This window comes from Polaromonas sp. P1_E12 (genome assembly GCF_056405975.1).
Map to the genome: position 1 here is coordinate 187,823 of NZ_JBFUBB010000007.1, position 54,267 is coordinate 242,089.

Consider the following 54,267-nt stretch of genomic DNA (forward strand, 5'->3'; position numbering starts at 1 on the left):
CGCCCCCCACCGCTCGACCCGTCCAGACCGACGCAGGTCGGTCTGGAGCCGCGGGTCTCGCCCCCCTTGAGGGGCTGAGAGCCGCGGCTCCAAGCCTGCCTGCGCAGGCTTGGACGGCTTCGAAGGGCCTCCGCCTCTGGCGGAGGTGCCGGGCGCCGAAGGCGCTTCGGGGGTGTTTCATCCTAGTTTTCCTGCGCCCACTTGCGGTAGAGCACGTCAAATACCACCGCCACAATCAGCACCTGCCCGATGATGATCATGCGTTTTCCGATGGAGACGTCCAGCAGCAGCATGCCGCTGTCCAGCGACTGCATGATGAGGGCGCCTAACACCGAGCCGATGATGGTGCCACTGCCTCCGGCCAGTGCAGTACCGCCGATCACCGCGGCGGCAATCACGAACAACTCCATGCCGGTGCCCAGCGAGTTGGTGCCTGCGTTCAGGCGGGCCACCGACACGATCGCCGCGATGGTGATGAGCACGGCGAGCAGGGCAAACAACATGAGCGTCACCCGCTTGACCGGTATGCCGACCAGTACAGCAGCGTCGGGGTTGCCGCCCATGGCGTAAACATAGCGGCCAAAACGGGTGCGCTGGGAGATGAAGGACATCACCACCGCCACGGCCGCCCAGATGAGCACCGGGATCGGGATGCCCTGGGGAGCGTCCTTGTTGGTGACCAGATAGCTGTTCATGGTGGCAGCGAACGCGGCCAGCAGGGCCACCGGTGCCGCCACCAGCAGTACATCCACCCACACGGGCTGGTTGGGCATCTCATGGCGCGTAGAGGCACGGCGGCGCAACAGCATGCGAATCACCAGAACCAGGCTCACACAGACGGTCAGGACCCAGGTGGCGGTCACGCCGATGCCACCGTCATAGCCGCCACCGAGTTGCAGAAAAGTCTCGTCGCTGACGGGCTGGGTCTTGCCGTCGGCCACCAGAAAAGCCGCGCCGCGCAAGGACATCAGCCCTCCCAGCGTGACCACAAAAGACGGGACGCCGAGCATGGCGGTCAGCCATCCCTGGTATACCGACACCACCAGCGCCGCAGCCAGCCCGGCGAGTGAGGCCGCCGGCCAGGACCATCCCAGGGTGTATTGAAGATAGGCGATGAGCACGCCGACAAAACCGATCACCGAACCGACCGACAGGTCAATATGCCGGGCCACAATGATCAGCACCATGACAGTGGACACGATGCCCACCACCGCTGTTTGCTGGGCAATGTTGTAGAGGTTCTCAGGCGACAGGAAAATGCCGCCCGACAGGACCTGGAATACGCCCGCCAGGACGGCGAGCACGCCCCCCATGAACACCAGCCGCCAGTCGACAGCAGCGTTGCGCAGGAATCGAACGGGAAATTGCATGGTTTTGAGGATGCAGCACTCCCCAAGGCAACCTACAGGCCGGTTGCCTTGCCTGCTTGCGCAGAACGGGGAGCAGGTGGTTGAACGCCTGTATTAAAGCCTGTATTACTTGCAGGCCGCGACGTTGCCCGTGACACCCTTGCAGAGTTCGTCTTTCTTGATCCAGCCGGCTTTCACCACCACATCGAGGTTGTCGCGGGTAATAGGCACGGGCTTGAGGAACTGGGCCTGCAGGGCGATCTTTTTCTCGCCACCATTCCAGGAGGTCGCGCCGTCGACTTTTTTGCCGGCACCCAGATTGACAGCTGCGCTGGCCGCCTGTTTACCGAGGTCGCGCGCATCTTTCCACACCGACACGGTCTGGGTGCCCATGGCCACGCGGTTCAGGGCGGCAAAGTCACCGTCCTGGCCGGACACCGGTACGCCCTTGAGGCCTTTGGAACTCAGCGCCGCCACGACACCGCCAGCGGTGCCGTCATTGGAGGCCACCACAGCATCGACCTTGCCGCCGTTCTTGGTCAGGATCTGTTCCATGTTTTTCTGCGCGACTTCAGGCTTCCAGCCCTCGGTGTATTCCTCGCCCACGATCTTGATGTCGCCTTTCTTGACGGCGGCGTCAATGATTTCCTGCTGGCCTTCGCGCAGGAAATTGGCATTCGGATCGGTGGGGGAGCCCTTGATCATCACGTAGTTGCCCTTGGGCTTGGCCTGGAACACCGCACGGGCCTGCATGCGGCCGACTTCCTTGTTGTCGAAGGTGATGTAGAACACGCCGGGTGCCTCGATCAGGCGGTCGTAGGCAATAACCGGCACTTTTTGTTTGGTGGCCTTGTTCACGGCGGGCAGGATGGCGTCCTTGTCCATGGCCAGCACGATCAGGACCTTGGCGCCCTTGGCCATCAGGCCGTCAATGTCCGCCAGTTGTTTTTCGGGGGAGCCCGCGGCGTCTGCGCTGATGTACTTGGCGCCCAGCTTTTCAAGCTGCGTCTTGATGGCTGCCTCATCGGTTTTCCAGCGTTCCTCCTGGAAGTTGGACCAGCTGACGCCGACAGTGACCTGCGCAAATGCGCCGGCAGCGGCCAGGCTGAGTGCCATTGCGGTGAGGGAATTTTTTAGTTTCATGAATGTCTCCGATAGTTCTGCCCAGTCGGGCGTGTAGTTTTGAAAACCCAGCTGAATCCCGGTAATCGTTCCGCTGCAAACGCAGCACTTCAGAATTAGTTTGAACGACGCACTAATTATGTGGACCTGAAAAATTCCCCGCCTAGGGACAAACCCCGGGTATGCGGGGGTCGCTTTAAATTTTTGATGGTTTCTGTAATACCAAAGGGTGATCAGCAGGCGCTGCAAGCAGAAAACCCGTCAGCGGCAACGGCTGGCTGGATCGGTTTTCCCCTGGAAAGGCTGCGCTTCAGTGGGCGGCAGACGGCTCTGTCACCCCAAGCTTGATGGCCCAGCTTGACAGTGCGGGCAGGATGGAGGGGTAGAGCTCCACGCCCGACTCCATTTGCCTGGCTGCCAGCGCAATGCCTTTTTCCCCCGGGGTGCGCACGGCAGATCCTGCTCGCGCGGGTCGTGATGCGCGGCAGGCATCGACGACATGGCCAGTCTGGCGTATGAAGGCATCCAGGCCGGCAAAAGTGCGCGGGTCAATCACCTGCAGGAACACCGTCGCGCCCCATCCCTCTTTCGGATCGGCGCGGCCATGGCCTGCGAGGCCTCCGGTTAATGCCTCTACCAGCAAGGTGAGGCCATAACCCTTGTGGCCCGAGTCCATGCCACCCAGCGGCAGGATGGTGCCCTTGGGTTCGTCGAACAGCACCGAAGGGTTGTCGCTGGCCACGCCGTGGCCGTCCATCACCCAGGCAGCAGGCAGCCGCTGGCCTTCCTTGTGCAGCCGGTTGGTCATGCCGTTGGTCGTGGCCGAGGTGGACACATCCATCAGCACCGGAACGCCGTTGGTGGGAACGCCGGCAGAAACCGGGTTGGGTGTGAACACCGGGTCCAGCCCGCCAAAGGGGGCAACGCTGGCCGTGTTCGGGTCCGAGCAGGTCAGCAACATCATCAGGCCCTGATCGGTGGCGCGCTTGAGATAGGCGGCCAGGCAGGCGATGTGGTGGCTGCGGCGAATCACCACGGTGCAGGTGCCCTGGGTGGCGGCACGCTCGGTGGCCAGCGCCATCGCTTGCAGAACCAGCCAGGGGCCGGGCAGGCGGCGGCCGTCCCAGGTCACGGCGGCCGGATGGTCGGCCAGCACGGCTGGGGTGCCGAGTTTTTCCATCGCGCCAGATTCCAGCTCAGCCAGGTAGCCCGGCAGCAGGGCGAGCCCGTGGGTGTTGTGGCCCATCAGGTCGCCCTGGACCAGGATGTCGGCCACGGCAGCGGCTTTGTCGTGCTCCAGCCCGGCGGTGGTCAGCAGGGTTTGGGCGTAGTTGATCAGATCGGTTTGGGCGTATCGCATGGATTTGTCTCGGGGTTGTCTCAATGTTGTCGCTGTAGATGCTCTGTTTTTGATAGCTGCTTGCGCTCGTCCTGTATGGGTTAGAGGGCGTTTTGATGCGTATCTTCCAGCGCAGCAGGTCACGTCAGGCCGGCCATCGTTATTTTGAACATTCTAGGGACGAGCGGGTAGGGGCGCACACCGCACAATCCATCGCGGCATTTAATCCGGTGCCATAAAAAAAGCGGAAAGCAGGCCATGAGCCCGCTTTCCGCCTGAGGCACCGAAGGCGGTGCAGGCGAACATGTTTATGGTTACGTCGCCAATCAGCCCAGCTTGATGCTGCTGGGGTCCGCGGTGAGGTAGCCGACAGCCGCGCCGAAGCGGTCCTTGTAGTTCGCGCGCACCAGCGGATCCAGCGTGGCTTGCACCTTGCCATGCAGCGAGTTCCAGTCTCCCGCATGCTGGAAGTTGCTCATGATGTAGGTCCAGCCGTTGAGGTCGTCCACCACATGCAGGCCGGTGGCTTCGGCGCCCGCGGGCATGGACATCAGGCGCGACAGCTGTCGGGTGTCGACGTTGTAGGCCCAGATGAAGTTGTTGATGTGCGAGCCGCTGTCCTCACCAATGAAGAGGGTGCGCATTTTTTCCGAGAACTTCAGGTTGTCGGGGTTGGCGATCTGGTTGGGGTCGGCCTTGTTGCCCAGCGCGTCGGCGGCAATGTCTTCGCCGACCAGCAGGGCCCTGGTGTGCACCGGCATCCATTCGCTGTCGATGGCGTTGCCACCCAGGTCTTTCTGGCCGCCGTCCAGCTTGTGCGCCATCACGCCGCCGGCGATCAGGGCCTTGTCGAGCGCGATGCCGCTGGCCGCGTTCCAGCCCTTGCCGGTCTTGACCATGGAGTCCTGGATATTCTGCAGCGCCGAGTAGGCGACCTTGTCCTTGATGTTGACGGTGGTGCCTTCCATTTTGGAAAATCCCATGCTCCCGCCCATAAGGTAGGCATAGCGGTGGGTTTCCAGGAAGGCTGCGGCTTTTTCCATGCCGGGCTTGATCTTGATCCAGTTGGCGTTGCCGCCATAAAACACCTTGGTGAAGCTCGCATCACCGGGGTCTGTTTTCGATACCGCCATGATGTCGGCGGGCTTGAGCGTGTCGGCCATCTTTTCGATCTCGGCGCTGGTGGCGTGGCCCAGCTTGATCCAGGAGATCTTCGCGCCCTGGTCGGCAGGGTTGACCGAGAAGCCGGTGCCCAGCTTGCCCACATACAGCGTGCCGGAAGACAGGTCTTTTTCACGGTCCGCCACAAAGACGAAGAGGCCGCTGTTGGTGGCGTCGTCGCCCATCAGCACGGTGCGGTTGTCCGGCATGACCTGCACCAGCTCATGCGAGATGCGGCCCATGTTGTAGTGTTTCTTGACCGTGCCGGTGCCGTCGGGATGCACGGTGACTTCCGGCAGGTGGCCGTAGTGATAAGGGTTCGCTTTGGTTTCGTCGCCATAGACGTTCTTGCTGAACTTCTTGAATTGCGCGCTTTCCGCGGCGAAGGGGGCATCGGGCTCGTACTCTTCGCTGGACAAGTGGGTGTTCCAGGGCGAGAGGCTGGCGCCACAGGTGATCCACAGGCCATGCGCTTTGGACATGTCCACGTTGTGGTATTTCACGAGGCTGAGCTTGCCGGTGGCCTGGTCCTGGTCCAGCGTCAGCACGGCGATGGGTGAGGGCAGGTTGCCGTAAGCGTCGGCGCCAGCCAGGTCTCGCGTGGTGTATTCAAACTGAACTACGGCAAAAACTGCTTTGCCTTTGACTCCGGGTACGTTGGCATTGGGCAGGCCGAGCAGCGAGGTGCCGTCAGGTCCGTCCGAGAATATCTGGCGTTCCTTGCCGGGCACCGAGCGGTCAATGATGGGCCGGTTGCTGATGTCCACATAGCCGCCGGCGAGGATGGTGCCGCCCTTGCCGTCCGGCACCATGTCGCCGGTCACGAAGAAGGGCTGGTAGGCGAGCTTGTAGCTCTGCGTGCTGTTGTCTTTGAGGCGCACCTGGAGGCTGGAGCCCACGGTGGTGGTGGCCATGGCGGCCGCGTTGGCAAGCGTTGGGGCGGCCATGGAGGTGAAGCTGGAAGACAAGTAATTGCCCGCAGCGGCGGGGCCGCTGCCGGTGGCGCAGCCCGACAGCAGGGTGCTGGAGGCCAGGGCCCCCAGCGGCAGCATGGGCGCAGTCGCCAGGAATTTCAGGGCCGTGCGGCGGGAGGGAAGGGAAGGGGTGGCCAGGTCGGACATTGTTATGGTTTCCAGTGTTTCAGGTGGGTGATCGCGAAGCCGCAGCCCTGGCCGCGCACTCCGGCGGGGCAAGTCGGGCTGCGCTGCGGGAATCTTAGGAAGCTTGTGTGACAGTTTCTTGAAAAGGGCTGCCACAGACGGCCCCAGGCAGGGGTGGCTCCCGCTGATTAACCTCGCGCCGGGTACTTGAATATCCCCGGGGGAACCGCAAGCTGGTTTGCTGCGGGCCAAAATCGGTCTGCCAGAACAGCAACCCTCAAGGCCCCCCATGACCACCCAACTCAAAATCGATTTCGTGTCCGACGTTTCCTGCCCCTGGTGCGTGATTGGCCTGAAGTCGCTGGACCAGGCGCTGGAGCGCGTGCACGGCGACATCCAGGCCGAACTGCACTTTCAGCCCTTTGAGCTCAACCCGAAGATGTCGCCCGAAGGCCAGGAAATCACCGAGCACATCACCGAGAAATACGGCATCACGCCCGCGCAGGCCCAGGCCAACCGTGAGAACATCCGCGCGCGCGGCGCGCAGGTCGGCTTCAAGTTCAGCATGGCCGACGAGCCCGGCGGCGGGCGCAGCCGCATCTACAACACTTTTGATGCGCACCGCCTGCTGCACTGGGCCGAACTGGAAGGTGTGGACAAGCAAAAGGCGCTGAAGGAACTGCTCTTCAAGCGCTACTTCACCGACGGCCAGAGCCCGGCTTCACACGAGGTGCTGGCGAAAGCGGCTGCCGAAGTGGGGCTGGATGAAGCCCGGGCGCGGGAGGTGCTGGCGTCAGGCGAATACGCGGCAGAGGTGCGCGAACGCGAACAGTTCTACCTGACCCAGGGCATCCACTCGGTGCCGGCCGTCATCATTAACGACCGCCATCTGATCTCTGGTGGGCAACCCGCTGAAGTGTTTGAGCAGGCCTTGCGGCAGATTGCCGCCGCAGGCTAACGGCTCGCGCCCAGCACTTCAAAAGTGCCCGACTGCTGGACCCAGTCCTTGCCGTTGGATGCAAACCCTGTGGCTGTGCCGGTCTTGAGATTGAGCGCTACCGTGATCGTGTAGCCGCTTTCGGCTGAAAGATAAGACACCACATGCACGTCGTCCGAAATTTTCACGGCGGCGCTGGCGCTTTCGTGGTGGTCTTTTGAACCCGGACCGGTGCTGCGCCAGGTCACCCCTCCGTCGGCCGAAAAAATATGCTCAAAGCTAAGGCCCTTCGTCGGGCCGTCCTTGAAGCTCCAGCGCAGGGTCTTGCCGTGCAGGGATTCGTTGAGGGCGGCTGTCATGGGAGCTCCAAAAGTAAAAAGTAACGTCAGCGCGACTGAATGAAGGCGGATGCGCTTGCCGACAGTTTCAACTTAGCTCCCGCACAGGAACATGTTTGTGGGAGGCGTGTTAATCGGATGTAGGACAAGCGGACGCGCTGGCATTTGCTGTGGATTCAGCCGTGGATTCAGGGCCGGGTTTTCAATGGCAGTGCTGCTGCCATCGTCTGGGTACTCCAAAGCCCAAATTCTCTTTCTTGTCGTTGCTCCTGTTTTGATAGCTGCTTGCGCTGGCCCTGAAAGGCCTGGTGGCCGAAATCGCGTAAATTTTTGACGCGGCAGTTTGCCTGGGCGTGCGCGGCGTTCTCCTACAAAAGTGGCTGTGCTTGCCTGACCGTGCGGTACTCCCCTGGGTTGCACCATCGATTCAGATGTCTGGAAATCACCACGTTGCCCTATAGGCGGCGTCTGGGCAGCTTTTCACAAAGCGACAAGAGACAAAGGAGCACACCATGGCAAAGGAACAACACGACCAGAATCCTGATCCCCGCGCGGCCTGGGCCAGGGGGGAGAACCGGTACCCAGGTGCATTGAAGACCGCCGTCGCAACGGGCGATGACGCAGTGGCCGACGATGACGCCATCATCGAAAGCCTGAATGACCTGCTCGAGTCTTGCCGTGACGGTGAGTATGGTTTCCGCGAATGCGCCGGGCACACCAAGGCGCAGGACATCAAGACACTGCTGCTTCGCCATGCCGATGAATGCCGGGCTGCGGGCCTGGAGCTGCAAACCCTGATTCGCCAGCTCGGCGGGAAGCCCGACGAAGGCGGCTCGGTCAGCGGTGCATTGCATCGCGGATGGGTTTCCGTGCGGGCCACGCTGAGCGCGTTGAGCGACCAGGCGATGCTCAATGAATGCGAGCGCGGCGAAGACGCTGCAGTGGCACGCTACCGCAAAGCCCTGAAGCGTAATTTCCCCGCCGGTATCAGGGCCGTGGTGGAACGCCAGGCCCAGGGCGCACAGCGCAATCATGACCAGGTGAAAGCCCTGCGCGACGCGCTGAAGGCCTGATAAGGGTCGGCCTTCGCACACAAGGAATCGGTAAGATTTTTGTCGGCACTCGAGGCTCGGCAAACCAAGGGGCGGCATTTGTCGCCCCTTTTTTTATTCCTCCATGTCGGGAGTGCCCCCGTTAGTTCTTCAGGCTGCTTGCGCAATCCACCTGGGCGTCGAGCTGTACGCCGTTGCGTGAATAGTCAGCATCGGTGACCTTGCAGCCGGAGCGCAGTTCAATCGCCTGCAGCAATGCTGCGCGGCCCGAAGGGGTCGATATGACGCTGCCGCCTTTTGACCCTGGAGCAATGGCTGTCCAGGTGCCGGCTGTCAGCTGGCTGATGAGATAGGTCTGCCCGTCGACGCTAACGGGGTGCGGGGGCGGCTCTGCTGTTGTGCCGGCACATCCGGCCAGGCAGATGGCCGCAAACATGCCGGATGGCCATCCACGGTTTTTCATGAAAGGGGGCCGGACAGGCTGCTTTTGATTGCAACCATGAAAGGTATCGGCGTGGCGACAGTTTCGGCTTTGGGCTCGGGCGCCTTGGGTGGCGCTTTGGGAACCTTGTTGTCGGGGCAGCCGGACAGGAAAAACAAGGTCGCCAGTACAAAGGGCAGGTAGGGTTTCATGGGTGTCTCCAGGTGCGTTCTATGGCGCTGTCTGAATAATAGGACGCAGCCGGCAACAGGGCCAGCCCTTGGGCCGCAAGTCGCGGCGAATGCCTACACCCGGCGCGAAGGTGAGCCCGTCACACCCATGCGCTGCAAGGCCTCGCTCAGGCTGCGTGCCGGGGCCGGGGTCGCGCATTGCTGTTGAGCGGGCCCGTGGGCACTGGGGTGCCGAGCCGCGGGCGGACAGGAGTCAGGCGGTGTGGGCGACTGGTTTTCTGCGTCCGGCAGTGTCTTGCCTCGGAGCTCTGCGGCCATTCGCCGACCTTCAGTCTGCAGGTAAAGCGTCAAATCCATTTCATCGAGCTGCTTCATGGTGAGCATTTCTGGTTCATCCCTTGAATAAGGCCGGGCAAACAGAACTCCTTATCCAGGCGAATCTAGGCTCAAGCCCTTCACCCGCGTGTCAGGCCGTAGGCCTTGGGTCTGTAGGAGTGCAACGACAACCCAGGCAGGGCCGCCGTGAGGGCTATTTCGCGGCCGGTGGCGCCTTGAAGCCCACTTGTTTCATGGCGGCGGTGAGCCCGTTGCGTGACGCCTCGTAAGTCTCCCAGGGCTGGTTGCCGATGGCCAGGCGCCCGCCCAGGGTTTGCGCCGTCCAGTGTGCGCCGCCGGTCAGCGAGGCCAGTTCATCCCAATCGACAGGGACGGACACGCCGAGGCCCGGCCGGGCACGCATGGACCACGCCGCGACGGTGGTGGCGCCAAATCCATTGCGCAGGTAGTCCGGAAAAATCTTGCCGATGCGGTTTTTAGGGCCGCTCTTGGCGGCAAAGCGCTGGGGGATCACGGTGGCCAGGTGCATCACGATGGCATGCGAGAAATCCTTCACGGTGTCGAAATCGTATTGCCGCTTGAGCGGCACCACCACGTGCAGGCCTTTGCCGCCGCTGGTTTTCAGGAAATTCGCGAGCTTCAGTTCGTCAAGGAAAGCGCGCACCAGCTGCGCGGCCTCCTGAACCTGCGGCCAGGCAACGCCTTCACCCGGGTCCAGGTCGAACGTCATGCGGTCGGGCTTGTGGATGGCGCGCGTGGTGGCGTTCCAGGTATGGAACTCGATCACGTTGATCTGCGCGGCCGCCAGCAGGGCGGCTGTGGAGGGAATCTCCAGCAGGGGACCATGGCCGGGGTCCAGCGCGGGGTCCAGCAATTTGATGCCGGGAATTGACGTAGCTTCGGCATGCTTCTGGAAGAACAGCTCGCCACCTATGCCCGAAGGCGCGCGCACCAGCGCGGTGGGCCGGGCCTTGAGGTGCGGCAGCATCAGCGCCGCGACCTGTGCGTAGTGCTCGACCACGTTTTGCTTGGTGAAGCCGGTGCTGCTGTCGATCACCCGGTCAGCATGCGTGACACGCAGGGACTTCAGCGCTGCAGGGGCGGACTTCGCGGTCTTTTTTTCAGGGACGTTCAGGCCACCCTTCGCGGTAGGTTTTTCGGTGGAGGTTTTTTGGGCGGGGTTCACGGTAGTGCCTTTCTTGCCGCGCTCCAGGACGGCGGGTTTTTCACGGAGGATGTTTGTTGCGGGTTTGTCGGTGCGGAGGCCCTGGAATACGGAGTGGCGGATATGGCCGCCATGGGTCCATTCACCAAAGGCCACTTCGGCCAGCAAACGCGGCTTGACCCATTGGCCCTTGACCCCGGCGGGCACCCTGGTAAAAGGACTGCGGTCGGCGTGGATCTTTTGCAGCCTCGCCTTGAGGTCCTTGAGCGTTGCGTCGTTAAAGCCGGTACCGACGTTGCCGGCGTACAGGAGCGCGCCTTCGCCGTCGTGCACGCCCAGCATCAGTGCACCCAGGCCGGCGCGCGAACCCTTGGGTTCGGTGTAACCGCCGATGACGAATTCCTGGCGCAGCTGGGTCTTGAGCTTGATCCAGTCCGGCGAGCGGCGTGACACGTAAGCCGAGTCCACGCGTTTGCCGATCACGCCTTCCAGCCCGACACGCCGGGCCGACTCAAGCAGATCCTGCGGTGCTTCATCAAACGCATCGCTGAAACGGATGGTGTCCTGCGGATTGCGGGTGACCAGCGCGCAGAGGATTTCACGGCGCTGCGCCAGTGGCAGTTGCCGCAGGTCCAGCCCGTCAAAGTAGGGAAGGTCGAACACGTAAAAAATGATGCGGGCCGTGCTGGCATGGTCAAACGCGTTTTGCAGCGCGCCGAAGTCGGGCACGCCGTGTTCGTTCATCACGACGATTTCGCCGTCTACCCAGCCAGACGAAATTTCCAGCGCGCCCACGGCCTTCGCCAGCTTGGGCAGCTTGTTTGTCCAGTCGTTGCCTTTGCGCGTGATGAGGCGAACCGACGACCCGTCGATGCGGGCCAGCAGGCGGTAGCCGTCGTACTTGATCTCGTAGGCCCAGCCTTGCGGGTCGGCTGGAGGACGTGCGACCAGGGTGGCCAGTTGCGGAGCCAGTGTCTGTGGCAGCTTTGCCGCGACGGCGCCTTCGGGGGTGCCAGTAGCGGGTGTGTTTCTGCGTCCCTGTTTGGCAATCTTCCTGGCGGTCTTTCGGGTAGCGGCTGTCTTCCCGATACCAGCGCTGGCCGAAGCGCCCGCCTTGCCGGGGTTTTCCGCGGTGTCGCGTGGCAGTGGCTTGCCCGAGAGCACGCTGTTGGGCAGGGCCTCGCGCACGTCAAACTCCGTTTCCGGGCGGGCGTAGCCGTCGTGTTCCTTGATCAGCAGCCAGGGCTCCTGCTTCTCATTGCCGCGGCCGTGCATGCGCACCAGCGTCCAGCCGCCCTTGAGTTTTTCGCCGTGCAGCTCGAATTTGAGTTTCCCGTCTTTCAGCCCTTTGACCGGGTCTCCATGCGGCGTCCACAGGCCGCGGTCCCAGACAATCACGTCGCCCGCGCCGTATTGCTTTGGTGGAATGCTGCCTTCGAAACCTGCATAGGAAATGGGATGGTCTTCCACATGCATGCCCATGCGCTTGACGGACGGATCCAGGCTGGGCCCTTTGGGAATTGCCCAGCTCTTGAGCGTGCCCTGAAGCTCCAGGCGGAAGTCGTAATGCAGGTTGCGCGCGTCGTGTTTCTGGATCACGAAACTCAGCGCCTTGTGCGTGCGAGTGCCGCCTTGTGCAGGCTCAGGCGTGCGGGAGAAGTCGCGCTTGGCGCGGTAAGGCTTTAGCAGGTCGCGGGCGCCCATAAGGTCTATCGGCGAGCAGGTGGCGGGTTAGGCGGCGCGCCGTTTGGCGGGAGCATGCGCGCGCGCCCTGGCGGCGGGTTTTTTGCGCGCCGGGCTTTTGGCTGCAGCCTTGCTGGTTTTCGCTGTGGTTTTGTCGGCTGCCCTGGTTTTGGAGGCATTGCCGCCGCCTTTGCGCAGGCTGCGCTGCAGCAACTCCGTCAGGTCAATGATCTTGGCGCCGGAGCGGGCTTCGGGTTCGCCGGATTCTTCCGGCTGCACCACGCTTTCCAGTTTGCCTTCCTTCGCCTTGCGTTTGACCAGCGCCATGATGTCGTCCCTGAAGGAGTCGGAGAACTGCTCCGGGTCCCATTTGCCGGTCATGTCGTCCACCAGCTGTCTGGCCATCGCCAGTTCCTTGTCGGACAGGCCCGCGGCCTTGGCGCCGACAGGCGGCAGATCCAGCTCCTCGAGCGAGCGGATGTCGGCGCCCCAGCGCAGCAGGTTCAATATCAGCGCCGGGCCTGAAGGCACCAGCACGGCCAGGTGCTGCTTGGTCTGGATGATGACGCGGGCGATGCCCACGCGCTGCGTCTTCAGCAGGGTGTCGCGCAGCAGTGCGTAGACTTTTTGCCCTTTGTTGATGGGGGCGATGTAGTAGGGCCGCTCCAGGTAAACGAAAGGAATCTCCGTGTTGGGCACAAAGCTTTCGATTTCAATGGTCTGGGTGGTCTTGGGGTAGGCGGACTTGATCTCTTCTTCCGACAGTACGATGTACTGGCCGTCTTCGTATTCGACGCCCTTGACGATGTTTTCCCGGGTGATCTCTTTGCCCGTGCGCTTGTTGACGCGCTTGTAACCCACAGGGTCCATGCTGCGCTTGTCCAGCCAGTCGAAGTCAATGCCGCTTTCCGAGGTGGCCGAATGCAGCGCTACGGGGATGTGAACCAGGCCGAAACTGATGGCCCCTTTCCATAAAACGCGCGATGCCATGGTGTGAGTCTTTCTGCTGATGATTGCGGGCTGGCCTGGGGGAGTGGGGAGTGCAGGCCACAACTATCAGTCCAGTCTCCGGCCCGCGTGCACGCAGGCGTGTCGGTGTGCGATGGGGTACGGGCGTCGTCCGGAACCGACTGTTCGCATGGGGTTTGTCCTACGGGTTTGATCTGCGTGCAGCACGCACAATCGGCTGCAACTTTTCAAGGAGCTGACCCATGCTTTCACGCCGCGCCGCCACCCGAGTTTCCCTTGCCGCGATGGCCGTAGCCGCTGCCGCCATCACGGGCTGCGGCGTGATGAACAAGCAATCCAGCCTGGTCGCATTCACCACGCAGCTTCGCGGCGCCAATGAGGTGCCCGCCAATGCCAGCACCGGTAGCGGCTCGGTCGATGCCGTTTTCGATACCAGTACCAACCTGCTGCGCTGGAAGGTCAACTACACCCGTCTGACCGGCCCGGCGACTGCGGGACACTTCCATGGTCCGGCCGTCATCGGCGCCAACGCCGGTGTTGCTTTGGGATGGGCCAGCCCCGTCCGCAGCCCCATGGACGGCAGCGCCACGCTGACGGCCGCCCAGGCCGCCGACCTGATGGCGGGCCGCTGGTATGCCAACATCCACACAGCTGCTTATCCCGCAGGGGAAGTGCGCGGCCAGATGACGATGGTGCGTAACTAGGGCCTCCCGAAGAGGCCCCTCGGGCCCGTCTTGATAAATGGTTGCGGGCGCAACCGGATCGGTTTATAGTTGCGGACGCAACCATAAACTTACCCGGTCGCTACATGATCAAGCTCGACAGAACCCTGACCTACCGCCTGCACCTTCTGCACAAGCTGACGGACATTGAAAGCCAGCGTGCTTATGTGGCGGACGCGCGCCTGTCGATGAGTGATGCCCGTTGCCTCACGGCCGTGGGCACCTTCGCGCCGCTGTCGGTGAACGACCTCGCGCAAAAAGCCAATCTGAACAAAGGCCAGGCCAGCCGTGCGGCCCAGTCGCTGGTCGATCAGGGCCTGGTCGTCAAGGCCGCAAGTCCGACGGATGGGCGCGGCGTGGTGCTGACACTCACCCCCAAAGGCAAAAAGGCATGGCAGCGCACCATGGAAGTGGTGGGGCAGCGCAACCAGGACATTTTTGGCGTGCTGAGCGCGGCCGAGCGCACGCAGCTCAGTGATTTTTTCGACAGGCTGATCGAGAAGGCCAAGGCCGGCGGTGGTGAGCCCGGCGATGCTGAAGAATGATGGCGTCGATTCGTTGAACTGAACATTGCAGATTCCCGGGGGAAACATCCATGAGCACCAACACCTTGCATTACCAGTCCGGCTTCGGCAATGAATTTGCCAGCGAGGCCGTTGCCGGCGCGCTGCCGCAAGGGCGCAACAGCCCGCAGCGCGCGCCGCACGATTTGTACACCGAGCTGATTTCCGGCACCGCTTTCACCGCGCCGCGCGCCGAGAACCGCCGCACCTGGATGTACCGCCGCCAGCCTTCTGTGATGACAGGTGGCTACAAGCCGTATGAACAGCCGCAGTGGACGACCGGCGCGGCGGGTGGCTGCGCCGTGCCGCCCGATCCCTTGCGCTGGAATCCATTTGCCATTCCCCCCGAGCCGCTGGATTTTGTGGACGGCATTCGCACTGTGGCCGCCAACGGCGACGCCGAAGCGCAGACGGGCATGGCCGCGCAGGTGTATGTCGCCAATCGTTCCATGTTGCAACGCGCGCTGGTCAATGCCGACGGCGAGATGCTGCTGGTGCCGCAGCAGGGCCGGCTGGTGGTCACGACCGAGCTCGGCATCCTGGATGTCACTCCCGGGGAAATCGCCGTGGTGCCGCGTGGAATGGCCTTCAGCGTGGGCCTGCCCGACGGCGCATCGCGCGGCTACGTCTGCGAAAACTACGGCGCGCACTTTCGCCTGCCGGAACTCGGTCCGATCGGCTCCAACGGCCTGGCCAATGCGCGTGACTTCCTGGCGCCTACGGCGGCGTTCGACAGCGCGCCTGCGCCCAAGGGCGGCTTTGAGATCGTCAAGAAATTCGGCGGCCGCCTGTGGTCGGCCAGGCGAGCGGCCAGCCCCTTCAATGTGGTGGCCTGGCACGGCAACCTGGTGCCTTACAAGTACGACACGGCCCATTTCATGACCATCGGCTCCATCAGCTATGACCATCCGGACCCATCCATCTTCACCGTGCTGACCTCGCCCTCGGACACAGCGGGCACGGCCAACTGCGACTTCGTGATCTTTCCGCCACGCTGGCTGGTGGCCGAGAACACCTTCCGCCCGCCCTGGTACCACCGCAACCTCATGAGCGAATTCATGGGCCTGGTCTATGGCCAGTACGACGCCAAGCCCGAAGGCTTCAAGCCCGGCGGCGCGTCGCTGCACAACTGCATGGTGCCGCACGGCCCGGACACCGAAGCCTTCGAGAAAGCCAGCACGGCCGCACTGGCGCCGCACAAGCTGGACAACACGCTGGCCTTCATGTTTGAAAGCCGCTACCGCTTCATCCCGACGGCCTATGCGCTGGAGGGTGGGGCGCTGGATGCCGGCTACAGCAGTTGCTGGGCCGGGCTCAAAGACCAGTTCAAGGGCTGACGCGCATGAACCAGTCACTCAACGCCACCCACGACCTTGGGCTGCGCAGCTGGGTCGCATCTGCGAATGACGCGGGAACAGACTTTCCCATCCAGAATCTGCCGTTTGGCACCTACAGCCAGGGGCCGCAGGGCGCGCGCAAGATCGGCGTGGCCATTGGCGACCAGGTGCTGGATGTTCGGGCGGCCGGGCTGCTCGATACCGGTGATATGAACGGGTTGATGGCACAAAGCCTGGCGACAACGAGCGCGCTGAGAGCGGCGATCTCGCGAGGCCTCGCAGAGGGCAGCTCAAAGCAGGCTGAGTGGAAGAACTTTTTGTCCCCCCAGGATTCGGTGACCCTGCACCTGCCTTGCCGCATCGGCGACTACACCGACTTTTACACCGGCATCCACCACGCCACCACCGTCGGCAAGCTGTTTCGGCCCGATGCGCCGCTGCTGCCCAATTACAAGTGGGTTCCCATCGGCTACCACGGCCGCGCGTCGTCCATCGGCGTGAGCGGCCAGGCCTTTCCCCGCCCGATGGGCCAGACCAAAGGCCCGGACGACGCGGCGCCCGCCTTGCGGCCCACCCAGCGACTCGACTACGAACTGGAACTCGGCGTGCTGGTGGGGCAGGGGAACGCGCTGGGCGAGCCCATCGCCATGGCTCAGGCTGAAGCACATGCCTTTGGCATGGTGCTGCTTAACGACTGGTCGGCGCGTGACGTGCAGGCCTGGGAATACCAGCCGCTCGGCCCGTTCCTGTCCAAAAACTTCGCCAGCACCCTCTCGCCGTGGGTCGTCACGATGGAGGCACTGGCGCCGTTTCGCGCACCGTTCGTACGGCCCGAAGGCGACCCGCAGCCCTTGCCGTACCTGGACTCGGAAGGCAACCGCCGCCTGGGCGGTATGGATGTGGCGCTGGAAGTGTGGATAGAGACCGAGGCCATGCGGGAAGCCGGTCAGGGCCCCGAGCGCCTGTCGCAGTCGAACTTTCGCGACGCCTACTGGACGGTGGCGCAGCTGCTCACGCACCACACCGTCAACGGCTGCAACCTGCAGCCCGGCGATTTGCTGGGCTCGGGCACGTTGTCAGGCCCGGCGCCGGAACAGGGCGGCTCGCTGCTGGAGCTGAGCACGGGCGGCAAGAATGCGTTGACCCTGGCCAATGGCGAAAAGCGCACCTTCCTGCAGGACGGGGACGCCGTCATCCTGCGTGCAAGCTGCGCGCGTGAAGGCTTTCGGCGCATTGGTTTTGGCGAATGCCGGGGGCAGGTGCTGCCGGCCAGGCGGCCGTAGTGAAGCCTGGAGGAGAGTGTTTTGCTATTAATTTAATAGCATCTTGCGCCCGATATATAAGGACCGCAGACTCTTTTCATAGTTAAAAACACGGTTTTGGGCCCGTGAGGCGGGTTTCAATGCACAAAGGCGGCCTGGAGTCACTTTTAGCTCCCGTTTCAGCCCGGCTTCTGCCTCGCCCCTTGGCAAGACTTTCCAATGGGCTGCTGCTGATACTTCGACCGGCAACGAAGCATCACGCCAGCCATCTGGGCAAAAATGACGCCCATGCACCCCGACAACATCCTCGCAGCGCCCAGCCACCCCAACCCCTATCCTTATTACGCCGCGCTGGTGGCCGGCCCACCGCTGGTGTTTGACGCAGCACGCAAGCTCTGGGTCGCGACCAGTGCGGCAGCGGTCAATGCCGTGCTGGGCAACCCGGCATGCCGTGTGAGGCCGGCGGCTGAGCCCGTGCCGCAGGCCATCGTCGGGTCGGCGGCGGGTGAGGTGTTCGGCCACCTGGTTCGCATGAACGACGGCACCCGGCACGACGCACCCAAACTTGCCTTGCAGCGATTTCTGGCCACGCTGGATCTGGACCGTGTTGGCGAGCGCACTGGCTTGATTGGGGCGAAAGCCATGGGTGGCGAACCCCTGCGCGGAGCGGCGTTGTCGCAGTGGGTTTTTGATGTGCCGGTGATGGCAGTCGCTGATGCCCTGGGTTTTGCGCAGGCCGAACTGCCGCTTGTTGCAGGCTGGACGCGCGACTTTGTGGCGTGCCTGTCTCCGCTCAGCACGCCGGAGCAGTTAGCTGCGGCGGGTGATGCTGCAGCGGCCTTGCTGGCAAGGTTCTCGGTGCTTGTGCAGGCGGAGGCAAGCCCGGACAGCGCCGTCGCCCGTGTCCGGCTGGAAGCGCAGAAGGTGGGTTGGAATGACGCCGCAGCGTTGCTCGCCAACCTGGTCGGCCTGCTGTCGCAGACCTGCGAGGCGACTGCCGGACTTGTCGGGAACAGCCTGGTGGCCCTGGCCACGCAGCCGGGCCTGGCCGAAACCGTGGGGCAGGATCCGGGCAAGCTGCTTCAGATGGTGAACGAGGTCAGCCGCCACGACCCGTCCATCCACAACACGCGCCGTTTTGTGGCAGAGGCAACGGAGGTGGCGGGGGTTTCCCTGAAGGCGGGCGATGCCATCCTGGTGGTTCTGGCGGCCGCCGGCCGTGACCCTTTGTGCAACCCGGAGCCCGACCGGTTTTTGCTGGACCGCGCGGAGCGCGATGTGCCCGGCTTTGGCAGGGGCGCGCACCAGTGCCCCGGCCAGGCGCTGGCTTGCACCGTCGCCGCCGCGGCCGTCCAGGCCTTGCTGGATTCAGGCAAGCTGCGGTTGCCGAAACCGGAAGGCTGGCATTACCGTTGGCACTACAGGCCTTCCATGAATGCCCGCATCCCGGTTTTTTCTGATTGAGTACCACGACTGAAAGCGCCACATGATCGCCATCATTTTTGAAGTGCAGCCCGCCGAGGGCAACATGCAAACCTATCTGGATATTGCTGCTGCGCTCAAGCCGCAACTGGAGCAAATCGACGGTTTCATTTCCGTTGAGCGGTTTCAAAGCCTGAGCAACCCGGGCAAGCTGCTATCGCTCTCATTCTTCAGGGACGAAGCCGCCGTGATGGAATGGCGCCGTCTGGAATCCCACCGCAAGGCGCAAAGCCGCGGGCGCGGTGGCGTGTTTGAAAACTACCGCCTGCGTGTGGCCCATGTGCTGCGTGACTACGGGCTGAACGAACGGGACGAGGCGCCGGCGGACAGCCGCGAGCAGCACGGCTAGGCGCTGCGGGGCCTGGCGCGCTTCCAGCGGGGCGGCCACCACCACCAGCTCAGCAACACCAGCAGGCCGAATCCGGTATAAGCCACCATGAACACCCACGCCGGCGCGTTGAAGAAGATCAGCCGCGACAGCCAGTGCTCAATGAAGGAGCCGCCATAACTGGCTTGCCCGGCCAGCTGCCTCAGGGCCTGTTCCCAAATGGTGAGCGGGCAGATCTCGCCCAGCCAGCTTTGCGCCACCACAAAGCCGATCAGCGCCAGATGCGTGAGCCTGACCCACGGCGCGCGAACCCAGACCCAACCGCACCAGCCGCCGGCCATGAACAGTAGTTGGCCGAGCACGGCAAAGGCGACGATAGCGACGTGCAACACCAGGATCGAGTCTGCTAGCAGGGCAGCGGTGAAAGGGCTCATGGGTGTGTGAGGAGTCAGTAAAGCGTGTTTATTCGCGGCCGTTCGTGGCCACGCGGCCACTTTAAACGTGCCAATCGTGCATTGAGAGGTGTTTGTAGGGCTTAAATGCCGAATAAAGAGGCAAAACTCAGGGTAAACCTTACAATGGAGGGTTACCCCAAACCCTCCATGAACGCCCCCGTCGACGTCTCCTTCTTTGCGCGCGCCGCCAAGCCGCTCACCAGTTACCGCAAGTACTGGGCGGCCCGCTTTGGCACGGCCAAATTTTTGCCCACCAGCCGGGCCGAAATGGACGCGCTCGGCTGGGACAGCTGCGACATCATCATCGTCACGGGCGACGCCTATGTAGACCACCCGAGCTTCGGTATGGCCGTCATTGGCCGCATGCTGGAGGCGCAAGGCTTTCGCGTCGGCATCATCGCCCAGCCCGACTGGCAAAGCGCCGAACCCTTCCGCGTGCTGGGCAAGCCCAACCTGTTCTTCGGCGTGACCGCCGGCAACATGGACTCGATGATCAATCGTTACACGGCGGACCACAAGATCCGCAGTGATGACGCCTACACCCCCGGCGACATCGGCGGCAAACGCCCCGACCGCGCGGCGCTGGTGTATTCACAGCGCTGCCGCGAAGCCTACAAAGACGTGCCTATCATCCTGGGCGGCATTGAAGGTTCGCTGCGCCGCATCGCGCATTACGACTACTGGTCCGACAAAGTTCGCCGCAGCGTGGTGGTCGATGCGAAATGCGACCTGTTGCTGTACGGCAATGCCGAACGCGCGATAGTCGAGATCGCCCATCGCCTGGCGGCTAAAGAGCCGGTGGGCAGCATCACCGACGTTCGCGGCACCGCCTTTATCCGCCGCACTGGCGACGAAACCGCCAACGGCTGGTTTGAAATCGATTCCACCAGCGTGGATGCACCGGGCCGGGTCGAAGCGCATGTCAACCCATATCTGATGATTTCCGACCAGGCGCGGGAACAGGGCGCGACTTGCGCGCGGGAAGATGAAGCCGCTGAAGTGGCGGTTGAGGCGGAAGCAAAAGGCTCGCCTGTGCTCGCCAAGGCCGTCAAGCCCGCCGCCGCGGCCAACCCGGCCATCAAGCCGCTGACTTTCGTCGCCAACCCGAATCTGCCGTCCACAGTGCACACTGCGCAGGGCAAGATCAAGGTTCCCCCGCGCGACCGATCCGTGATCCGCCTGCCGTCTTACGAGCAGGTCAAGAGCGATGCGGTGCTGTATGCCCACGCCAACCGCGTGCTGCACCTTGAGACGAACCCCGGCAACGCACGCGCCCTGGTTCAGGCCCACGGCGAGGGTGCCACCGCGCGCGACGTGTGGATCACGCCACCGCCCATCCCGCTGACCACGGCCGAGATGGACTACGTCTTCGACCTGCCTTACGCGCGCTCACCGCACCCGCGCTATGCCGACGAAAACGGCAGCCATGACGGCGCCACCAAGATCCCGGCGTGGGAGATGATCCGCTTTAGCGTCAACATCATGCGCGGCTGCTTTGGCGGCTGCACTTTCTGCTCCATCACCGAGCATGAAGGCCGCATCATCCAGAGCCGCTCCGAAGACTCTGTCATCCGCGAGATCGAGGCGATCCGCGACACCGTCAAGGGTTTTACCGGCGCGATCTCCGACCTGGGTGGGCCAACCGCCAACATGTACCGTATCGGCTGCAAGTCGCCCGAGATCGAGGCCGCCTGCCGCAAGCCGAGCTGCGTGTACCCGGGCATCTGCTCCAACCTCAATACCGACCACAACCCGCTGATCAAGATGTACCGCCGCGCGCGGGCCTTGAAGGGCGTGAAGAAGATTCTCATCAGCTCCGGCCTGCGCTACGACCTGGCCGTGCAAAGCCCCGAGTACGTGAAAGAGCTTGTCAGCCATCACGTGGGTGGCTACCTCAAGATCGCGCCCGAGCACACCGAGCAGGGCCCGCTCACCAAGATGATGAAGCCCGGCATCGGCAGCTATGACAAGTTCAAGCAGATGTTCGACAAGTATTCGCTGGAAGCCGGCAAGAAGCAGTTCCTGATTCCGTACTTCATCGCCGCCCACCCGGGCACCAGCGACGAAGACATGATGAACCTGGCGATCTGGCTCAAGAAAAACGGCTTCAGGGCCGACCAGGTGCAGACGTTTTACCCGAGTCCGATGGCCACGGCCACGACGATGTACCACACCAACAAGAACCCGCTGCGCAAGATCACGCGCGACAGCGAGACGGTGGACATCGTGCGCGGCGAGCGCCGCCGCCGGCTGCACAAGGCCTTCTTGCGTTACCACGACCCCAACAACTGGCCGGTGCTGCGCGAGGCGCTCAAGGCCATGGGCCGCGCTGATTTGATCGGCAACGGCAAGCACCACCTGATCCCGACCTTCCAGCCGATGACCGACGGCAGCTACACCAGCGCGCGGCGCAAGAACTCGACCGGCACGGCCACCACAGTCAAGGCTTCGCCGGTGGTAAAGGGCCGATTGCTGACCCGTCACACCGGCCTGCCGCCGCTGGCGCAGGGCGCCGGTGGCAAGCCCGGTGGCCGCAAGGGCCGCTAGGCGCTGCCAGCGCAGGTATTTCGATGTAAAAAGGCTCCGATGGAGCCTTTTTTATGAATGAAATTGGCTTTGAGCCCAATGGGAACGTGCGCAAGCAGCTATTGAATTGATAGCAACTACGTGCACGTACCGGCAGCTTCGGTGTGCCCGGCTAAGCTTGACGGGTGCTCCATCTCAAAAATATCCCAACAATATTTCCCCCAACGTGAATCCTTTTGCCCGCATGACCCCTCCTTGCAGCGATGCCGCATTTTTGACGGCAGCCAAAGGAGATTTCATGTTCTATCGCAAAAATGTGGGGCCCAAAGAGCGTTGGGCGCGTGGTGTGTCCGGCGCCTTGATGGCCGTTTGCGGCCTGCTGGTGCTGGGTGTAACGCCGCCTGGTTTGCTCGCGGCCTGCGCCGGTGTGGTCACGGTGCTGACAGGGCTGTTGGGTTTTTGCCCGGCTTGCGCCATGGTGGGCCGCAAGCTGGAAAAGCCGGGCCCTTGGTGATGGCCATTGAAATAGCCCTTTTTGCCGCAGCGCAGGCCGGTGACCCGGCCGCGCTGGCTTCGCTGCTGCGGCAGCTGCAGCCCGATGCCCGCCGTTACGCCCGCTACCAGTGCCACCGCGGCTCCGCCATCGAAGACGTGGTGCAGGAGGCGCTCATCATCATCTACCGCCGCGTCGGCACCGTGCGTGACGCCGCAGCCCTGGGCGGCTGGATGTTCAAGATCATCGCGCGGCTGTGCATGATGCCGGCGCTTGCGCTGATGCGCGGCACCCAGGCGCTTACCGACTACGACAAGGACCAGTACTTCGCGCAGATGCCGCAGGACGAATTGCGTATCGACCTGGTCCGTGCACTGGAGTCCTTGCCGCTGATGTACCGTGAGGTGGTGCTGTTGCGCGACATGGAGCAGCTCACTATCACCGAAATCGCGCAGCGCCTTCAGCTTACCCGCGAAGCCACCAAAAGCCGCATTCACCGGGCACGCGCCATGGTGCGTGAATACTTGCGGCCTGATGGAGCTACGCGCGAGAAGACCGGCGCATGACGCGGTTTTACGTCATGGACTTCTTGCAGTCAGCAGGAGAGGGTAGTTACGGCCGCATGTGATGGGGTTCTCTGGCAAGATAAGTAGAGGCAAGCGGCCGGGCCTCAGATCTTCTACCGGCCCCGGGCGTCATTCACACCTTCTGGAGACACCATGGACATTGCCCGCAAAGCACTTGCTGCTTTCACCATGGCCGCTGTGCTGGCCTGTGCATGGCTGGCGCCGCTGGATGCGCCCGCCATGCGGCAGGTGGATGCCGGCCTGAAAAGGGCGCTGTTGAGTTTTGCCACGGCCAGGCTGCTCAACGGCGTGATTTCGGTGGCGCAGGGGACCGAAGCGTCTGTGCAGCCTTTTGGCGTGGGTGTCACGTTTGCGCCGGGGCAAATCCTGGATCCCGTCAACGACCTGGTGGAGCAGTTTTCGCATTTGATGCTGGCGGCCAGTGTTGCGTTCGGCGTTCAGAAAGCCTTGATCAGCATTGGCAGCTACTGGCCGGTATCGCTGGCGCTGAGTGCCACGGTGCTGGGCTGGTGGTGGTGTTACCTGCGCAGGCCGCAGGTGCCTTTGTGGCTGTCCAGGTTGCTGGTGATCCTGCTGATGCTGCGCTTTGCAGTTCCGGTGGTCACGCTGGGCACCGACATGCTGTGGCAAAAATTCCTGGCGGCCGACTACGCCGCCAGCCAGCAATTGATCGACAGCGCCACCGGCAAGGCCGGCCAGCTCAATTCGCCGGCCGCCGCAGCCCCCGACAACCGCGGCCTGGTGGACAGCCTGAAAGACTGGCTGGCAAAGAACGGTGACGTGACAAAACACTTCGAGAGCCTCAAGCGGGCGGCCGAGCAGGCCACCGAACACATCGTCCGGCTCATCGTGATCTTTGTGCTGCAGACGCTGGTGATCCCCTTGTTGCTTTTGTGGGCCCTGTACGGCTTCGTCAGGCAGGTGTTGCTGGGGCAGCGCTGGCAAAGGCTGCCGGCAGCCTCCATCCTGTATTGATGCGCGAAGGTGCCGGCGCATCTGGTTCGTGCATAAAATCGGCCGTTTGCCCAATAAAGACGAGCGCAAGCAGCTCCTGATTTGATAGCGAATGCAGTCTGATAGCCTGAAACTACAGCCAGACAGTCAGCGACTTTCTCAGCGGCGGCCAAAACAGCCAGGCCCAAACAAGCAGCGCGTGCAAGAAGACCATCAGCCAGTAGATATCCCGAAACGATTGCTTGCTCGACTTGTGCCGCAAGACCTGCTGTGCCAGCCATGCGCCGGGCCAGCCGCCCGCCAGCGCCAGGAGTTGCAACGTGTTTTCCGGTGTGCGCCACTGACCGGTCTGCGCCGCGCGTTTGTCCGCCCAGTACACCCAGAACGTCAGCAGGTTGAGCACAAACGACGCCGGCAATGTCCACCAGGGCAGCAGCGAGCGCCAGACAGCCCAAAGCATCAACCCGCCATAGGCCATGCTGATGAGCAGCATGAGCCCGAAACCGGGTCCTGCAGCCGAAGCGGCGGCTTGCTTTTGTGGGCGCCGCTGAGGGGTGTCCCTCTTTTCAGTGCGAGAGCGAGCCGGGCTGGAGGTGAGACCCCGTTCGGCACTCATTGCTTCGATCGCCATCGCACGTGGGCCTTTACCGCCGACGTGAATTTCTTCAAAGGTGACAACCGTCCCTTGGCGCGGCTGCATGCCGCCACGTACATCTCGCAGATGGAAAAAGACGTCTGCACCTGAGGTTTCGCCGCGGATGAATCCGAATCCGCGTGCCGCGTCCCAGCGTGCAATCGTTCCTTGCTTCCTCATGAATATATGGTTCGGTGCAAGTGAATTACCGTTCCAGCGTGTGTAGCGGAATATCTTTTTCCACGGCCAGCTTGTCCAGCTCCTTGCGCGTCTTGCCCAGAAGCCAGGCCTCAATGGCCGCGTGCGTGGCAGGCGCAAACATGGCCTTCATGCTGGAGGCCGTCACGCCGGCCGCTGCGCACAGGCTCGCGGCAAAGTGCGGCTCCAGCGCGGCGAGTGCTACGCGTCCGTCCTTGCAGCGGTACACGCGGTAGCCCGCATGCCCGCCGCCCACCGCAGCACCGGGCTGGGTCAGCCCCCAGGCGCGGGGCAGGGCCAGGTAAGCCGCCGCGCCGGAAAGGGCCACTTCAAGAAAGACACCTTTGCCTTTTGCCCGCTGGTGCATCACCGCCTGCAGTACGGCTGCGCTGGCCATCAGTGAGCCGCCCATGTCGGCGTACAGCGTGGCGGGCAGGTCCACACCGGTGATCAGGTCGTTCTGCGCGAGGTAGGTGAGATCATGGCCCGGCTCGTCAGCCCGTTCCCCCGGACTGCCGACGATGGCGACCTGGCTCAGGTGCGGATGCTGTTTGTGCAGCGCTTTCCATGTCAGTCCCAGCTTGGCCAGCGCCGCCGGCCTGAACGACGTGAGCAGCACGTCGGTTTTGGCCAGTTCGCGGTGCAGCAGTGTCTGGCCGCGTTCGGTTTTCAGGTCGGCTGTGGCGATGCGCACATCCGCATGCAGGGTTGCATAGGCGGTGGGGTTGTAGAGCTTCATCGGGTCACCCGATGCGCCGGCTGGCGCGCCTTCGTGCGGCGGTGGTTCCAGCTTCACGCAGCGGGCGCCCATTTCGCGGCAGCGCATCAGGGCGGCCGGGCCCGGCAGGTTGAGCGCCAGGCTCAGCACGCGCACGGCCTTGAGTGACTGCATCGGCTGGACCGCCTTGGCAGTGGAGGCTGTTTTGCGGATGGGGGCGGGTTTGGAGGGTGAGGGCGGCATGGAGGTCACTGTGAACGGGCAGGGGCCGCAAAGCGGCGGGCACCGGGCGGTTGTGGGGTCAATTTACCTCAAACCCCTGAGCGGCGGCTTCACAGGTGTCACTGCCGGATGGTTGGATGAGAAGAAAATTTCTGTTTAATGGCTATTAATTATTGTTTTACAGTAATTATTCTGAGACACTGAAGGCCTTTAAACAAGGCAAAGAGGTGCTCCCTTGAAAAATACGGCAACTCCCATGACCCCCGCCGGGCCGGATGTTCAGGGTATTAGCAGCGTGCTGGCCTGGGCTTGTGCCTTGCTGGCGGTGGCATTGCCGCTGGCGGTGGCTTACCACCTGCTCAGTACGCCCGTTGAAAGTCTGCTGTTGCGCGCCGGGGTTGTGTTGTCGGCATCGCAAGCCGCTGCGCTTGACGTCACGCTGGCCCAGAAAAGCTTTGCCGCCTTGCTGGGCGTGCTGCCGGTGTGCTGCGCGTCGTACGGGCTGGTGTGCGCCATGCGCTGCTTCTCCGGCTTTTCGCAGGCCGAATATTTCAGTGTGCGCACTGTCAAATATCTTCGCGGTTTTGCCGCCGGCATTTTTGCGTCGGTGGTGGCCAGCGTGGTGTCGTCAACGCTGATCACCCTGGTGCTGACATCCGGCGCGCCGGCCGGCCAGCGTGCGCTGTCCCTGGGCATGGGCAGCAATGAATTGCTCACGCTGCTGTTTGCCGGCATGGTCTGGCAAATCGCCGCCGTGATGGCGCGGGCAGTGGCACTGGCCGAAGAGAACGCACAGTTCGTCTGACTCTTTCGCCGCCTACCGCTCACCGCTCACCGCTCACCGCTCACCGCTCACCGCATGCCCATCGTTGTCAAACTCGATGTGATGCTGTCTGAACGCAAGGCCAGATCGAAAGACCTGGCCGCGTATGTCGGCATCACCGAAGCCAACCTGTCCTTGCTCAAACAGGGCAAGGTCAAGGGCGTGCGCTTTGACACGCTGATGCGCATTTGCGAATTTCTCGATTGCCAGCCGGGGGACCTGCTGGTTTCGCGGCCAGACGACACCACCTGATTCACTGTTCCGGAGCTTCCTCATGAAACGTCTAGCCATCGCCGCGGCCCTGGTCGCCCTGCTCAGCGCCTGCGCTGATATCAACTGGGAACAAACCGCCAAGGAGTCCGTTAAATCGGCTTGCCGGGGTGCGGGCAATTGCAGCATTCCCTGTGACCGCGCCAATCCGGCCACCTTCAATGACCCGCAATGCCTGACGGGCGGCAGGCGTCCGTCGCCATAATGGCTGTCATGAAATTCAAGCAAAAAATCTCTGCAGTCGGGCGGGCAGCATGAGCGCCAGCGCCGAATTCGTCCGCTATGTGCGTGAACTGCTGGCGCCATTGGGAGACATCCGTGATGGAACGTTCTTTGGCGGCCATGCGATGAAGCACGGTGGCAAACAGTTCGCCATGGTCATGGGCAACACCCTGTACTTCCGGGTGGACGACACCTCGCGGCTGGCGTATGAGAAGAAGGGCTCCAGGCCCTTCAGCTACTCAACAAAGAACGGTGTGGTGCAGGTGCGCAAGTACTATGCCGCGCCCGCGGAGCTGCTCGATGACCCGGCGCAGTTGCTGGTGTGGGCCCGGCAGGCGATCAGTGCAGCGGGTGCCTGATTTACGCCACTCCGAAAAAGTTCAGGCTTAAAGCGGCAAGCCCACGTAGTTTTCGGCCAGCGCCGTTGACGCTGCCTGCGAATGGATCAAGTAATCCAGCTCGGCCTCCTGGAGCTTTTGCCCGAAGCCACCTGCATCGGGAAACTTGTGCATGAGCGAGGTGAACCACCAGGAGAAACGCACAGCCTTCCAGACGCGGCGAAGGCAGGTGTCTGAATAGCTGTTGATGCCGGCTTCGCTGCCCGCATAAAACTCTGCCAGTGCGCGAGCCAGGTACCGGACGTCGCTGGCCGCCAGATTCAAACCCTTGGCGCCCGTGGGCGGCACGATGTGGGCCGCGTCGCCCGCCAGGAAGAGGCGGCCGAAGCGCATGGGCTCGGCAACAAAACTGCGCAGCGGCGCAATGCTTTTTTCAATCGAGGGGCCTGTGACCAGGCTTTCCGCCAGCTCGGGCGCCAGGCGGCGGCGCAGCTCGTCCCAGAAGGCGTCGTCGCTCCAGTTCTCCACCTTGTCGTCCAGCGGGCATTGCACGTAATAGCGGCTGCGGGTGTGGCTGCGCATGCTGCACAAGGCAAAACCACGCGCATGGTTGCTGTAGACGAGTTCGTGGGAAACCGGCGGTGTCTCCGACAGCACGCCCAGCCAGCCGAAAGGATAGACGCGCTCAAAGGTCTGCAGCGCATTGGCCGGCACGCTGGCGCGGCTCACGCCGTGAAAGCCGTCACAGCCGGCGATGAAGTCGCATTCCACTTCGTGCGCCACGCCGTGCTGCACATAACGCACTTTGGGGTGTGGCCCGTCAAAGTCATGAAGGCTCACGTTTTCGGCTTCATAGGCGGTTGCCAGGCCTGCTGCAGCGCGCGCGTCCATCAGGTCGCGTGTGACTTCCGTCTGGCCGTAGACCATCACCTGTTTGCCGCCGGTCAGTTGCTGCATATCAATGCGGTGATGGGCGCCGCCAAAGCCCAGGGCAAAGCCGCCGTGCACCAGGCCTTCCTTGTGCATGCGGCCGCCTACGCCGACCTCGTCCAGCAGGTCGGTCGTGCCTTGCTCCAGCACGCCTGCGCGTATGCGTCCCAGCACGTATTCCTTGCTGCGCTGCTCAATCACGATGGCATGGATGCCGGCCTTATAAAGCAGCTGGCCCAGCAAATGCCCGGCGGGGCCGCCGCCCACGATGGCTACCTGTACGCGCATGGTGTCTCCGTTTAATTTGTCGGGCAATGTGCCCCATGCGAGAAGGTTATGCGGCTGCGTGCGCCGTGCCCAGCGCGTGGCTGCGGCTTTGCACGATGTCCGGCTCACTTGTGCGATGATCGCGCAATGGTCACTTCAAAAACCGTTTCGAAAACCGGCACTTTCCCGATCGCCAAGCCCGACATGATTGAAGGCATGGCCAAAGGCATGGCCGTGCTCGAGAGTTTTGACACGCAGCGCCAGCGCCTGAACGCCACGCTGGCAGCGGAACGCGCGGGCATCACGCGGGCGGCCGCGCGCCGCCACCTGCTCACGCTCACGCACCTGGGTTACCTCGAAACCGACGGCAGCTATTTCTGGCTGGCTGCCAAGGTGCTGCGCTTTTCAGGCAGCTACCTGGCCACCGCGCGCCTGCCGCGCGCTGTTCAGCCCGCGCTGAACCGGCTGGCCGCGCAAACGCAGGAGTCGTTTTCCGTCGCGGTGCTGGACGGCGACGAGATTGTCATCATCGGCCGCAGCGGTTTTGAGTGGAAGTCACCGGCAGACAGCGGCAGGGCGGCGCCGGCGCGCGTACTGGCTTACGGCTTGCACCTCGGTGCGCGCCTGCCGGCGCATGCGACTTCCACCGGGCGCGTGCTGCTGGCTGCCAAAACAAAAAGCGATTTCAATGCCTGGCTGAAGGCCAGGACCGACACAGGCAACCTGGCCCGGCTGACTCTGCACACGACGACCGACCCGCGCAAACTTCGCGCGCTTGTTGACCAGGTGCGGCTAGACGATTACTGCGTGGCCAGCGAAGAGCATGAGCTGGGCGTGCATGCGCTGGCCGTGCCGCTGCGCGACATGCAGGGGCATACGGTGGCCGCGCTCAATGTGGTGTCGTCGCCGCAGCGGCTGCGTGCAGACCTGCTGCAAAAAGAACTGCTGCCGCTGTTGCTGGATGCAGCGCGCGAGTTGCGGTCACTGCTGTAGGGTGCCCGGTTTTAATAAGAAATCAGGCTCGAAGGCAATAGGGACGGGCGCAGCAAGCTATTAAAATGATAGCCATTGCCGGCATGGCGCAGGCGCGCCGGTAGCCTAAACGCCCAGATACTGGGCCAACAATTCCGGCCTGGCATGCAGCTCGGCCGAGCTGCCTTCAAACACCACTTGGCCCTTGACCAGGATCACATTGCGGTCGGTGATCTGGGTGACGTGCTTCCAGTTCTTGTCGACGATCACGCTGCTGATGCCGGTCTCTCGGATCAGGCCGCAGATGCGCCAGATGTCCCGCGCAATCAGCGGCGCCAGGCCTTCGGTGGCTTCGTCGAGGATCAGCACGTCAGGGTTGGTCATCAGCGCGCGGCCGATCGTCAGCATTTGCTGCTCGCCGCCCGAAAGCTGCTGCCCGCCGTGGTTCAGGCGTTCTTTCAGGCGCGGAAAGGTCTCCAGCACACGTTCGTAGGTCCAGTCGTTTCTGCGGCCCACGCCGTCTGCGGCGCTTCCTGGCCTGCCGGCGCGCGCAGCCATCTTGAGGTTCTCGGTCACGCTGAGGTTGCCGAAGATGCCGCGGCCTTCGGGCACATAGGCGATGCCGAGGCGGGCGATTTCGTAGGGTGGGGCGCCCGTCATGGGCCTGCCGTTGATTGCGACCGAGCCCGAGCGCGGTTTGACGAGGCCCATGATGCTTTTGAGCAGCGTGCTCTTGCCCATGCCGTTGCGGCCCATGAGGCCTATGGTCTCGCCGCGTGCGACGTGAAAGTCTATGCCGCGCAGTACGTGGCTGGCGCCGTAGTAGGTGTTGATGTCCTGGGCGGCGATCAGGATGTCAATTTGTTTTTCTGGCGTGTTCATGAATGCTCCTCGCCAAGGTACGCGGCTTGCACACCGGCATCCGCACGGATCTGCGCCGGCGTGCCGCTGGCGATCACCTGGCCGTTGACCATCACGGTGAGCTTGTCGGCCAGCGTGAACACCGCGTCCATGTCGTGCTCGACCAGCAGGATGCCGTGGTTTTTCTTGATCGCCAGCAGGAGGGCAACCATGCGCTCGGCTTCGGCCACACCCATGCCGGCCAGCGGCTCGTCGAGCAGCAGCACCTGCGGCTCGGTGGCCAGGGTCATGGCGATCTCGAGTTGACGCTGCTCACCGTGGCTGATAGTGCCGGCGATGCTGTGCTTGCGGTGTTGCAGGCCGGCCAGTTCCAGCGCTTCTTCGGCGCGGGTGTTGACTGCCGCGAAGTTCGTGGCGCGCTTGAGCCAGTGCGCGGCATGCGGCGCACGCGACTGTGACGCCAGCCGCACGTTTTCCCAGACGCTGAAAGGCAAAAAGATGTTGGTCTTCTGGTAGCTGCGGCCCAGGCCCTTGCCCGAGATTTTTTCGGGTGTCCAGCCAGTGATGTCGTGCCCACCCAAAGTGACCGTACCCGAGGTCGGCGGCAAGTCGCCCGAGAGCAGGTTGGTCAGCGTGGATTTGCCGGCACCGTTGGGGCCGATGACGGCGTGAATGTGGTTGCGCCAGAGATCAATAGAGACATCATTGACCGCCGCAAGACCACCAAAGCGTTTGGTGAGATTTTTTGCACTGAGGAGTAGCTCAGTCATGGCCAACCTCCGCCTTGTCTTTGCGCTGGGTGAATTTCTCCACCAGGCCCAGGATGCCGCGCGGCGCAAACGTGACCAGCAGCACGATAAAGAGGCCCATCCACAGCTGCCAGTGCTTGCCCAGGTTGACGCTGCCGATTTGCGGCAGGTCCTTGAAGACGTGCAGCAAATACTCAAAGGCGAAGGCGCCGACGATGGCGCCCGCGAAATTGCCCATGCCGCCCAAAATGACCATCATGATGGCATGCGCGCTCATGTGAAAGCCCATGAGCTCGGGGTTGATGTAGCCCGTTTGCGCACCCCACAGGTAACCAGCCAGGCCCGCCAGCGCGCCGGCCAGCGTGAAGGCCGAGAGCTTGTAGCCGAAGGTGCCGAAGCCCATGGCGCGCATGCGGTGCTCGTTGACGCGTATGCCGGCCAGCGTGCGGCCGAAGGGGCTCCAGAGCAGGCGGCGCAAGAAGGCGTAAACCAGCAGCACGGCCGCGAGCGTGAAGTAGTAGAGCGTGACTTTCTTGTCGAGGTCGAAGGGCACCCAGCCGAAGATGGCTGCGCTGGGCTTGAAGTTGATGTACAGCCCGTCGGAGCCGCCCAGCACCTTGTTGTCGAAGAAGAGGTAGAACACCATCTGCGCAAACGCCATGGTGACCATGATGAAGTAGATGCCGTGGGTGCGCACCACAAAGAAACCGATGATGAGTGCGGCCAGGCCCGAGGCCGCCACGGCCACAGGCAAAGTCCACCACAGGCTGACAGGTTCGCCGGCAGGTGTCAAAAAGGCCAGCGCATAACCTGCCAGGCCAAAGTAGGCTGCGTGGCCCAGCGAGACCAGACCGGTGACACCTTGCAGCAGGTCCAGGCTCATGGCAAAAATCGCCATGATCATCATGCGCGTGACCATCTGGGTGTAGAAGTCAGTGCCGACGAAAGGGAAGGCGATCAGCGCGATCAGGCCGAGACCCAATGCCACCTGAACGCCGCGCGGCAGGATTTCGAGATTTGCTTTTGCTGAGCTCATTGCTTGAATAGACCTTCGGGCTTCCAGAGCAGCACAGCCGCCATCAACATATACACCAGCATGCCCGCCATCGAAGGCAGCAACACCTTGCCAATGGTGTCGACCAGGCCGACCAGCAGGGCCGAGATCAGCGCACCGCGCACCGAGCCGATACCGCCAATGACCACCACCACAAAACACATGATGAGGACTTGCGAACCCATGTTGGGGTAGACGCTGGCCACGGGTGCGGCGATCATGCCGGCCACTGCGGCCAGGCCCACGCCCAGCGCGAACACCACGGCGTGAATCAGCTTGATGTTGATGCCCAGCGATTCGGCCATGTCGCGGTTAAAGGCGCCGGCGCGTATCTTCATGCCCAGGCGGGTTTTGGAGATCATGAAATAAAGGCCCAGTGCCAGCGCGATGCAAACACCCGACATAAAGAGGCGGTAGACGGGGTAGGAGAGGTTGTCGGTAAGCGGAATCGAGGCGCCCAGCAAGTCGGGAATCGTCACGCCATGGACATCGTCGCCCCAGAGGATGGAGCGCACTTCTTCAAAGATATAGATCAGGCCGAAGGTCAGCAACACCTGGTCCAGGTGGTCGCGCTGGTAGAAGTGCCTGAACAGCAGCCACTCCAGCGCCAGGCCGAAGGCGACCGACAGCACCGCGCCCAGCACGATGGCCAGCGTGAGGCTGCCCGTCAGCGTACTGAGCGACCAGGCCAGGTAGGCGCCCAGCATGTAGAAGCTGCCGTGGGCCAGGTTGACCACACCCATGATGCCGAAGATCAGCGTCAAGCCGGCGGCCAGCATGAACAGCAGCAGGCCGTACTGGACGCTGTTGAGCAGCTGGATAAGGAAGTTGGCTAGATCCATAGATCAGGTTTATGTGTGGCGACGCGTAAACAACAAGAGACTGCCCATCAGCGTGAATAAACCGCCGGAGACGCGGTTAAACCAGCGCACGGCCCGGCTGGATCTCAGCAGCGGTGCGATGCGCGCCACGCCCAAGGCGCAGCCGGTCAGCACGGTGAACTCAAACGCCATGAAGGTGAGGGCGAGGATGGCGAACTGCGGCACAAAGGGCGCGGCCGGATTCAAAAATTGCGGGAAGAACGCGGCAAAGAACAGGACCGCTTTGGGGTTGCTGGCGCCGACCAGGAAGCCGCGCAGGAAAAACGAACGGCGCTGGGCTGGTGCTTCACCTGCGGCAGGATCAAAGACAGCCGCTTCACTGCGGAAGGTCTTGATCCCCAACCAGATCAGATATGCAGCGCCAATCACCTTGGCTACGGTAAAGGCGGTTTCAGACGCCGCCAGCAACGCGCCTAGTCCCATGGCCGACAGCAGCATCACACACAGCACCGCGCTGACGCTTCCAGCCACCGAAGTCATGGCCTTGCGCGGACCATGGTTGAGCGCATTCGTCATGCACATCAGCATGGTCGGGCCGGGTGTGAGGATCAGCAGGGCGACTGCTGCGACGTAGAGGAGGTAGGTAGTGAGCGTCATGGTGAGGATGCTACAAGACAGAAAGCACACCTCATACCAGTTTTACCTAAGAATGAGGCGGGGCGGCCCATGTGACTTCATACCAGCATGAGCCGCGGGACTGGCTTTGCCAGACCGCAGGCGGGCGGCCCCCTCGGGGGGCAGGGAGCTACACGAAGTGAGCGACCGTGGGGGCCACGTCTTCAGGCCATCTTGCAACCGGCGCCTGAGTCGGCCAGCGCCTTGGCTGCCACACCGATCACCTTGTTTTCCTTGTTCTCGACCACGCGCAGGTACATGTCCTGCACCGGGTTGTGCGACGGGCTCATGGTCCATTTGCCGCGCGGGCTGTCGATGACGGCGCCTTCCAGGGCCTTGTAGAGCGCCGGCTTGCTGCTCAGGTCACCCTTCACCGCGTTGGCGCCCTGAATCAGCAGCAGGCCGGTGTCGTAGCCCTGCACGGCGTAGACGTCGGGCTGCAGCCTGAAGGTCTTGGCGTAGCTCAGGCGGAACTGGCCGTTGCGCTGCGTTGGCAGCGAGTCGCTGTAGTGCATGGTCGTGATGATGCCGTTGGCCGCGGGGCCGGCGGCCTCGAGCACGCCTTCGGTCAGGAAGCCGGAGCCGTACAGTGGAATCTTTTCCTTCAGGCCCGAGGCGGCGTAGTCCTTGATGAATTTGGCTGCGCCGCCGCCGGCGAAGAAGCAGGCCACGGCGTCAGGCTTGAGCGCGGCGATCTCGGTCAGCAAGGCCTGGAATTCGACTTGCGGGAAGGGCAGGCCGAGCTCCTTGACGATGGTGCCGCCCGCGGCGGTATAGCTCTCCTTGAAGCCTTCAAAGGCCTCGTCGCCTGCGGCGTATTTCCAGGTGATCCACACAGCTTTTTTGTGGCCGCGGTCGACCATGGCCTTGCCCAGCGCGCGCGTGGGTTGCGAGTTGGTGAAAGACGTGCGGAACACATTGGGCGCGCACAGGCTGCGCGTGGCGGCATGCACGCCGGCGTTGGGGATCAGGCTCAGCACGCCGGAGTCGCGGGCGACTTTCTGGATGCCCATCTGCACGCCCGAGTGCACCGTGCCGACGAGTACGTCGACCTTGTCGCGTTGCACCAGTTTGTTGGCGTTCTCAATGCCTTTGGATGGCTCGGACTCGTCGTCGACCTTGAAGTATTCGATTTCGCGGCCGCCGAGTTTGCCGCCTTGTTCGTTGATGGCCATGCGAAAGCCGTTTTCAATGGCGACGCCGAGCTGGGCGAAGGTGCCGGTATAGGGCAGCATGAAACCCACACGCACCTTGGCGGACTGCGCACGCACGATTTCGGGCAGCAAGAGGCCGGTGGAAGCGGCACCGATAACGGCAGCACTGCGGGTCAATACAAGTCGGCGTGAAGTCATGGAATAGCTCCTGGTTGAGACTGAAGACAGTGAGACGAATAGTAAGCGTGCGTTGTGTATGCAGCCCTAGTGTAAAACCCGAGATTGAAGATTAAATTGTTTATGCCTAAAGCAATACCCGTGCCCGATTCGCGCATTTTCTGACCCTCCGGCGCAGGGTATTTTCCGGATGCCTGCTTCCCGGGGTTTTCCATGTCAGTGCGGCTGGCGCAGCTTGAAGCGCTGGATCTTGCCGGTGGCCGTCTTGGGCAGCTCGTTCACAAATTCAATCCAGCGCGGGTATTTGTAAGGTGCAAGCTGCAGCTTCACATGGGCCTTCAGTTCGTCCACGGTGGCGGCCTGCCCGGCCTTGAGCACCACATAGGCCTTGGGCTTGACGAGTTCGTCGGCGTCGGCCACGCCTATCACCGCCACTTCCAGTACGGCGGGGTGCGTCATCAGGCAGGCTTCGACTTCAAACGGCGAGACGTAAATGCCGCCGACCTTGAGCATGTCGTCGCTGCGTCCGCCGTAGGTGTAGTAGCCATCAGCGTCGCGGGTGTACTTGTCTCCGCTCTTGGTCCATTCGCCGGCAAAGGTGGCTTTGGTTTTGGCGCGGTTGTTCCAGTACATGATGGCCGCGCTGGGCCCGCTGATCTGCAGCTCTCCGATTTCCCCGTCGGCGCATTCACGCCCGTCGTCGCCGACGATGCGCAGCCCGTAACCCGGCACGGCCTGGCCGGTTGTGCCGTAGCGCACCTGGCCGGGACGGTTGCTTAAAAAGATGTGCAACATCTCGGTGGAGCCGATGCCATCCAGGATTTCGCAGTCGTATTGCGCAGTCCATTTTTTCCCGATTTCAGCGGGCAGGGCTTCCCCGGCGCTGGTGCACACGCGCAGGCGCAACTCGGACTTCGCCGGCCGGGCCGGATCGGCCAGCAGGGCCGCATACAAAGTGGGCACGCCATAAAAAATCGTGGGCTGGTATTTTTTGAGCAACGCAAACACGTCAGCGGGCGTGGGCCGCGCGGGCAGCAACACCGTGGTGGCACCCACACTCATGGGGAAAGTCAGCGCGTTGCCCAGGCCGTAGGCAAAAAAGAGCTTGGCGGCGGAATACACCACGTCGTCTTCCCGGATGCCCAGCACGCCGCGGCCATACAGCTCGGCCGTCTGGATCAGGTGGCTGTGCAGGTGTACGGTGCCTTTGGGTGCACCCGTCGAGCCGCTGGAATAAAGCCAGAAGCAGACGCCGTCGGCGCAGGTGTCTGCTATGGTTTTGGTAGCTGGTTGCGCACGCAGGACGCCGGCCAGCGTTGGATATGACGGGGACTCTTCAATGCCGGCGACGATCACGGTTTTCAGCGTGTCCATTTTCTCGAGCAGCGGCTCAAAGGCCGGGAGCAGGGCATTGGAGACGACAAGGCCTTGCGCCCGCGAGTCGCGCAGCATGAACTCGAAGTCGGCAGGGGTGAGCAGGGTGTTGGCCGCCACGGGCACCACGCCCGCAAGAATGCAGCCAAGGAAAGCGACGGGCCATTGCGGCGTGTCCAGCATGGCCAGCAACACGCGGCTTTCAGGGGCAACTCCCTGGGCACGCAAGGCGTTGGCAAAACGGTGGGCCTGGTCGGTGAGTTCGCCGTAAGTCAGCGCCTCGCCGGTGGTGGCATCGATGAAGGCGGCCTTGCCCGCACGGCCGGCATTGCGCTGCAGCAGGTCGTGCGCGGCGTTGTAATTGCGCGGAATGGTTACCCGTGGCGGGCTTGCCGAATGGTCTGCGGTGCTTGCTTGCATGCTTGTCTCCAGATGTCTCTTGCTATTATTTTGGTAGCTGCTTGCGCACGCACATCAAGCGCTACGGGCCGATTTCTTATAAATTCATGATGCAGATCAAGCGGTGGCCGGGCTGGCACCCAGCGTCTGCAGTGCGCCGGTGAGCCACTGGCGGCACCACTCGGTACCTTCTGTCTCGGGCATGGTGCCGCTGCTGGCGTCGTGGCACCAGATATCGCCGATGCGCTGGGCGCCCAGGTCGGTCAGGCGTTCGTCGAACTTCTTGCCGCCGAAGCAGAAGGTCTGCATATAGGTGCGGTCGCCGAGCGCGATAACGCCGTAGCGCACATGCCCCAGGAATTGCGGGTTGGCGCTCAATGATTCGTAGAGGGCACGGGCGTTGTCGGGCACATCGCCGGAGCCGTAGGTGGAACTGCAGATGAGATAAAGTGCATCTTCCGCCTTCGAAGCATCAAAGACGCTGATGTCCAGGTTGTCCATCAGTTCGACCTCAATGTCGCTGACCAGGTCGGCACAATCCATTTGAATGGCCTGTGCAACGTAGTCGGCGGTACTGGTCATGGTACCTACAAGGATTTTGAGTTTCATCAAGAAGTCTCCAAATAAAAGATGCAATAAACTGCTTGACATCAATTTAACCTGAAGTATACTGCAATTTAAACGAAATGCAACTGACAAAGCCCTGAAAGGGCGACTTTTTACACAGGTGCTTCTTGGAAATCATGTCCGAACAGGAATCGAAAGCCACGCTCAGTGAACTGGGCGCCCGTGTTCGTGCCTGGCGCGCGCGTCGGGGCATGACGCGCAAACAGCTGGCGTCGGACTCTGGCCTGAGCGAACGCTTTCTGGCCGACGTGGAAACCGGCAAGGGCAACGTTTCAATCAATTCCCTGGAAGCCGCGGCCCGGGCGCTGAACATTTCCATTCTTGAGCTGCTGCAAGACGCGCCGCGGCCGGCTTTGGCCCGTGTGCAAGGCCTGTTGACACGGCTGGACGACTCCCAGCTCGACCAGGCCTACAGTCTGCTTGGCAGCACCTTCGGCCTCAGCGACTCACTGGGCCGCGAGCAGCGGGTAGCGCTGATCGGCCTGCGTGGCGCCGGCAAGTCCACCTTGGGCAGCCAGCTGGCGGCCGAGCGTGGCGTGCCTTTTATCGAGCTGGACCGCGAGATTGAACGCGAAGCCGGCACCAGCATGAACGAAATTTTGCTGCTGCACGGGCAGGCCGGCTACCGGCGCTATGAGCGTCGCGCGCTGTTCCGCATCGCCGAAGACCACCCGGATGGCGTTGTCATGACCACGGGCGGCAGCATCGTGAGCGAGCGCGAAACCTTCGATTTGCTGCAAAGCCGTTTTTACTGCGTCTGGCTCAAAGCCAGCCCCGAAGAACACATGGCCCGCGTGGTGGCCCAGGGCGACATGCGGCCTTTCGACACGACCCGCGGCGCGACCGACGAGGCGATGGAAGACATCCGCCGCATCCTTTCGAGCCGCGAAGCGCTCTATGCCCGCGCCGACGCCGTGGTTGATACCGCTGCGCGCACACTGAAACAAAGCCTCAAAGACCTGGAACGCGCCGTTCCCAAAACAACCGTCCGCGACACCGTCGAACGGGCATAACCGGAGACACCCCATGAACGCCATGACAGAACCGCTTTTATTCAAACAGGTCATCGAAGGCCAGGAGCGCGAGCTCGTGAGTTTCTCCACCCACCCCAGCAAATACCAGCACTGGACGCTGAGCTTGGAGGGTGACGTCGCGCGTCTGAAGCTGGACATCAACGAGGACGGTGGCATCAAGCCCGGCTACAAGCTCAAGCTCAACAGCTACGACCTCGGCGTGGACATCGAACTGCACGACGCGATCAACCGTGTGCGCTTTGAGCACCCGGCCGTCAAGGTGGTGGTGTTCGAGTCGGGCAAGGAAAAGATCTGGTGCTCGGGCGCCAACATCTACATGCTGGGCCTGTCGACGCACGGCTGGAAGGTCAACTTCTGCAAATTCACCAACGAAACCCGCAACGGCCTGGAAGACTCCTCGCGCCATGACGGCCTCAAGGCGATTGCCTCGGTGACCGGCGCCTGTGCCGGCGGCGGCTACGAGCTGGCCCTGGCCTGCGACCGCATCATCATGGTGGACGACCGCTCTTCCACCGTCAGCCTGCCTGAAGTGCCCTTGTTGGGCGTGTTGCCCGGCACTGGCGGCCTGACCCGCGTGACCGACAAGCGCAAGGTGCGCCGCGATCTGGCCGATATCTTCTGCACGACCAGTGAAGGCGTGCGCGCCGACCGCGCCAAGGACTGGAAACTGATCGACGCCCACGCCAAGCCGCAGCAGTTTGGCGATCTGCTTGCTACAGAAATTGAAGCACTTCGCGCACAGTCTACAAGGGCTACGGGCTCAAAAGGCATTGAGCTCACACCGCTGAAGGCCGTCATTGATGATGCCGGCTACCGATACAGCCTCGTTGATGCGCAGGTCGACCGTGAAAAGCGCATTGCCACCATCACGGTAAAAGCGCCAGCCGCAGCCATTGAGTCCACGCCCGAAACCATCGAAGCCGCAGGCGCCAACTGGTACCCGCTGAAATTGCAGCGCGAACTGGACGACGCCATCCTCAACCTGCGCACCAACGAACTGGAAGTCGGCACCTGGGTCATCAAGACCACCGGCGATGCCGGCCAGGTGATCCGCATGGACGAAACGCTGGCCAAACTGAAGGACCACTGGCTGGTCAAGGAAACCACGGGCGCGCTGCGCCGCACCCTGGCCCGGCTGGACGTCACCAGCCGTTCGCTGATTGCGCTGGTCGATGCGGGTTCGTGCTTTGCCGGCACTTTCTACGAGCTGGCCCTGGCCTGCGACCGCATCTACATGCTGGACTTGCCCGATTCACCAGATGCTGCGCCTGCACTGCAACTGAGCCCGGCCAACTTCGGCTGGTTCCCCGCCGTCAATGGCCTGACACGCCTGCAAACCCGATTCTGCGAAGACGATGCCACCATTGCACAGTTGCAAAAACTCGGCGACAGCCCGCTGCGTGCCGACCAGGCGCTGGCGCTGGGCCTTGTGACTTTGACGCCCGATGACATCGACTGGGAAGACGAGATCCGCATCATGCTGGAAGAGCGCGCCTCGCTCTCACCCGACGCCATGACCGGCATGGAAGCCTCGTTGCGCTTCCCGGGGAAAGAGACGATGGAGACGCGCGTGTTTGGGCGGCTCTCGGCCTGGCAGAACTGGATTTTCATTCGTCCGAATGCGGTGGGTGAAGACGGCGCCTTGAAACTTTTCGGCACGGGCAAGAAAGCCAAGTTCGACTGGAAGAGGGTGTAACCCCTCGAAGCGCCTGCGGCGCCTCCCCCCAGGGGGCGCCACCTGCGGCCCGGCAAAGCCGGTTCCGCGCTGGCACTGGTACTGACATTGCTGCTGCCGCCTCGCAACTTATTTGATGGAAGAACGCCATGAGCTCAATAGATCTGCAAGCCCTCATCCCCAACAACGTCCACCTGGGCGAAAACCGCCAGCTCCAACGCGCGCTCGAGCACTGGCAGCCCGCCTTTCTCAACTGGTGGGACGAGATGGGCCCCAGCGACTTCAAGGCCAAGGAAGTCTATTTGCGCACTGCTGTCGGTGTGGATGCATCAGGCTGGGCCAGCTACGGCTATACGCCCATGCCCGACTATCGGTGGGGCATTTTCCTGGCCGACAAGGAAGAGGGCCGCAAGATCGGCTTTGGTGACCATATGGGTGAAGAGGTCTGGCAGGACGTGCCCGGCGAATACCGCTCGACCTTCCGCCGCCTGATCGTGACGCAGGGCGACACGGAGCCGGCCTCGGTCGAGCAGCAGCGCCTGCTGGGCCACACTGCGCCTTCGCTGTATGACCTGCGCAACCTGTTTCAGGTCAACGTTGAGGAAGGCCGCCACCTTTGGGCCATGGTGTATCTGCTGCACGCGCACTTTGGCCGCGACGGCCGTGAAGAAGCAGAAGAGCTGTTGATGCGCCACAGCGGAGACGCCGACAAGCCGCGCATCCTGGGCACCTTCAATGAGCCCATGGACAACTGGTTGTCCTTCTTCATGTTCACCTACTTCACCGACCGTGACGGCAAGTTCCAGCTCAAGTCATTCGCTGAATCCGCTTTCGACCCGCTGGCCCGCACCACACGCTTCATGCTGACGGAAGAAGCCCACCACATGTTTGTGGGTGAAACCGGCGTGGGCCGAGTCATCAAGCGCACGCTGGAGGTGATGAAAGAGCTGGATACCGACGATGTCGCCACGCTGCGCAAAGCCGGCGTGATTGACCTGCCCACGGTGCAAAAATTCATGAACTTCTGGTTCACCTCTTCGCTGGACCTGTTCGGCTCGGAAGCGTCGTCCAACGCCGCCAACTACTTCAGCAACGGCATCAAGGGCCGGCCGGACGAAGCCAAGTTCGCCGACCACGTGGAGCTCGAAACCGAGATGAGCATCGTTGTGCCGAACGGGCAGGGCGGTACTAAAAACGAGACGATTTCAACCCGCAACGGCATGAATGAAATCACGCGGCTCGAATACGTCAAGGACTGCAATGTCGGCGTGACGCGCTGGAACATGGGCATCAAGCGCGCGGGTGTAGACTTTGAGCTGACCCTGCCCTCGACGCGTTTCCGTCGCGAAGTCGGCGCTTGGGCCGGCAACTTCACCGATCCGCTGGGCAATCCGATCAGCGCCGCCGATTTCGAGGCGAAAAAAGACCAGTGGCTACCCACGCCGGCCGACACGGCGTTTGTGAAAAGCCTGATGAACCGCGTGACCGAGCCCGGCAAGATGGCGGCCTGGATCGCGCCGCCTGATCGCGGCATTAACGCGAATCCACTTGAGTATGAATACGTCAAACTCTAAGGGTGTGGTTTAAGCCAAGTCGGGGCCGCGGGACTGGCTTTGCCAGACCGCAGGCGCAGCGGCCCCCTCGGGGGGCAGGACGCTACACGCAGTGAGCAACCGTGGGGGCTAACCAATCCTGCCGCCGCGCTCCTTGAGGAGGTCCCGCAGTAGCGAGCGGTGGCAACGCGCCTCGTTCTCGCAGTAGCAACCCATCGCGAAATTCGTCTGGTGCGACAGCGCCGCGAGCAAGTCCAGGTTGCGGCTGGCATCTGGTTCGTTCATTTCAGCCCGGTATTTCTTGCTGAAGGCTGCCCAGTCCTTGTCGGAGTTAACCGACTGGCCCAGTTTCATGGTTTCCACGCTGGGCGCCAAATTGGGGTACCACACGTCATACCAGTTACCGGATGCAAACTCCGTTTTGGGTATACCGCGCGGTGGCCGGCGCACCGTGCCTATGCGCAGTCCCTCGCCAGCGGTGCGTGTCGTACCCAGCCTCACGATCTTGATGGCCATGGCAGTCTCCTTTGGGGTGCGATTTTGGCAGGCTTTGTTTGGAAGCGCCCGCGGGTACTGCCAGCCTTATGGAACGTGCTGGCCCCCGTAGCGTGGAGAAAAGTTGGGGCCGTGCGTGAAAGTGAGTCAAGTTCGGGCTATAATCTTGGACTTGTCGGAGTGTGGCGCAGTCTGGTAGCGCACCTGGTTTGGGACCAGGGGGTCCAAGGTTCGAATCCTTGTACTCCGACCAAAAATTCCCAGCAAAAAGCCCACCTATGTGGGCTTTTTCATGCCTGTTTGCGGAGGCGTCTCGCCAGTCCGGCCTTGGCAGTCCTCAGGACCTCAGGCCCACCAACGGCGGCGTTTTCAGGGCTTGAGCAAGGACCCAAAGTTGGATGTGCGCCAGTATTCGCGCACCTGTTCCAGTTTTTCCTGAAAATCCCGAAAGTGCAGCGGCTTGCGAACGTAGCTGTTGAGCCCGCCCTGGAGCTCTTTCACCACCGGGGAATATTTGGATTCGGACGTCAGGAGGATGACGGGTACAAAGAAGGTGCGGGGGTCGGCCCGCATGCGCTGCATGACTTCCAGCCCGCTGAGGCCGGGTAAATTCAGGTCCAGCATGACAAGTTCGGGTGGATGGTCGTTGGTCCGGTTGCTGTAAGCACCTTCGCAGAAAAGGTATTCCAGGGCTTCCGTGCCGTCGCGGGCAACGATGATTTCATGGTCCGCACCGTTTTCCTGCAACGTCACCATGGTGAGCTCGACATGGGCAGGGTTGTCTTCCACCAGCAGCAGGATTGGTCGGGTCATGTGCGTGCCTTTGCGTTTCTTTCGTGTAGACAATATACCCCTGACAGGGAGCCAGCCATAGGTGAGTCATTGCGGTGTGTGAGAACCACAACAAACCACTGAGTCCGAATCACCGCGTGCCGGACATGTCCGGCCCTGTTGCCCGGGGTATCCGGCAGGCGTTTGAAGGTATGATTCGCGACGAACTGAATCCTGCAGTTCGCAGGTTTGCGGCTCCGCCGCGCTGACACACATACAGACTGCCCGTAGCTCAGTTGGATAGAGCATCAGCCTTCTAAGCTGAGGGTCGGGGGTTCGATCCCCTCCGGGCAGGCCAATCGACCGCTTCAAGCTACTGCGGACCCGTGATCAAAGCCAATACGTTCCTCGCGATCCTCACGTACCCGGAGGTACGTTCCGGTCGCTGCGGTACGGTTTGGCTTTGCTGACGGGCCCTCGCTACGCTTGCTATCGGCCGATTTTCTTGTCTGGGCTTCAGCCCGATGCGCTTTTATCCTCACGTACCTGAAGTACGTTCCGGTTCTTCCGGTGCGGCTCGGACTTGCTGGCGCGTTCTCGCTACGCGATCTGATCCCAAATCGGGAACAACGCTGCGGTTCCCCTCGCCACGCTTGCTATCGGCCGGTCCCAAAGCGGGGCAGTGCACTGGCAAGGCGCCGGCTACGAGCCTGAGCTCAACGCTTTTCGTACTGCGTCTTGCCAAACAGGATTTCCCGCGCCTTGTCGTCGGTGATGGGTCTGCGCAGATCGGCCAGCACTTTGACGCCGCGTTGCACGGCGGGGCGGTCGCTGATCAGGTCAAACCATTTTTTAAGGTGCGGGTAATCGGCCCAGTCGATGCCGTGGTTTTGCCAATTGCGCAGCCAGGGGAAGATGGCGATGTCGGCGATGGTGTATTCATCGCAGGCGATGAACTTGTGGGTGGAAAGCTGCTTGTCCATCACGCCGTAAAGCCGCTTCGTTTCATTCGTGTAGCGGTTGATGGCGTAGTCGATTTTCTCCGGCGCGTACTGCCGGAAATGGTGGGTTTGCCCGATCATGGGACCGACGCCGCCCATCTGGAACATCAGCCACTGCAGCACCTGGAATTTGAGGCGGTCGCTTTTTGGCAAAAACTGGCCGGTTTTTGCGGCAAGGTACAGCAGGATGGCGCCGGATTCAAACACCGGGATCGGCTTGCCGTCGGGGCCGACCGGGTCAACGAGCGCAGGAATCTTGTTATTCGGGCTGATGGCCAGAAATTCGGGCTTGAACTGGTCGCCGGTGCCGATATTGACTGGAATCGCCCGCCAGTCCCGGTCCAGCTGCAGTCCGCATTCTTCCAGCATGATGTGGACCTTGTGGCCGTTCGGTGTGGGCCAGGAGTAAACATTGATCATTGGCGCTTCCTTGGACTAACATGAGGTTGCTGCACTTTAAGAGAAAAGCCAAAACCATGTTTGAGCGGTTGAAGAAAGTCTTTGTCGGGGGTAAGGGGGATGCGGGCGACGCCGGCGCCTCCGACGATGCCGTGTCCGAGTGGGCAGGTACCCGCGGCTTTTCTTATACCGGCCTGGGGGAAGGCAAGGGTTTCGCCCTGAAAGGTTCCGTGAGTGGCAAACCCTGGAAGATGGAGCGTGGCCGGGCCTCGCGCGACTACATCCGCGGCGAAGAACTCCGCGCCCGCGGTGAGATCAAGGTCAACGACGACGTCACGGTGCTGGTCATGAACCGGGCACTGAAGGATTCACTTGAAAAACGTGCTTACCAGGCCTATACCGACACCCTGCAGACCACCGCAGACCTGAGCATGCCGGAAGAGGTGCGCTGGCTGGCCATGTATTCGGAAGTAGGTTGGGAAAGCCTGCCCAAGCCGTTCTGGCAGCGCTACGCAGTCATGGCAGACCAGCGTGTGCATGCGCAGGCCTGGCTGGACACCCACCTGGTCGACTTGCTGATGAACTGGCCGGAGCCATCACCAGATGCGCAAGTGCCTTTTATCCTGATGATTCTGCGCGGCAAGGCTTACCTGCGCATGCAATACACCCCCGCCGACATGCCGACGCTGGAACATGCGGCCCAGATCTTCACGAGCGCCTGCGAATCGGCCATTGCAGGCCTGTCCAACGACATCACGCTCTGATCGCATTGCCATTTTCAGGGTGAAATTGGCACTTTAGCCGTATGGGGTGAGCGCGAGTAGCTATTGATTTAATAGCAAAATTTGGGCGTATCAGCCGCCACGCGTGATGGGCATCTCGACTTCGCCGGGCATCAGCAAGTGCTTGGCCAGCTCAAGCTTGGCCAGAGAAGCTCGATGCACCTCGTCCGGGCCGTCGGCCAGGCGCAGGGTGCGCTGGCTGGCGTAGGCATAGGCCAGCGGGAAGTCGTCCGACACACCGCCGCCGCCGTGGGCCTGGATGGCCCAGTCGATGATCTGGCAGGCCATGTTGGGCGCCACCACCTTGATCATCGCGATCTCGGCCTTTGCAACCTTGTTCCCAACGGTGTCCATCATGTAGGCGGCTTTGAGCGTCAGCAGGCGGGCCTGCTCGATCATGCAGCGGGCCTCGGCGATGCGTTCGTGCCAGACCGACTGGCTGGCGATGGGCTTGCCGAAGGCGACGCGGGTATTGAGGCGTTTGCACATCAACTCCAGCGCACGCTCGGCGATGCCGATGCTGCGCATGCAGTGGTGGATGCGTCCGGGGCCAAGGCGCCCCTGGGCAATTTCGAAACCACGGCCTTCGCCCAGCATCAAATTGGCGGCGGGCACGCGCACATTGGTCAGTCGCACTTCCATGTGGCCGTGCGGGGCGTCGTCATAGCCGAATACCGACAGAGGGCGGATGACCTCGATGCCGGGCGTGTTGGCGGGCACCAGGATCATGGATTGTTGCTCGTGGCGGCCGGCGTCGGGGTTGGTTTTGCCCATGACGATGTAGATGGCACAGCGCGGATCGCCCGCGCCGGATGACCACCACTTGAGGCCGTTGAGGACGTAGTTGTCGCCGTCGCGTTCGATACGGCACTGGATGTTGGTCGCATCAGACGAGGCGACCTCGGGCTCGGTCATCAGGAAGGCAGAACGGATCTCGCCCTTGAGCAGCGGATCCAGCCACTGGTCCTTGTTGGCTTCGGAGCCGTAGCGGGCGATGGTTTCCATGTTGCCGGTGTCGGGCGCCGAGCAATTGAACACCTCGGCCGCGAAAGGCACGCGGCCCATGATTTCGCACAGCGGCGCGTATTCGAGGTTGGACAAACCTTCAGGCGCGCGCGGCGAGTGCGGCAAGAACAGGTTCCACAGGCCGGCGGCACGCGCCTTGGGTTTGAGCTCCTCGACCAGCCTGGTCGGGATCCAGGCATTGCCCTTGGCACGGTTCTCGGCGATTTCGCGGAAAAAGCGGGCCTCATTGGGGTAAACATGCTCGTCCATGAACTTGAGCAGGCGCGCCCGCAGTTCCTGTACTTTTGGGGTGTAGTTGAAGTCCATGAAATCTCCAGAAAGATGTGAGGCGATGTTGTTATGAGACAGCGGTCGTTCAGCCCTGGCTTTTCAGGGCAAAGCCCCAGGCCATCCTGGCCAGCAGCGGCGCGCCGGCGGCCGAGCTGACGGCCTGGGCGCTGGAAGCCGTGCCGGCCTCGACGCGCTTGGCAATGCCTTGCAGAATGGCCGCGATGCGAAACAGGTTGTAGGCCATGTAGAAGTTCCAGTCGGCCTTGAGCGCCTCGGGCGTGGCCAGCCCGGTGCGCTCGCAGTAAAGGCGTATGTAGTCGGATTCGGTGGGAATGCCCAGGCTGACCACGTCCAGCCCGCCAATGCCGCGGAAAGCGCCCGGCGGGATGTGCCAGGCCATGCAGTGGTAGCTGAAGTCGGCCAGTGGATGGCCCAGGGTGGAGAGCTCCCAGTCAAGCACCGCCAGCACGCGTGGCTCGGTGGGGTGAAAGAGCAGGTTGTCCAGCCGGAAGTCGCCATGCACGACGGACACCATGCTGTCGTCGCGCGCACTGGCCGGGATGTTGGCCGGCAGCCACTGCATCAGGCTGTCCATCTCGGCGATGGGCTGGGTGATGGATGCGGCGTACTGCTTGCTCCAGCGGCCGATCTGGCGTTCAAAGTAGTTGCCGGGCTTGCCGTAGTCGGCCAGGCCTCGCTCGGCAAACTTCACCTTGTGCAGTGCGGCGACCACGCGGTTCATCTCGTTGTAGATCTCGCCGCGCTGGGCGTTGGTCATGCCGGGAAGTGACTGGTCCCACAGCACGCGGCCCTCGACGAATTCCATCACATAGAAAGCGCGGCCGATCACGGATTCGTCTTCGCAGAGGCAATACATCCTGGGCACCGGCACGTCGGTACCCTGCAGCCCCTGCATGACCTTGAATTCGCGTTCCACCGCATGGGCCGACGGCAGCAATTTGGCCACCGGTCCCGGCTTGGCGCGCATCACATAAGAAGCGGTGGGCGTGATCAGCTTGTAGGTCGGATTGGACTGGCCGCCTTTGAAGATTTCCGCGGTCAGCGGGCCCTGGAAGCCAGGCAGGTGCTTGTCGAGATAAGCGGCAAGGGCTTCGAGATCAAAAGCGTGCCCACCCGAAACAGCCCGTGTACCGACAAAGTGATCGAAATTGCTCATGCTCAAACGTGTTGTCTCTGTTTATTTGTCAATTTCAGCTTCAGAGATGCGCATCAGGGTTGCGCGGTTGCGCACCACCAAGCCTCCCGGCTCGATCCGGATGGCTTCTTCGCGCTCCATGGATTTGAGCTCCTGGTTGACGCGCTGGCGCGAGGCGCCCAGCAGTTGTGCCAATTCCTCCTGCGCCAGCTGCAGGCCGATTCGCACCTCGCCGCTGTCCGCCAGGCTGGGCACACCGTAGCTGCGCACCAGGTGCAGCAGCTGCTTGGCCAGCCTTGCCCGCAAGGGCAGGGTGTTGAGGTCTTCCACCAGGCCGAAGAGCTGCCGTATGCGCCGCGCATGCAGGCGCAGCAGGGCTTCGTACAGCTCGACATGCTGGCTCAGAATCTTGCGCAGGTCGGCGCGCGAGACGCACAGCAGCGTGGTTTCGCCATGGGCATAGGAGTCGTGGGTGCGCCGCTCGCCGTCGAAGATCGCCACATCGCCGACCCAGAGGCCCGGCTCCACATAGGTCAGCGTGACCTGCTTGCCCGAAATCGAGGTCGAACTGACACGGATGGCACCCCGCGCGCAGGAGATCCATTCTTCCGGCACATCGCCGCGGGCGCTGATGAGTTCGCCGTCTTTGTAGCGTTTGACGTAGGCGCATCGAAGTATGTCGTGCCTCAGTGATGGGGACAGGGATGAAAACCAGCGGCCGTTGTTGATGGCCTCTCGTTCCTCTATCGTAAGAATGGGATCGTCCATGGGCTGTCTTTTGAGTGACTAACAAGACGTCCATTGTCGCTTGAGGGACCCGCCCGGCGCCAGCGGGCTGTCGCATGGGTGTCGCCCGGCCGTAGGCCTGGATTGTCGGTTGGGCAGCCCGCGACCGGCTGCCTGCCGCCTAGCGGTAGTGCGGCGTGCGCTTGTTCAGGAAGGCGTCTATGCCTTCACCCGCGTTGGCGTCGTGCAGGTTGCGCACGAAGTGATCACGTTCGCGGGTGAGCTGCTCGGTCAGCGTGCTGCCGGCTGCGTCGTTGATGAGTTCCTTGATGCTGGCCAGCGCGTTGGGTGCGCGTGCATTCAGATTGTCGGCCAGTTCAAGCGCTTGGGCCAAGGCCTCGCCCGGGGCCGCAACGCGGTTCACCAAGCCAAAATCATGGAGCCGGCGCGCGCCTATGCGTTCGCCGGCCATCAGCAATTCGCTGGCCAGCGCACGCGGCAAGGCACGCGCCAGGACCCAGCTGCCGCCGCCGTCGGGCGAGAGTGCCACGGTGCTGTAAGACATCACGAACACAGCGTTGTCCGCTGCAACGACGAAATCGCAGGCCAGCACCAGTGAAAAACCTGCACCGGCGGCAGCACCTTCCACGGCGGCGATCACCGGCTTGGGATAAGTCCGGATCGAGTCGATCCAGTTGTGCAGGCCTTCAATGCTCTGGGCTTGCACCTCCGGCGCCTCGCGGCGGTTGGCCTCCAGGCGCTGCAGGTTGCCCCCGGCGCAAAACATGGCACCTTCGCCGGTGATCACCACGCTGCGGATGTCGGGGTTGTTTTCAGCGGCATTCAGTGCCTCAATGCCCGCGGCGTAAATGTCGGGGCCGAGCGCGTTCTTGAACTCGGGGTTGCTGATCGTCAGGATAAGGGTCTGACCCTCGCTCGTACCTTTGATTGCGCCTGCCATGCTAGTTTTTCCAATGCATCGAAATAAGAAATAGGCAGGGACCAAGTCCCCGTACAGATCCCCTTGCCAGTGGGGGCCGCGGAACTGGCTTCGCCAGGCCGCAGGCGCCGCCCCCTCGAGGGGGGGAGGTGCTACACGAAGTGAGCATCCGAAGGGGGTGCTATTCCTCCTGGTGTAACAGGCTAAGGCCGATGGCGCCGCGCCGCCGTAGCCAGGGGGAAGGGCGGTAACGTTGGTCGCCATACACGGTTTGCATATTGAACAGGACTTCCAGCACATTGGTGGGGCCATAGCGATCGCCCATGGCCAGCGGCCCCAACGGATAACCCAGGCCCAGCGTGACGGCGGTTTCCAGGTCCTTCGGGCTGCAAATGCCTTGCTGGCAGATGTCGCTGGCGATGTTGACGATGGTGGCTACGACGCGCTGGGTGACAAAACCGCCACTGTCGCGGATCACGCTGACGGCCTTGCCGTCGCGGGCGAAGAGGGCGTGCGCGGCGTCGCGCATGTCGGTGCGGGTGGCCGGGTTGGTCGCCAGCACGCGCCGCTTGGTGGCTGCGTCGTCGATCAGCATGTCGATACCCACAGTGCGGGCCGGGTCCAGCCGTTCGACAACGGCGACGGTGGTGATGTCAAAGCCCAAAGGGGCCACCAGCATCAGGGCCTGTGGTGATGCGGAGGCGCCGGTTTCGATTTTGGCGCCCAGGTTTTTGAGCAGTTGCAACAGCTCCGAGCGGCGTGCAGCACGCGGCGACACCCACACCGGCGGGAGTTCGGTCACATCAGGGACGGCAGGCTCGGGCGGCACCTGCATGGCGCCGTCGGTGTAGCGATAAAAGCCTTCTCCGGTCTTGCGGCCCAGCACGCCGCCGGCCAGGCGCTGCGCCGTGATCACATTGGGACGGTAGCGGGCTTCTTCGTAGTACTGGTGGTAGATCGACTCCATCACGGGATGGGAGACGTCGAGCCCGGTGAGGTCCATCAGCTCGAAAGGGCCCAGCTTGAAGCCGGCCTGGTCGCGCAGGATGCGGTCTATGGTGGCGAAATCGGCGATGCCTTCGCTGACGATGCGCAGCGCTTCGGTGCCGTAGCCCCGGCCGGCGTGGTTGACGATGAAGCCGGGCGTATCTTGCGCCTGCACGGGTGTGTGGCCCATTTGCCGGGCGTATTGGCTCAAGCCTTCGCATACAGAGGGGATGGTCTTCAGGCCGGCGATGATCTCCACCACTTTCATCAGCGGAACGGGGTTGAAGAAATGGTAACCGGCCAGGCGGTCGGGGTGCTTCAGGTCTGCGGCGATGGCCGTTACAGACAGCGAGGAGGTATTGCTGGCCAGAACGGTGTGCACAGGTACCAGTGTCTCGAGTTCGGCGAACAGGGCTTTCTTGACCTCCAGCCGCTCCACGATGGCTTCGATGATGAGGTCGCAGGCCGCCAGGTCAGTGAGAGTGGAGGCCAGCACAAGCCGGTCTTTGTGCCCGGCTGCCGCGGCTGCGTCGATGCGGCCTTTTTCAACGAGCTTGTCCCATTGGGCGCAGATGGCTTCGCGCGCTTTTTCCGCGGCGCCTGCCTGCGCGTCCATCAGCCTGACGATGCTGCCGGCCTGCACGGCGATCTGCGCAATGCCGCGCCCCATGGCGCCGGTGCCAACTATTCCCACATTCGCGTAATTTACTTCCATGCCTGAATTATGGCTGACCGTATTTGGCAGGGTACCGTGTCAAAATTGCCCACCCCATGAAACTTGCCAAGAAGCCTGTCAAATATCTCCTTGGCGTTCTGCTGATGGGCGTTGCCGTCCACAGCATGGCCTTGTCGCTGGGGCGCATGCGCGGCGCCACCCTTGTCGGACGCCCCCTTGATGTCACTCTGTCGGCGCACCTGGACGGCACGGAAGGGCTGTCTGCAGTCTGTGTGGCGGCAGATGTGTTTTTTGGCGACAGCCAGGTTGCCCAGGACAAGGTACGCGTTGTCACGTCGCAAGGCGCTTCCGGTGAGGCACTGATCCGCATCCGCACAAGCTCAGGCGTCGACGAGCCGGTGGTGACACTCTATGTGCGTGAAGGATGCTTGCAGAAAAACACGCGCAAGTACGTGCTGCTGGCGGAAGTGGCCGGAGAAAACACCAGCCCGATTCCCGTTGTCGGCGGAGAAGCCGTGGCGACTGCCCCTCTGGTGGCGCAGATGCCTGGTGTTGTTGGCGCCGGCGGCAACGCCACAAAGGCACAGGCAGGCTCCGCGCCCTCCAGCCCGGGAAAAGCCCCAAGAGCGAGGTCCGGAAAAGTCCCGCCTGCCGGAGGCAGTGAATTGCGATCGGCTACCTCAGTTGGGTTGCTGCAGGCAACGCCTGCTGTTCGCGGGGCTGGCAAGTCCGCATCCGAGCCGGCGGGCAAGCTCCGTTCTCGCCTGAAACTTGACCCCATTGACCTGGCGGCCGAGCGCGACCCTGTGCTCCGGTCTTCGCCGGAGCTGCTGACGGAGCCCTCAACAGACGCCCAGCAGCGCGCTGCTGCCGCCGCACTGTGGCAGGCGCTTAATGCACAGCCGCAAGACATGGTGCGCGACAGCCAGCGCCTGAAATCCCTGGAAGCCGATGTTGCCGGCATGCTCGCGCGAAGCCAGAAAACCGAAAAAGCCGTGATGGAAATGCGCGGCCAGCTTGAGCAGGCGCGCGGTGAACGCTATAACAACTGGCTCGTATACGCCCTTTACGCCTTGCTGGTCGCCTCCCTTCTTGCGATCCTGGCACTATGGATACGTAGCCGACAGCAAAGCCGTGTCAGCCGGGGATCATGGTGGGGCAAAGGGTTTGCCGAAGACAGCGCGCCTTATGTGACTGAAGGTACGGGTAACACCGGGAAAGCCTTTTTGCGCGGGGCCTCAGAAGCTGAATCGGTGAGCGCCGGGCCTATGCCCGATTCGCTGGTTGATTTCGATCCCAGCGAACCATTTCTCGATGCGCCGAAAAATACGCCGGCTTCAAGCGCCGTGGCGCGCCCAAGGGTTGCCGAATCCAGATTCCCCTCGGAATTTCTGCCTAGCCTGAGCGGTATCAGCAGCATGCCGCGGATTGTGAATGCCGAAGAGCTGTTTGATGTGCAGCAACAGGCCGATTTTTTCCTGTCGCTCGGCCGGCCCGACAAGGCGGTAGATGTTCTGCGCCACCACATCATGGACAACGTGGAAACAAGCGCGCTCGTCTATCTCGACCTGTTTGACCTCTATCACAGCTTGGGACGCCGGGAGGATTACGACGCGTTGCGCACAGACTTCAACAAGATGTTCAATGCCAAGGTGCCGCCATTCGACGAATACGCGGCGAATACGCACGATCTTGAGTATTACACGGAGGCCCTCTCGCGGATTGAGGCCCTCTGGCCAACGCCCAAGGTACTCGACGTACTTGAAGAGTCCATATTCCGCAAACCGGATTCGCGGGGAGAGGTCTTCAGCCTGGCCGCCTACCGCGAGCTGTTGCTCCTCCACTCGATCGCAAAAAGGATTGTTAGCCGGCCGCCCGGCGACGCCGAAGCACCGGTAAAACCATCGGACGCACCGTCGATTCCGACCATGCCGGATACGCTCCCAAGCGTTGCAGGCTTTGGACCCACCAGCATCCAGCCACTGTCAGCCCGGTTCCAGATCGTGGCGCCTTTGCCGTCTCCTGCCGTGGCAGGTGCAACCGACCCGACGCAGCCTCCCGCTTCCCCCCGGCTTGGCCTTGATATTGATTTGAGTGCAGGTGAGGGCGGGGACCTGGTCCCGTTTCCATCGATCGACGCTGGTGCGCGGCCGCCGCAAGCCGCTGCCAACAATCTCATCGAGTTTGACCTCGACTTTCCGGATTCTTCGGGGCCGACGCAGAAAACTTGAGCGAAGTTTGAGCCTGGCTCGCCGGGAATCCCGGGTTTACGCGCACTTGATCAGGCTGGGCGTGTCACATCAGCGCCGTACTTGCAAGGCCCCCGGGTTGACGATATTGGTGGGCGTGCCCTTGATGAAGTTGACGACGTTGTCAAACGCCGCGCCAAAGTACAGCTCATAGCTGTCCTGTTCAACATAGCCAATATGCGGCGTGCAAATGCAGTTTTCCAGGCGGAGCAGCGCATGGCCTTGCAGGATGGGCTCCGACTCAAAAACATCGATGGCCGCCAGGCCGGGCCGCCCGCGATTGAGGGAGGCGATCAATGCTTCCGGCTCGATCAGCTCCGCCCTTGATGTATTCACCAGCAGGGACGTGGTTTTCATGCGCGACAGGTCTTCCAGCGTGACGATACCGCGTGTCTCTGCGTTGAGTCGCAGGTGAAGGCTCAGTACATCGCTTTGCTCAAAGAATTCGGCTTTGCTGGCCGCGACTTCAAAGCCATCGGCCTGTGCCCGCTCCAGTGATGCGTCGCGGCCCCAAATGACGACACGCATACCGAAGGCCCTGCCGTAGCCAGCCACAATTTGCCCGATCTTCCCGTAGCTCCATACCCCCAATGTCTTGCCCTTGAGGACGGAGCCAATGCCGAAGTTGGGTGGCATCGAAGCTGACTTGAGCCCTGCCTGCTGCCAGGCGCCATGCTTCAAGTGGGCTACATAGTGCGGAATGCGGCGCATGGCGGTCATCACCAGTGCCCAGGTCAGCTCCGCGGGTGCCGTAGGAGACCCAATGCCCTCGGCAACCGCGATGCCGCGTTCTGTGCAAGCCGCGACATCTATATGGCTTCCGACACGGCCTGTCTGGGCAATCAGCTTGAGTTTGGGCAGCTTTTCAATAACTTGCCGGTTGAGCTGGGTTCTCTCCCGGATCAGGACGATGACATCGGCATCCTTGAGGCGGACGGACAGCTGGCCGATGCCTTTAACGGTGTTGGTATAGACCTTGGCGGGGTAGGCCTCCAGCTTGGCTGCGCAGTTCAGTTTCCGCACCGCGTCCTGATAGTCGTCGAGGATCACAATATTCATGCCGATATTGTGCCTGCAAGATTTTTCTTCCTTGCCGCCGGGGTCACTTCCGACTGGGGATTTTGTATCTCAAGGAAACGCACTAGACGGCGCCGCAAAGCGCATAGGCCC

At 62.3% G+C, this 54,267-nt stretch carries 53 protein-coding genes, 2 tRNA genes and 1 pseudogene; 24 read left to right on the forward strand and 32 right to left on the reverse strand.

The window, feature by feature from the left end; translation table 11 throughout:
• Nucleotides 1–182 precede the first annotated feature (182 nt).
• The 4 genes from AC1D13_RS19110 to AC1D13_RS19125 all read right to left on the reverse strand — a co-directional run bounded on the left by AC1D13_RS19110 (nucleotide 183) and on the right by AC1D13_RS19125 (nucleotide 6,092).
• On the reverse strand, nucleotides 183–1,313 hold the full coding sequence (locus AC1D13_RS19110; RefSeq protein ID WP_457280987.1) for a sugar ABC transporter permease: 1,131 nt from the start codon (nucleotides 1,311–1,313) through the stop codon (nucleotides 183–185).
• Between the two features lie 162 nt (nucleotides 1,314–1,475).
• A complete protein-coding gene (gene xylF / locus AC1D13_RS19115; protein WP_457280705.1) occupies nucleotides 1,476–2,492 on the reverse strand; it encodes a D-xylose ABC transporter substrate-binding protein in 1,017 nt (338 codons plus the stop codon).
• Between the two features lie 289 nt (nucleotides 2,493–2,781).
• Nucleotides 2,782–3,831 (reverse strand): Ldh family oxidoreductase, encoded by a 1,050-nt coding sequence (locus AC1D13_RS19120; RefSeq protein WP_477690111.1) that lies wholly within the window; start codon nucleotides 3,829–3,831, stop codon nucleotides 2,782–2,784.
• 305 nt (nucleotides 3,832–4,136) lie between these two features.
• Entirely contained in the window at nucleotides 4,137–6,092 is a 1,956-nt protein-coding gene (locus tag AC1D13_RS19125) for a PhoX family protein (RefSeq protein WP_457280707.1), read from the reverse strand.
• Between the two features lie 268 nt (nucleotides 6,093–6,360).
• On the opposite strand from AC1D13_RS19125, the gene AC1D13_RS19130 reads away from it, so the two are divergent.
• Complete coding sequence (locus AC1D13_RS19130) at nucleotides 6,361–7,029, forward strand: DsbA family oxidoreductase (protein WP_457280708.1); 669 nt, start codon at nucleotides 6,361–6,363, stop codon at nucleotides 7,027–7,029.
• Here AC1D13_RS19130 and AC1D13_RS19135 read toward each other — a convergent pair.
• Entirely contained in the window at nucleotides 7,026–7,367 is a 342-nt protein-coding gene (locus tag AC1D13_RS19135) for a MoaF N-terminal domain-containing protein (protein ID WP_457280709.1), read from the reverse strand. The two genes, AC1D13_RS19130 and AC1D13_RS19135, sit on opposite strands and share 4 nt — an antisense overlap.
• Nucleotides 7,368–7,858: 491 nt before the next feature.
• Between AC1D13_RS19135 and AC1D13_RS19140 the strand changes: the two genes are divergently transcribed.
• A complete protein-coding gene (locus AC1D13_RS19140) occupies nucleotides 7,859–8,419 on the forward strand; it encodes a ferritin-like domain-containing protein (protein WP_477690112.1) in 561 nt (186 codons plus the stop codon).
• A 121-nt stretch (nucleotides 8,420–8,540) separates the two neighbouring features.
• On the opposite strand, the gene AC1D13_RS19145 is transcribed toward AC1D13_RS19140, so the two are convergent.
• From AC1D13_RS19145 to ku, 5 genes are all read right to left on the reverse strand, one after another.
• The gene (locus AC1D13_RS19145) at nucleotides 8,541–8,861 is read right to left on the reverse strand and encodes a hypothetical protein (RefSeq protein ID WP_477690113.1); all 321 of its coding nucleotides are present in this window, start codon (nucleotides 8,859–8,861) and stop codon (nucleotides 8,541–8,543) included.
• Entirely contained in the window at nucleotides 8,858–9,031 is a 174-nt protein-coding gene (locus tag AC1D13_RS19150) for a hypothetical protein (RefSeq protein WP_457280712.1), read from the reverse strand. Before AC1D13_RS19150 ends, AC1D13_RS19145 begins: the two co-directional genes overlap by 4 nt.
• Before the next feature lie 93 nt (nucleotides 9,032–9,124).
• Nucleotides 9,125–9,385, reverse strand: a complete 261-nt coding sequence (locus AC1D13_RS19155; protein WP_457280713.1) for a hypothetical protein — start codon at nucleotides 9,383–9,385, stop codon at nucleotides 9,125–9,127.
• 154 nt (nucleotides 9,386–9,539) lie between these two features.
• Nucleotides 9,540–12,215 carry a DNA ligase D gene (ligD, locus tag AC1D13_RS19160; protein ID WP_477690114.1) on the reverse strand — a complete coding sequence of 892 codons (2,676 nt, stop codon included), beginning with the start codon at nucleotides 12,213–12,215 and terminating at the stop codon, nucleotides 9,540–9,542.
• 27 nt (nucleotides 12,216–12,242) lie between these two features.
• Nucleotides 12,243–13,184 (reverse strand): non-homologous end joining protein Ku, encoded by a 942-nt coding sequence (gene ku, locus AC1D13_RS19165; RefSeq protein ID WP_477690115.1) that lies wholly within the window; start codon nucleotides 13,182–13,184, stop codon nucleotides 12,243–12,245.
• 221 nt (nucleotides 13,185–13,405) lie between these two features.
• Here ku and AC1D13_RS19170 point away from each other — a divergent pair, with 221 nt between their 5' ends.
• From AC1D13_RS19170 to AC1D13_RS19195, 6 genes are all read left to right on the forward strand, one after another.
• On the forward strand, nucleotides 13,406–13,867 hold the full coding sequence (locus AC1D13_RS19170) for a CHRD domain-containing protein (RefSeq protein WP_477690116.1): 462 nt from the start codon (nucleotides 13,406–13,408) through the stop codon (nucleotides 13,865–13,867).
• Nucleotides 13,868–13,971: 104 nt separating this feature from the next.
• The gene (locus AC1D13_RS19175; RefSeq protein ID WP_457280717.1) at nucleotides 13,972–14,430 is read left to right on the forward strand and encodes a MarR family winged helix-turn-helix transcriptional regulator; all 459 of its coding nucleotides are present in this window, start codon (nucleotides 13,972–13,974) and stop codon (nucleotides 14,428–14,430) included.
• A 50-nt stretch (nucleotides 14,431–14,480) separates the two neighbouring features.
• Nucleotides 14,481–15,785, forward strand: a complete 1,305-nt coding sequence (hmgA, locus tag AC1D13_RS19180) for a homogentisate 1,2-dioxygenase (protein WP_477665928.1) — start codon at nucleotides 14,481–14,483, stop codon at nucleotides 15,783–15,785.
• 5 nt (nucleotides 15,786–15,790) lie between these two features.
• Nucleotides 15,791–17,068: a fumarylacetoacetase gene (gene fahA, locus AC1D13_RS19185; protein WP_477690117.1), complete on the forward strand. Its 1,278-nt coding sequence runs from the start codon at nucleotides 15,791–15,793 to the stop codon at nucleotides 17,066–17,068.
• A 258-nt stretch (nucleotides 17,069–17,326) separates the two neighbouring features.
• The gene (locus tag AC1D13_RS19190; protein ID WP_477690118.1) at nucleotides 17,327–18,511 is read left to right on the forward strand and encodes a cytochrome P450; all 1,185 of its coding nucleotides are present in this window, start codon (nucleotides 17,327–17,329) and stop codon (nucleotides 18,509–18,511) included.
• A gap of 22 nt (nucleotides 18,512–18,533) precedes the next feature.
• Nucleotides 18,534–18,878, forward strand: coding sequence for an antibiotic biosynthesis monooxygenase family protein (locus AC1D13_RS19195; protein WP_457280721.1), 345 nt, complete (start codon nucleotides 18,534–18,536; stop codon nucleotides 18,876–18,878).
• On the opposite strand, the gene AC1D13_RS19200 is transcribed toward AC1D13_RS19195, so the two are convergent.
• Nucleotides 18,875–19,291, reverse strand: a complete 417-nt coding sequence (locus AC1D13_RS19200) for a DUF2784 domain-containing protein (RefSeq protein ID WP_457280722.1) — start codon at nucleotides 19,289–19,291, stop codon at nucleotides 18,875–18,877. The genes AC1D13_RS19195 and AC1D13_RS19200 overlap by 4 nt on opposite strands.
• Nucleotides 19,292–19,459: 168 nt before the next feature.
• Here AC1D13_RS19200 and AC1D13_RS19205 point away from each other — a divergent pair, with 168 nt between their 5' ends.
• From AC1D13_RS19205 to AC1D13_RS19220, 4 genes are all read left to right on the forward strand, one after another.
• Nucleotides 19,460–21,859, forward strand: a complete 2,400-nt coding sequence (locus tag AC1D13_RS19205) for a YgiQ family radical SAM protein (RefSeq protein WP_477665932.1) — start codon at nucleotides 19,460–19,462, stop codon at nucleotides 21,857–21,859.
• A 277-nt stretch (nucleotides 21,860–22,136) separates the two neighbouring features.
• Nucleotides 22,137–22,352 carry a YgaP family membrane protein gene (locus AC1D13_RS19210; RefSeq protein WP_477665933.1) on the forward strand — a complete coding sequence of 72 codons (216 nt, stop codon included), beginning with the start codon at nucleotides 22,137–22,139 and terminating at the stop codon, nucleotides 22,350–22,352.
• Entirely contained in the window at nucleotides 22,352–22,897 is a 546-nt protein-coding gene (locus tag AC1D13_RS19215) for an RNA polymerase sigma factor (protein WP_477690119.1), read from the forward strand. Before AC1D13_RS19210 ends, AC1D13_RS19215 begins: the two co-directional genes overlap by 1 nt.
• A gap of 153 nt (nucleotides 22,898–23,050) precedes the next feature.
• A complete protein-coding gene (locus AC1D13_RS19220) occupies nucleotides 23,051–23,893 on the forward strand; it encodes a hypothetical protein (protein WP_457306986.1) in 843 nt (280 codons plus the stop codon).
• Nucleotides 23,894–24,005: 112 nt separating this feature from the next.
• On the opposite strand, the gene AC1D13_RS19225 is transcribed toward AC1D13_RS19220, so the two are convergent.
• The 3 genes and pseudogenes from AC1D13_RS19225 to AC1D13_RS19235 all read right to left on the reverse strand — a co-directional run bounded on the left by AC1D13_RS19225 (nucleotide 24,006) and on the right by AC1D13_RS19235 (nucleotide 25,665).
• The gene (locus AC1D13_RS19225) at nucleotides 24,006–24,365 is read right to left on the reverse strand and encodes a DUF1294 domain-containing protein (protein ID WP_457280988.1); all 360 of its coding nucleotides are present in this window, start codon (nucleotides 24,363–24,365) and stop codon (nucleotides 24,006–24,008) included.
• 138 nt (nucleotides 24,366–24,503) lie between these two features.
• Nucleotides 24,504–24,686 (reverse strand): annotated as a pseudogene (locus tag AC1D13_RS19230) (cold shock domain-containing protein); the annotation flags it as partial.
• 25 nt (nucleotides 24,687–24,711) lie between these two features.
• On the reverse strand, nucleotides 24,712–25,665 hold the full coding sequence (locus AC1D13_RS19235) for a CoA transferase (protein ID WP_477690120.1): 954 nt from the start codon (nucleotides 25,663–25,665) through the stop codon (nucleotides 24,712–24,714).
• 214 nt (nucleotides 25,666–25,879) lie between these two features.
• On the opposite strand from AC1D13_RS19235, the gene AC1D13_RS19240 reads away from it, so the two are divergent.
• The 4 genes from AC1D13_RS19240 to AC1D13_RS19255 are packed head-to-tail and all read left to right on the forward strand — an operon-like array spanning nucleotide 25,880 to nucleotide 27,318.
• Entirely contained in the window at nucleotides 25,880–26,449 is a 570-nt protein-coding gene (locus tag AC1D13_RS19240) for a DUF2975 domain-containing protein (protein ID WP_457280728.1), read from the forward strand.
• Nucleotides 26,450–26,503: 54 nt separating this feature from the next.
• Complete coding sequence (locus tag AC1D13_RS19245) at nucleotides 26,504–26,719, forward strand: helix-turn-helix domain-containing protein (RefSeq protein WP_092127875.1); 216 nt, start codon at nucleotides 26,504–26,506, stop codon at nucleotides 26,717–26,719.
• 22 nt (nucleotides 26,720–26,741) lie between these two features.
• Complete coding sequence (locus AC1D13_RS19250) at nucleotides 26,742–26,942, forward strand: hypothetical protein (RefSeq protein ID WP_477665938.1); 201 nt, start codon at nucleotides 26,742–26,744, stop codon at nucleotides 26,940–26,942.
• A gap of 49 nt (nucleotides 26,943–26,991) precedes the next feature.
• Nucleotides 26,992–27,318: a TfoX/Sxy family protein gene (locus AC1D13_RS19255; RefSeq protein WP_477690121.1), complete on the forward strand. Its 327-nt coding sequence runs from the start codon at nucleotides 26,992–26,994 to the stop codon at nucleotides 27,316–27,318.
• A 27-nt stretch (nucleotides 27,319–27,345) separates the two neighbouring features.
• Here the strand turns inward: AC1D13_RS19255 and pobA are convergent, their stop codons facing one another.
• Entirely contained in the window at nucleotides 27,346–28,515 is a 1,170-nt protein-coding gene (pobA, locus tag AC1D13_RS19260; protein ID WP_457280731.1) for a 4-hydroxybenzoate 3-monooxygenase, read from the reverse strand.
• A 126-nt stretch (nucleotides 28,516–28,641) separates the two neighbouring features.
• Between pobA and AC1D13_RS19265 the strand changes: the two genes are divergently transcribed.
• On the forward strand, nucleotides 28,642–29,487 hold the full coding sequence (locus AC1D13_RS19265) for an IclR family transcriptional regulator domain-containing protein (protein WP_457280732.1): 846 nt from the start codon (nucleotides 28,642–28,644) through the stop codon (nucleotides 29,485–29,487).
• A 105-nt stretch (nucleotides 29,488–29,592) separates the two neighbouring features.
• Here the strand turns inward: AC1D13_RS19265 and AC1D13_RS19270 are convergent, their stop codons facing one another.
• The 8 genes from AC1D13_RS19270 to AC1D13_RS19305 form a co-directional block, all read right to left on the reverse strand.
• On the reverse strand, nucleotides 29,593–30,348 hold the full coding sequence (locus AC1D13_RS19270) for an ABC transporter ATP-binding protein (protein WP_477665940.1): 756 nt from the start codon (nucleotides 30,346–30,348) through the stop codon (nucleotides 29,593–29,595).
• Nucleotides 30,345–31,097: an ABC transporter ATP-binding protein gene (locus tag AC1D13_RS19275; RefSeq protein ID WP_477690122.1), complete on the reverse strand. Its 753-nt coding sequence runs from the start codon at nucleotides 31,095–31,097 to the stop codon at nucleotides 30,345–30,347. Before AC1D13_RS19275 ends, AC1D13_RS19270 begins: the two co-directional genes overlap by 4 nt.
• On the reverse strand, nucleotides 31,090–32,112 hold the full coding sequence (locus tag AC1D13_RS19280) for a branched-chain amino acid ABC transporter permease (RefSeq protein WP_477690123.1): 1,023 nt from the start codon (nucleotides 32,110–32,112) through the stop codon (nucleotides 31,090–31,092). The genes AC1D13_RS19275 and AC1D13_RS19280 overlap by 8 nt, the downstream gene beginning before the upstream one ends.
• A complete protein-coding gene (locus AC1D13_RS19285; protein WP_457280736.1) occupies nucleotides 32,109–32,972 on the reverse strand; it encodes a branched-chain amino acid ABC transporter permease in 864 nt (287 codons plus the stop codon). The genes AC1D13_RS19280 and AC1D13_RS19285 overlap by 4 nt, the downstream gene beginning before the upstream one ends.
• A gap of 9 nt (nucleotides 32,973–32,981) precedes the next feature.
• Nucleotides 32,982–33,608: a LysE family translocator gene (locus AC1D13_RS19290; protein ID WP_457280737.1), complete on the reverse strand. Its 627-nt coding sequence runs from the start codon at nucleotides 33,606–33,608 to the stop codon at nucleotides 32,982–32,984.
• Nucleotides 33,609–33,790: 182 nt separating this feature from the next.
• Nucleotides 33,791–34,978 (reverse strand): ABC transporter substrate-binding protein, encoded by a 1,188-nt coding sequence (locus AC1D13_RS19295; RefSeq protein ID WP_457280738.1) that lies wholly within the window; start codon nucleotides 34,976–34,978, stop codon nucleotides 33,791–33,793.
• A 195-nt stretch (nucleotides 34,979–35,173) separates the two neighbouring features.
• The gene (locus AC1D13_RS19300) at nucleotides 35,174–36,751 is read right to left on the reverse strand and encodes a benzoate-CoA ligase family protein (protein ID WP_477690124.1); all 1,578 of its coding nucleotides are present in this window, start codon (nucleotides 36,749–36,751) and stop codon (nucleotides 35,174–35,176) included.
• A 96-nt stretch (nucleotides 36,752–36,847) separates the two neighbouring features.
• Nucleotides 36,848–37,339, reverse strand: a complete 492-nt coding sequence (locus AC1D13_RS19305) for a flavodoxin domain-containing protein (RefSeq protein WP_457280740.1) — start codon at nucleotides 37,337–37,339, stop codon at nucleotides 36,848–36,850.
• 134 nt (nucleotides 37,340–37,473) lie between these two features.
• Here AC1D13_RS19305 and AC1D13_RS19310 point away from each other — a divergent pair, with 134 nt between their 5' ends.
• The 3 genes from AC1D13_RS19310 (at nucleotide 37,474) to boxB (ending at nucleotide 41,640) form a co-directional block, all read left to right on the forward strand.
• Nucleotides 37,474–38,370 carry a helix-turn-helix transcriptional regulator gene (locus AC1D13_RS19310; RefSeq protein WP_477665943.1) on the forward strand — a complete coding sequence of 299 codons (897 nt, stop codon included), beginning with the start codon at nucleotides 37,474–37,476 and terminating at the stop codon, nucleotides 38,368–38,370.
• A 22-nt stretch (nucleotides 38,371–38,392) separates the two neighbouring features.
• Nucleotides 38,393–40,087 carry a 2,3-epoxybenzoyl-CoA dihydrolase gene (boxC, locus tag AC1D13_RS19315; RefSeq protein WP_477690179.1) on the forward strand — a complete coding sequence of 565 codons (1,695 nt, stop codon included), beginning with the start codon at nucleotides 38,393–38,395 and terminating at the stop codon, nucleotides 40,085–40,087.
• 128 nt (nucleotides 40,088–40,215) lie between these two features.
• Nucleotides 40,216–41,640, forward strand: coding sequence for a benzoyl-CoA 2,3-epoxidase subunit BoxB (boxB, locus tag AC1D13_RS19320; RefSeq protein WP_457280743.1), 1,425 nt, complete (start codon nucleotides 40,216–40,218; stop codon nucleotides 41,638–41,640).
• 108 nt (nucleotides 41,641–41,748) lie between these two features.
• Here boxB and AC1D13_RS19325 read toward each other — a convergent pair whose 3' ends face one another.
• Nucleotides 41,749–42,135, reverse strand: coding sequence for a DUF488 domain-containing protein (locus tag AC1D13_RS19325; protein WP_457280744.1), 387 nt, complete (start codon nucleotides 42,133–42,135; stop codon nucleotides 41,749–41,751).
• Between the two features lie 155 nt (nucleotides 42,136–42,290).
• Between AC1D13_RS19325 and AC1D13_RS19330 the strand changes: the two genes are divergently transcribed.
• Nucleotides 42,291–42,367: transfer RNA gene (locus AC1D13_RS19330), tRNA-Pro, on the forward strand.
• A gap of 116 nt (nucleotides 42,368–42,483) precedes the next feature.
• On the opposite strand, the gene AC1D13_RS19335 is transcribed toward AC1D13_RS19330, so the two are convergent.
• Nucleotides 42,484–42,927 carry a response regulator gene (locus tag AC1D13_RS19335; RefSeq protein ID WP_477690125.1) on the reverse strand — a complete coding sequence of 148 codons (444 nt, stop codon included), beginning with the start codon at nucleotides 42,925–42,927 and terminating at the stop codon, nucleotides 42,484–42,486.
• A gap of 239 nt (nucleotides 42,928–43,166) precedes the next feature.
• Between AC1D13_RS19335 and AC1D13_RS19340 the strand changes: the two genes are divergently transcribed.
• A tRNA-Arg gene (locus AC1D13_RS19340) sits at nucleotides 43,167–43,243 on the forward strand.
• Between the two features lie 358 nt (nucleotides 43,244–43,601).
• Here the strand turns inward: AC1D13_RS19340 and AC1D13_RS19345 are convergent.
• Nucleotides 43,602–44,306 (reverse strand): glutathione binding-like protein, encoded by a 705-nt coding sequence (locus AC1D13_RS19345; protein ID WP_457280746.1) that lies wholly within the window; start codon nucleotides 44,304–44,306, stop codon nucleotides 43,602–43,604.
• 56 nt (nucleotides 44,307–44,362) lie between these two features.
• Between AC1D13_RS19345 and AC1D13_RS19350 the strand changes: the two genes are divergently transcribed.
• Nucleotides 44,363–45,049, forward strand: a complete 687-nt coding sequence (locus tag AC1D13_RS19350; protein WP_457280747.1) for a hypothetical protein — start codon at nucleotides 44,363–44,365, stop codon at nucleotides 45,047–45,049.
• A 90-nt stretch (nucleotides 45,050–45,139) separates the two neighbouring features.
• On the opposite strand, the gene AC1D13_RS19355 is transcribed toward AC1D13_RS19350, so the two are convergent.
• The 5 genes from AC1D13_RS19355 to AC1D13_RS19375 form a co-directional block, all read right to left on the reverse strand.
• Entirely contained in the window at nucleotides 45,140–46,399 is a 1,260-nt protein-coding gene (locus tag AC1D13_RS19355) for an acyl-CoA dehydrogenase family protein (RefSeq protein WP_457280748.1), read from the reverse strand.
• Between the two features lie 49 nt (nucleotides 46,400–46,448).
• Nucleotides 46,449–47,540 (reverse strand): phosphotransferase, encoded by a 1,092-nt coding sequence (locus AC1D13_RS19360; RefSeq protein ID WP_477690126.1) that lies wholly within the window; start codon nucleotides 47,538–47,540, stop codon nucleotides 46,449–46,451.
• A 21-nt stretch (nucleotides 47,541–47,561) separates the two neighbouring features.
• Nucleotides 47,562–48,287: a Crp/Fnr family transcriptional regulator gene (locus AC1D13_RS19365; RefSeq protein WP_457280750.1), complete on the reverse strand. Its 726-nt coding sequence runs from the start codon at nucleotides 48,285–48,287 to the stop codon at nucleotides 47,562–47,564.
• A 139-nt stretch (nucleotides 48,288–48,426) separates the two neighbouring features.
• On the reverse strand, nucleotides 48,427–49,206 hold the full coding sequence (locus AC1D13_RS19370; RefSeq protein ID WP_457280751.1) for an oxepin-CoA hydrolase, alternative type: 780 nt from the start codon (nucleotides 49,204–49,206) through the stop codon (nucleotides 48,427–48,429).
• A gap of 160 nt (nucleotides 49,207–49,366) precedes the next feature.
• Nucleotides 49,367–50,887, reverse strand: a complete 1,521-nt coding sequence (locus AC1D13_RS19375) for a 3-hydroxyacyl-CoA dehydrogenase (RefSeq protein ID WP_457280752.1) — start codon at nucleotides 50,885–50,887, stop codon at nucleotides 49,367–49,369.
• A 56-nt stretch (nucleotides 50,888–50,943) separates the two neighbouring features.
• Here AC1D13_RS19375 and AC1D13_RS19380 point away from each other — a divergent pair, with 56 nt between their 5' ends.
• Nucleotides 50,944–53,079: a type IV pilus assembly protein FimV gene (locus tag AC1D13_RS19380; RefSeq protein ID WP_477690127.1), complete on the forward strand. Its 2,136-nt coding sequence runs from the start codon at nucleotides 50,944–50,946 to the stop codon at nucleotides 53,077–53,079.
• Nucleotides 53,080–53,148: 69 nt separating this feature from the next.
• On the opposite strand, the gene AC1D13_RS19385 is transcribed toward AC1D13_RS19380, so the two are convergent.
• Nucleotides 53,149–54,156 carry a D-2-hydroxyacid dehydrogenase family protein gene (locus tag AC1D13_RS19385; protein ID WP_457280754.1) on the reverse strand — a complete coding sequence of 336 codons (1,008 nt, stop codon included), beginning with the start codon at nucleotides 54,154–54,156 and terminating at the stop codon, nucleotides 53,149–53,151.
• Nucleotides 54,157–54,267 lie beyond the last annotated feature (111 nt).

Coding starts and splice junctions, on each gene's coding strand:
- AC1D13_RS19300 (WP_477690124.1), bottom strand. CDS start 36,751: ATGCAAGCAAGCACCGCAGACCATTCGGCAAGCCCGCCACGGGTAACC.
- AC1D13_RS19140 (WP_477690112.1), top strand. CDS start 7,859: ATGGCAAAGGAACAACACGACCAGAATCCTGATCCCCGCGCGGCCTGG.
- AC1D13_RS19135 (WP_457280709.1), bottom strand. CDS start 7,367: ATGACAGCCGCCCTCAACGAATCCCTGCACGGCAAGACCCTGCGCTGG.
- AC1D13_RS19325 (WP_457280744.1), bottom strand. CDS start 42,135: ATGGCCATCAAGATCGTGAGGCTGGGTACGACACGCACCGCTGGCGAG.
- AC1D13_RS19150 (WP_457280712.1), bottom strand. CDS start 9,031: ATGAAACCCTACCTGCCCTTTGTACTGGCGACCTTGTTTTTCCTGTCC.
- AC1D13_RS19245 (WP_092127875.1), top strand. CDS start 26,504: ATGCCCATCGTTGTCAAACTCGATGTGATGCTGTCTGAACGCAAGGCC.
- AC1D13_RS19195 (WP_457280721.1), top strand. CDS start 18,534: ATGATCGCCATCATTTTTGAAGTGCAGCCCGCCGAGGGCAACATGCAA.
- AC1D13_RS19355 (WP_457280748.1), bottom strand. CDS start 46,399: ATGGACTTCAACTACACCCCAAAAGTACAGGAACTGCGGGCGCGCCTG.
- AC1D13_RS19250 (WP_477665938.1), top strand. CDS start 26,742: ATGAAACGTCTAGCCATCGCCGCGGCCCTGGTCGCCCTGCTCAGCGCC.
- hmgA (WP_477665928.1), top strand. CDS start 14,481: ATGAGCACCAACACCTTGCATTACCAGTCCGGCTTCGGCAATGAATTT.
- AC1D13_RS19370 (WP_457280751.1), bottom strand. CDS start 49,206: ATGGCAGGCGCAATCAAAGGTACGAGCGAGGGTCAGACCCTTATCCTG.
- AC1D13_RS19155 (WP_457280713.1), bottom strand. CDS start 9,385: ATGAAGCAGCTCGATGAAATGGATTTGACGCTTTACCTGCAGACTGAA.
- ligD (WP_477690114.1), bottom strand. CDS start 12,215: ATGGGCGCCCGCGACCTGCTAAAGCCTTACCGCGCCAAGCGCGACTTC.
- AC1D13_RS19265 (WP_457280732.1), top strand. CDS start 28,642: ATGGTCACTTCAAAAACCGTTTCGAAAACCGGCACTTTCCCGATCGCC.
- AC1D13_RS19270 (WP_477665940.1), bottom strand. CDS start 30,348: ATGAACACGCCAGAAAAACAAATTGACATCCTGATCGCCGCCCAGGAC.
- AC1D13_RS19110 (WP_457280987.1), bottom strand. CDS start 1,313: ATGGGGGGCGTGCTCGCCGTCCTGGCGGGCGTATTCCAGGTCCTGTCG.
- boxC (WP_477690179.1), top strand. CDS start 38,393: ATGACAGAACCGCTTTTATTCAAACAGGTCATCGAAGGCCAGGAGCGC.
- AC1D13_RS19360 (WP_477690126.1), bottom strand. CDS start 47,540: ATGAGCAATTTCGATCACTTTGTCGGTACACGGGCTGTTTCGGGTGGG.
- AC1D13_RS19130 (WP_457280708.1), top strand. CDS start 6,361: ATGACCACCCAACTCAAAATCGATTTCGTGTCCGACGTTTCCTGCCCC.
- pobA (WP_457280731.1), bottom strand. CDS start 28,515: ATGCGCGTACAGGTAGCCATCGTGGGCGGCGGCCCCGCCGGGCATTTG.
- AC1D13_RS19120 (WP_477690111.1), bottom strand. CDS start 3,831: ATGCGATACGCCCAAACCGATCTGATCAACTACGCCCAAACCCTGCTG.
- AC1D13_RS19305 (WP_457280740.1), bottom strand. CDS start 37,339: ATGAAACTCAAAATCCTTGTAGGTACCATGACCAGTACCGCCGACTAC.
- AC1D13_RS19225 (WP_457280988.1), bottom strand. CDS start 24,365: ATGCTGCTCATCAGCATGGCCTATGGCGGGTTGATGCTTTGGGCTGTC.
- AC1D13_RS19295 (WP_457280738.1), bottom strand. CDS start 34,978: ATGACTTCACGCCGACTTGTATTGACCCGCAGTGCTGCCGTTATCGGT.
- AC1D13_RS19275 (WP_477690122.1), bottom strand. CDS start 31,097: ATGACTGAGCTACTCCTCAGTGCAAAAAATCTCACCAAACGCTTTGGT.
- AC1D13_RS19190 (WP_477690118.1), top strand. CDS start 17,327: ATGACGCCCATGCACCCCGACAACATCCTCGCAGCGCCCAGCCACCCC.
- fahA (WP_477690117.1), top strand. CDS start 15,791: ATGAACCAGTCACTCAACGCCACCCACGACCTTGGGCTGCGCAGCTGG.
- AC1D13_RS19365 (WP_457280750.1), bottom strand. CDS start 48,287: ATGGACGATCCCATTCTTACGATAGAGGAACGAGAGGCCATCAACAAC.
- AC1D13_RS19350 (WP_457280747.1), top strand. CDS start 44,363: ATGTTTGAGCGGTTGAAGAAAGTCTTTGTCGGGGGTAAGGGGGATGCG.
- AC1D13_RS19285 (WP_457280736.1), bottom strand. CDS start 32,972: ATGGATCTAGCCAACTTCCTTATCCAGCTGCTCAACAGCGTCCAGTAC.
- AC1D13_RS19235 (WP_477690120.1), bottom strand. CDS start 25,665: ATGCCGCCCTCACCCTCCAAACCCGCCCCCATCCGCAAAACAGCCTCC.
- AC1D13_RS19380 (WP_477690127.1), top strand. CDS start 50,944: ATGAAACTTGCCAAGAAGCCTGTCAAATATCTCCTTGGCGTTCTGCTG.
- AC1D13_RS19385 (WP_457280754.1), bottom strand. CDS start 54,156: ATGAATATTGTGATCCTCGACGACTATCAGGACGCGGTGCGGAAACTG.
- AC1D13_RS19210 (WP_477665933.1), top strand. CDS start 22,137: ATGTTCTATCGCAAAAATGTGGGGCCCAAAGAGCGTTGGGCGCGTGGT.
- AC1D13_RS19175 (WP_457280717.1), top strand. CDS start 13,972: ATGATCAAGCTCGACAGAACCCTGACCTACCGCCTGCACCTTCTGCAC.
- AC1D13_RS19310 (WP_477665943.1), top strand. CDS start 37,474: ATGTCCGAACAGGAATCGAAAGCCACGCTCAGTGAACTGGGCGCCCGT.
- AC1D13_RS19345 (WP_457280746.1), bottom strand. CDS start 44,306: ATGATCAATGTTTACTCCTGGCCCACACCGAACGGCCACAAGGTCCAC.
- AC1D13_RS19255 (WP_477690121.1), top strand. CDS start 26,992: ATGAGCGCCAGCGCCGAATTCGTCCGCTATGTGCGTGAACTGCTGGCG.
- AC1D13_RS19205 (WP_477665932.1), top strand. CDS start 19,460: ATGAACGCCCCCGTCGACGTCTCCTTCTTTGCGCGCGCCGCCAAGCCG.
- AC1D13_RS19200 (WP_457280722.1), bottom strand. CDS start 19,291: ATGAGCCCTTTCACCGCTGCCCTGCTAGCAGACTCGATCCTGGTGTTG.
- boxB (WP_457280743.1), top strand. CDS start 40,216: ATGAGCTCAATAGATCTGCAAGCCCTCATCCCCAACAACGTCCACCTG.
- AC1D13_RS19375 (WP_457280752.1), bottom strand. CDS start 50,887: ATGGAAGTAAATTACGCGAATGTGGGAATAGTTGGCACCGGCGCCATG.
- AC1D13_RS19145 (WP_477690113.1), bottom strand. CDS start 8,861: ATGAAAAACCGTGGATGGCCATCCGGCATGTTTGCGGCCATCTGCCTG.
- AC1D13_RS19215 (WP_477690119.1), top strand. CDS start 22,352: ATGGCCATTGAAATAGCCCTTTTTGCCGCAGCGCAGGCCGGTGACCCG.
- AC1D13_RS19290 (WP_457280737.1), bottom strand. CDS start 33,608: ATGACGCTCACTACCTACCTCCTCTACGTCGCAGCAGTCGCCCTGCTG.
- xylF (WP_457280705.1), bottom strand. CDS start 2,492: ATGAAACTAAAAAATTCCCTCACCGCAATGGCACTCAGCCTGGCCGCT.
- AC1D13_RS19220 (WP_457306986.1), top strand. CDS start 23,051: ATGGACATTGCCCGCAAAGCACTTGCTGCTTTCACCATGGCCGCTGTG.
- ku (WP_477690115.1), bottom strand. CDS start 13,184: ATGGCATCGCGCGTTTTATGGAAAGGGGCCATCAGTTTCGGCCTGGTT.
- AC1D13_RS19170 (WP_477690116.1), top strand. CDS start 13,406: ATGCTTTCACGCCGCGCCGCCACCCGAGTTTCCCTTGCCGCGATGGCC.
- AC1D13_RS19280 (WP_477690123.1), bottom strand. CDS start 32,112: ATGAGCTCAGCAAAAGCAAATCTCGAAATCCTGCCGCGCGGCGTTCAG.
- AC1D13_RS19125 (WP_457280707.1), bottom strand. CDS start 6,092: ATGTCCGACCTGGCCACCCCTTCCCTTCCCTCCCGCCGCACGGCCCTG.
- AC1D13_RS19335 (WP_477690125.1), bottom strand. CDS start 42,927: ATGACCCGACCAATCCTGCTGCTGGTGGAAGACAACCCTGCCCATGTC.